This window comes from Thermosulfuriphilus sp. (assembly GCF_054026695.1).
In genome coordinates this window covers 56,910-113,132 of record NZ_JBPMLP010000023.1, presented here as the reverse complement: position 1 = coordinate 113,132, position 56,223 = coordinate 56,910, and the positions used below count along the sequence as shown (strand labels likewise).

Below are 56,223 nucleotides of genomic sequence, written 5' to 3'. Positions count from 1 at the left end.
GACGGATTATTCTCCTAAGAACATAGCCTCGCCCTTCGTTTGAGGGGAGAACCCCATCGGCAATGAGGAAAGCTGCTGCCCGGCTATGATCGGCGATGACCCGCATGGCTACATCGAGCCTTTCCTCTTGGCCATAACGATGGCCGGAGAGGATCTCCAGTTTTTTCAACAGACCGGCGAAGAGGTCACTTTCGTAGTTACTTCTTTTGCCCTGAACAGTGGCGGTGATCCGTTCAAGGCCCATGCCCGTGTCGATGGAAGGCCTGGGGAGAGGTTCGAGTCGGCCTTCATTGGTCCGGTTGTACTGCATAAAGACTAGGTTCCAGATCTCCAGATATCGGTCACAGTCGCAACCCACGGCGCACTCAGGTCGCTGACAACCAACCTCCGGTCCTTGATCAAAGATGATCTCCGAACAGGGGCCACAGGGACCGGTCTCCCCCATGGACCAGAAATTATCCTTTTCTCCCAAGGGGATGATCCTCTCCGGGGGGACTTTGGCGATCTCGGTCCAGAGCTTGGCGGCTTCCTCATCCTCGCGGAAGACAGTCACCCAAAGGCGGTCTTTGGGCAGCTCCAGGATTTCAGTCAGGAAGTCCCAGGCATATTTGATGGCCTCTGCCTTGAAATAATCACCAAAGGAAAAGTTTCCCAGCATCTCAAAGAAGGTGTGATGTCTGGCTGTATAGCCGACGTTTTCAAGATCATTGTGTTTGCCGCCGGCCCGAACACACTTCTGACAGGAGGCCGCCCGGCAATAACTCCGCTTCTCCTGCCCCAGAAAGACCCTCTTAAACTGGACCATGCCGGCATTGGTAAAGAGCAGGGTGGGATCCTCGGCTGGGATAAGGGGAGAGCTAGGGACGATCTCGTGGCCCCGTTCGGCAAAGAACTCCAGGAAAAGACGACGTATATCCGCACCTTTAAGGATTTTCACTACCAACCTCCCTCTTGATTTGACACATCTGTGGAGAGATCAGGTTTAGCCTTGAGCAGTCTCGGCCTCGGTCTTCTTCGGTTTGAGTCCTCCGGAGAGGCGAATCTTTTCTTCGATCTCTGCGGCAAGCTCAGGGTTTTCCTTCAGATGGCGCCGGACAGCTTCTCTTCCCTGGCCAAGACGTTCTCCTTCGTAGGAGTACCAAGATCCAGCCTTGTCGATGATCCCCATAGCCACTCCCAGGTCGAGGATCTCGGCCGTCCGGGAGATGCCCTCTCCGTAATAGATGTCGAATTCGGCCTCCTTAAAGGGAGGAGCCAGCTTGTTCTTGACGATTTTGACCCGAGTGCGGTTTCCGATGGATTCGGTTCCGTCTTTGATGGCTCCGATGCGCCGGATATCAAAACGCATGGTGGCGTAAAATTTAAGGGCATTACCCCCAGTAGTAGTCTCCGGCGTTCCGTAGCCAAAGCCTCCGATCTTCATCCTTATCTGGTTGATAAAAACTACGGCGGTCTTGGAGCGGTTAATGGCCGCAGTTAGTTTGCGCAGGGCCTGGGACATAAGCCGGGCCTGAAGGCCCACTTGCATCTCGCCCATGTCTCCCTCCAGCTCAGCCCGGGGGACCAGGGCGGCTACGGAGTCAATGACGATGATGTCCACTGCTCCGGAGCGGGTCAGAACTTCGGCAATCTCCAGGGCCTGCTCACCGGTGTCCGGCTGGGAGATAAGAAGATCGTTGAGATTGACCCCCAGTCTTTCAGCGTAAGAGACATCAAGGGCGTGTTCGGCGTCAATGAAGGCAGCCGTCCCTCCGGCCTTCTGGGCTTCAGCAATGGCGTGAAGGGCCAGGGTGGTTTTGCCTGAGGACTCAGGGCCGAAGATCTCCGTGATTCGCCCCCGGGGGATACCTCCAATGCCGGTGGCAATATCTAGGCCCAGAGAACCGGTAGAGACTACCGGCACCTCGGCCACCCGCCCCCCTTCCCCCAGGCGCATGATGGCCCCCTTGCCGAATTGCTTTTCTATCTGGGAGATGGCCAGCTCCATGGCCTTCTTTCTGTCCATCGGCGCCATGAAAGACCTCCTTTTGATTAATGGGGAATTTCCATTTTTTTACCACCAACTGGCCCTATTGGCCACAGGCCCTATCGGGCGACTACAAAGGCCCCGGGAAATCCTGTAGCTTCAAGAATGGCCTCGAATCTCTTAGCGGCTTTATAGGTGGTTGCGGCAAAGATCTGAACCCGATAAAAGAGCTCTCCTTTTTCGTTTTGGTATCGGACTATCTCTACCCGGGGATAGAGCCGCTGAAGCTCTCGGCGAAAACGCCGGGCATTTTTAAGAGAACGGAAGGCTCCGACCTGAACGTAGAATCGTCCCCGAGAAAGATCCGGGATCTTGTCGAAGACGATCTTCGGGCCCCGGGCAGTCTTGATCTCATGGCCTTCTCCGAGGGCCACCAACCGAACTCGGGCAAGCCCTTTTCTGTGCATCCCCAGGGCCCTAGCAGCGGCGTAGGAAAGATCAATAATGCGTCCTTTAACAAAAGGGCCGCGATCGTTGATGCGGACCACGGTCTGACGGCCGTTTTCCAGGTTGGTTACCAAGACGTAGGTGTTCATGGGTAGGGTCTTGTGGGCGGCGGTAAACTCGTACATGTTGTAACGTTCGCCGTTGGCCGTGCGCCGTCCATGAAAGCCAGGGCCATACCAACTGGCCAGCCCCACTTCGACGAAGCCCCGGGAGGAGGGAAGAGGGTAGTAGGTTTTGCCGCCTACGGTGTAAGGTCTCTGAGTGGCTGGAGGTTTTGGCCCTGGAGGGGAGGGGATATAAGTAAGCCTAGGGGCACAACCTGCCAGAAGAAAGGCCAGCAAAAGGAGACCCAGAGGCACCTGTCGCACGAAAAAATACTCTAAAGGCCCTAGTCTCTATAGACAAGCCCAAAATGGAGAAATATTTTGGAGCTAACTCGAGCCAGGGGGGTCTTATGGAAATCTACCTTGATTACAATGCTACTTGTCCGGTGGCCGAAGAGGTTCTGGAGGCCATGGAGCCCTATTTTCGTCACCATTTTGGGAATCCCTCTTCAGGACATCGTCTGGGGCAGGCGGCTCGGGAGGCATTGGAAGAGGCCCGGAGACGACTGGCCCGGGTGATTGGGGCCAGCCCGGAGGAGATCATCTTTCTGAGCGGGGGGACCGAGGCTAACAATGCAGCTGTTTTTGGCTCTCTAGCGGCCCAGCCTGACAAGCGGCATCTTATTACTAGCCAGATAGAGCATTCTTCAGTGCTTAACCCCTGCCTCAGGCTCCTTGAACGGGGCTTTGATGTTACCTTTGTCCCTGTGGATTCGACCGGCTTGGTGGATCCCGACGACATCCGGCGGGCCATCCGAAAGGACACCGGGCTTATTAGCATTATGCAGGCCAACAACGAGGTGGGCACCATTGAGCCCGTTGCCGAAATTGGCCGCCTTGCCCGTGAGGCCGATGTGGCCTTCCATGTGGATGCAGCCCAGGCCTTGGGTAAGGTCTCCGTTTGGGTGGAGGAGCTCTTCTGTGACTATCTTACCCTGGCTGGCCATAAATTTTATGCTCCTAAAGGCATTGGAGCTCTTTATATCCGTAAAGGGGCACCCTTTTCGCCTATCCTTTCCGGGGCAGGGCAAGAAGGGGGGCGCCGTCCGGGGACAGAACCAGTAGCCCTGGCCGTAGGGTTGGCCCGGGCAGCCGAACTGGCAACGGAAGATCTTCCCCAGGAGGGCCGTCGGATGGAGACCTTAAGGGATAGACTCTATGAAGGGCTAAAGGCCCTCTGGCCAGGGCTCATCTTAAACGGGCATCCAGAGCAACGTCTGCCCAATACCTTGAATGTTTCCTTCCTCGGCCTTGAGGCTGCCCGTCTTTTGACTAAGACGCCCCAGGTTATGGTCTCAACTGGGGCAGCCTGCCATGATCGATCGGGCTCGGTTAGCCATGTTTTGGCTGCCATGGGCAAGGGGCCGGATGTGGCCCGGGGAACTATCCGCTTCTCTTTGGGGCGTATGACCACTGAGGAGGAAATTAAGGCCACGATTTCTCTTTTTGAAGAGGTCCTTAGGGCAGGTTAAGAACACGGTGTTTCAGAAGGGGTAACCTGAAATGGAATTTATTGATCTTAAAAGACAATATCAGCGGATGAAGGTCGAGATTGACCGGGCGGTTTCTTCCGTCTTAGACAGCGGACGCTTTATCCTGGGGGAGAAGGTCCGGGAGCTTGAGGAGCGTCTGGCGGCCTTTGTTGAGGTTCCTGAGGCCGTTGGGGTCTCCTCGGGGACAGACGGACTTCTTTTGGCCCTTATGGCCTACGATGTCGGCCCTGGAGATGAGGTCATTACCACGCCATTTACCTTTATTGCCACCGCTGAGGTCATAGTTCTCCTTGGGGCCCGGCCGGTCTTCGTAGACATTGACCCCCGGACATACAATCTCGATCCCCAGGCCGTAGCTGCGGCTATTGGCGCCCGAAAAGGGCGCCTTAAGGGGATTATTGCTGTGAGTCTTTTTGGCCAGTGTGCCGACTTTGATGCCCTTGGTCCCTTGGCCGAAGAGGCCGGGATCTTCCTCATAGAGGATGCCTGTCAGTCCTTGGGGGCCACTTATAAGGGGCGGCCTTCAGGGGGCCTAACCGAGCTTTCAGTAACCTCATTCTTTCCGGCCAAACCCTTGGGGGCCTATGGTGATGGGGGGATGATCTTCTGTCGCCGTCAGGATCTGGCCGAACGCCTCCGGGCCCTTAGGGTCCACGGCCAGAGGCGTCGTTATCAACACGCTGAAATAGGCCTTAATGCCCGACTTGACGCCCTCCAGGCGGCAATTCTTTTGGTCAAGCTGGCCTACTTTGAGGAGGAGATTCTCTTGAGACAGAAGTGGGCCCGGGCCTATGAGGAGCGTCTGGCTGATCTGGATCCGATAATCCTGCCCTTTGTGGCTCCAGGAAACAGGAGTGTCTTTGCCCAGTATTCCATAAGGGTTCCGGAAAGAGAGGCCCTGGTTGCCTATCTCCGGAACCGAGGCATCCCTACGGCCATTCACTATCCGGTCCCCCTTCATCTCCAGCCGGCCTTTAGAGACTTGGGCTATCAGAGGGGTGATTTCCCGGTGGCCGAGGCCGTCAGCCGGGAGATCCTTTCTCTGCCCTTTCATCCTTATCTTACTGAGGAGGAGGTGGATCAGGTCGCTCAGGCCATTAGGGACTTTTTTGCCCTTGGCGCCTGATGGTCACTGGGATATAAAGAGGTCTGAAATAGTTTCATCTGGTCCAATCTCGGGAGAAAGAGGGCCAAAATCTTTTACAAGGAGGGAGGAGAGATGGCCAAAAACGTCCTTGTCATTGGGTGCGGATCATACATTGAGACAGGCTATGGTTGCCCCGGGGATTGGAAGTGTTTCCTGGCGGCCGCCAAAAATGAGGGTACCTTTGCCGACTACAACGAGGAGGTCAAGGTAGTAGGTTTCCTGCGTTGTCGTTGTCCGGGGCGGGCCCTAGTGGCCAACGTTGGCTATGTAAAGAAAAACGCTGACTTTGATGCCATCCATCTTTCAACCTGTATGGTTAATGCCAAACCAGAGTGTAAGAACCATAACATGGACGAGCTCTGTAAGATGTTGGAAGAAAAATACGGGGTCCCGGTGATCAAGACAACTCACAACTACGGTTAAGGGTCAGTCCGGAAGGGGCAAGTCTTTGCCCCTTCCGCTTTTTCCTCTTGGTTTAAGCCTCCCCTGTCGATCTTTCTTTTTCTTCCCTTTTAAACAAACGATGGACAGCTCTGCTCCATTCCTCAAAGAGACAGTAGAGGAGAGGCACATAGACTAGGGTGAGGATGGTGGCCACCAGAAGCCCCCCGATAGCTACCACGGCCAGGGGAGAGAGCCGCTCTAGACCCACGGCCCTTTCAGCGGCGATGGGAATCATCCCGGCGATAGTTGAAAGGGCAGTCATCAGGATGGGACGGGTCCGGGCCCGGATGGATTCTTCTACGGCCAGGTAGAGCTCGGCCCCCTTGTTGCGGGCCTTTTGGATAAAGTCGATGAGGAGAATGGAATTGTTGACCACTACCCCTGAGAGGAGAATCATGCCCATGGAGGCTGGCATACAGAAGTGCCTTCCGGCCAGTAGCAGTCCCCAAATGGCCCCGATGAGGGCCAGGGGAATGGCTACCATTATGGTCAGGGGGACTCTGAAAGAGCCAAAGGTGGGCACCAGGGAAAAGTAGAGCAGGATCAGGGAGATGACCAAGGCCTTCTTCAGCCGACCGAAGGCCTCCTTCATGGGGTGAATCTCACCTTCTTGGGAGATCTTGACCCCGGCCGGTAGATCAAGCCCCCGGAGGGCCTCTTCCACCCCGGCCTGGATGTGGCTTATGGCCGCCTGGCGGCGATAGCCGAGGATATCTATGGCCGGTATCAGGTCCTCCCGGATTATTGCCCCTCTGACAAATCTCTCCTCTACCCGGGCGACTTCCCTTAGGGGCAGAGGGCCCTGGGGGGCAGGGATCAGGATGTCCAAGAGGTCCTCAAGGCTGGCTCGATCTTCTCGGGGAAAACGGACTGAGACAGGGCGAGGCCCTTCTTCTGGAAGACGCCAGACAGAAGCCTGCCGGCCGGAAAGACCACTGACGATAAACCGGGCTACCTCTTCGGGGGAGAGTCCGTGTCGGGCTAGCCTTTCCTGGTCGAAGAGGATTTGGTATTCGAGCCGATCAAAATCCCAACTTTGGGAGAGGCTGGCAACCCCCCGGACGCGGTAGAGCCGCTCTTTGATCTCTTGGGCCACTTGATGAATGATCTCTGGATCCCTGCCAGAGACCCTGACATCGACGGGGGCAGCAATAGAGGAAAGGGGAGTGGCTCCGAACTCATAGACGTGAACGCTTTTGAGCCCTGGAATCTTGAGGATGTCCTGGTAGAGGTTGTCCTCAATCTCCCAGATGGATTCCTGACGTTGAAAACGATTCACAAAGTGGGCGGTAATTAGCCCCTGACGAGGGGTGCGATCGGCTCCGAAGCTTATGGCCTCGGGCTCTGTGCCCAGAACAGTAGCCAGACGAAGAAGCCCAGGTTGGGCCTTTATCAGATTTTCCATCTCTTGGATAATCTCTGCGGCCGTTTCAGTCGGGGTGTTGGCAGAGACCTCAAAGGCCACCTTTAGGATCCCGGTGTCCATGGGGGGCATGAGATCCCGGCCGACAAGGGGGGCAATCTTCTGTCCGCTTACCACCAGGAGGATCAGGGCCGGGGCCAGAAAGAGTACCTTGTGGCCAATGCCAAAGCGAAACAGGTTGAGATAGAGGGCCTGAAGGCGATCAAGGAAGGCTTGATTGATCTTTTTAAGGAGCCTTTCAAGGAAGGGTTCTGGGCCCTTTTGGGACAGCAAATAGGGGGCCAGCAAGGGGATAATGGTCACGGAGACTAGATACGAGGCCGACAAGGCCATAGTCAGCACCAGGGCTAGCTCCCGGAGGATCTTCTCCACATAGCCCCCGACAAACATGATGGGGATAAGCACCAAAATAGTGGTGAAGGTGCCGGAGAGGTCGGCGAGCATGATCTCTCGGGTCCCCGATATGGCGGCCTCCTTGGGAGAGAGGCCTTTGTTTCGAATGTGGCGCTCGATGTTCTCGATGACAACAATGGAATCATCCACCAAGAGCCCTACGGCCAAGATGACGGCCGTCATGGTGACGATATTGAGCTCCATATTGAAGATCCCCATGAGGAAGAAGGTCAAAAGGTAAGTTGTCGGGATGGAAATAGCCGCTAGGAGAGAACCCCTTACTTTGGCTAGCAACAGGAAGATTACCGCCACAGTTAGGAAAATAGCCTCCTTCAGGGCCCCGGTGAGGTTGGACAGTGAGGTGCGAATAAGGTCTTCCTGGGTATCAACAATGGAGAAACGAAGTTGAGGCCAGTCTCGGGCTAGCCTTTTCAGGGCATCTTTGGCGGCCTCAATGGTGGCCATGACATTTCCGTCTTCAGGGCGGAGGATGTTAAGGGCTACAGCTGGAATGGCGTTGCCCCGGAAGAGGCTTCGGGGATCGCTGTGATCTAGTCGGACTTCAGCAATATCACCAAGGTTAAGGGGCGACTGGCTCCCGGGGTGGGGAATTACCAGCTCTTTGAAACGTTCTGGTTCCAGACGGTCACCGACGATCTTGATGAAGATCTCCTTCTGATTGGTCCTGATGATCCCCGAAGGAATATTTTGATTCTGGGCCCAGATGGCCGAGGCCACTTGGGCTAGGTTTAATCCATAGCGGGCCAAGGCATCGCGGTCTATTTCGATCAGGATCTCAGATTGGAGGCCGCCAAAGATCTCAACGTCGCCGATTCCCTCAACGTTAAGGAGGTTTGGTCTTAGATATCCTTCTGCCAGACGTCTTATTTCAGCCAAGTCTAGTCCTGAACCCTCTTTAGGGCTTACAGCTACAGTCATCACCGGCACCGTGGCATCACTTACCTTAAAGATACGTGGTGGCCGAAGCCCGGAGGGGAGCTCTGCCAGGATACGGTCAAGGGCGGCGGAGACGTCAACCTGGGCCGAGGAGAGCCTCTTTTCGTATTCGAACTCTACAGAGACCACAGCCACTTCGTCCCGGGAGAAGGAGCGAACCTTGCGTACCAAAGAGAGCCGGGCCAGCTCTCTTTCCACCAGGCTACTGACCTCCTTTTCTACATCCTCGGCTGAGGCCCCGGGCAAGGAAAGAACTACAAGGATTCGAGGATAGTTGGCTTCAGGAAAGAGATTCAGGGGCAACTGCCGAAAGCTCTTTAGCCCCAGGACTAATCCGAGGATCAAGATGGCCAGGATAGGATATGGATGTCGCAGATAGCGTTCCAGAAGACCCATAGTTTTAAAATGGCGGGGCAATGGTGACCAGAATACGCATGTCCGTCTTGGCCCGGACGCCATGGGGCTCACTGATATTGCAGATGAGCATCTGGCCGGCCTTAGCGGGGATGCTTGTTTCCTCGCGACCGAGAAATTCCCCTTCGCCTTCAAGGACCAAAATACTCAGCTGCCCTTCCACGGAGTGGGAGTGGACGGGGAAGGTTTTGCCGGCCTTGATGTTGAAGTTGATGATCCGGAAATACGGAGAATCGTGGATCCAGAACTTTTTAATGTCTCCTTCAAAGACTCGAAATTCATTGAGGTCAAGGACTTTTAAACCTTCTTTGCCGATCATGATCCTACCTCCTTTTGGATTCTTTGTCCCTTGGGAATAGGCCGGACCGTCTGTCCGGAATGAAGCCTTAAGAAAAGACTCGGATCTCCCAAAACAACGGCCTCCCCTGGAGACAGGTCGCCCTGACAGACCAGGAGATCTTCTCTTCGTCCCAGCACCCTTATAGGGACAAAGACCAGCCGATTTTCTCGGACGGCATAGACCCCGAGAGGCTTCCTCCTGGCCAGGGCCTCAAGGGGGAGGATGAGCCCTTCAGGTTTTCTCCAGACCAGGTCAACCCCTATGGAGGCTCCCGATGGAAGCCCAAAAGGCCGCCTTTTCAAGCGGATCTCGACCACGGCCAAGGCCCCGGGCCCTACTGCCGGAAAGATACGGAAGACCTTAGCCTCCTTTAGCCTGGGGCCAAGGCGGAGGTAGGCCCGAGCCTGGGGTTTGAGTCTGGAGGCCTTCTCTTGGGGGATCTCTACCAGGAGGCGATAGCCAGCCTGGGGGGCCTCTATTTTGAGGATAGGTTCTCCAGGGAGGGCTAAATCTCCGGGATCCTTAAGGCGCTGACTCACCAGGCCGGAGAAAGGAGCTCTCAGCCTGGCGTAGGAGAGGTCCTGTTGGAGGCCTTTGAGCTCCTGTCTTAGGGCCTCGACCCGAGCCCGGGCCTGCTCATAGGCGCTTTTAGAAAGATCAAAGGCCTCTTGGGAGAGGGCCTCATGGGTCAGGAGCTTCTGGTTGCGTTTAAAGATGGCCCTTCGGGTAAGGAGCTCTGTCTGGGCGGCTCGGAGTTCGGCCTTGAGGGCTTGGATTCGACTTCGCAGGCCCTGGGCCTCGATCTCCACCAAAAGCTCTCCCTTTTTGACCGAATCACCTTCGTATTTGCTGATCTTGAGAATGAAACCGCTAAGTTTAGTGGCGATCTGGGCCGATATAAGGGGTTCCAGGGTGCCCAGGTAGTGTTCGGTGATTTCCAGACGCCCTTGAGTCACGGAGACGGTTTTTACTGGCAGGGGAGGCGCTGGCGGAGGAGGGATCTCTTTGAGGGCTTCTTTCTTTGTCTTTACCAAGCCGATAGCCCCGATGACGAGAAACAGGACCCCAAGGAAGGCCAGGACTTTGGTCTTTTTCATTTTGGTTCTCCTGTCTGCTGGAGGTAGCCTTGGCCTATCTGGCCGCTGGCAAGTTCCAGGGCTATCCGGGCGCTGAGGAGTTCGTATCGGGCTGAGAGAAGGGCGGTTTTGGCTTCCAACCAACTTCTCTGGGCAAAGAGAAGGTCAATTACTGATCCGGCCCCGGTCTGGTATTTGAGACCCTCGATCCTGAAGGCTTCTTGGGCGTAGGCCGCAGATGCCCGGTACTTTTTAATCTTCAGGAGGGCGTTTTCGATTTCGGTTTGTGCGGCTAGGATCTCCTGCCGGGCCTTAAGGCGTACGGCCCGGAGGCCTTCTTCAGCTGCCTTAAGCTGAGCCAGCTTCTCCCGCACGAGGTTTTTGCGCCCTCCGGAGTCAAATAGATTGAGTTCTAGACGCACTCCCGCTGTCCAGACCTCCTCCTGGTAGTTGAATCCGGCTCCAAAGCGTCGTCCGTAACTGGAAAAAAGGGAGATTTGAGGCAGATAGGCCCGTTTGGCCAGAGATAGGGCAACCTTGGCCTCCTCTATCCGAATTCTGGCCAAGGCGACGTCGGCCCGTCTTTCTAGGGCCTCTTCGACCTCAACAACTAGGGGTTGAAGATTCTCTCCGGACAGGGTTCCGTTGGGAATTAAATCTTGAGAGGGGGCTCCTATGAGGAGGGCCAAGATCATTTGGGCCAGTCGGAGGTTTTTTCCGGTACTCATCAGGGCTGCCTCTTCGGCTCGGACTTCTTGGTTAAGATAGAGGAGGTCAATCTTGGCGATCTTTCCCAGACGGAGCTTGAGACGGGCCTCCTTTTCGATTTCTTTAAGGGCCTTCAGGATCTCTTCTTGGGTAGTATAGAGTTCCTGAAGGAAGACAATCTGGTAGTAAGTTTGTTTTACATTGGCAACAAGATCCTCGGCAGACTGCTTAAGCTGGCTCCAGGCGTCCTTCTGGGCCAGCTCCTTGAGCCGGACCTTCTGGGCCACCCGACCACCTTCATAAAGGGGTAGCCTCACGGTGGCCTCCCAGAGATAGATATCCCGGCTGAATTCTGGAAACTGTCCCAGGCCTTTAATGGGGACTACGGCCACTGGATCACTGTGTCGTTCAGCCTGGGTGACCAGATCGGCCCTGAGCCAGCGTTTGGATCCCTCGGCCTTTCGGGCATAGGTCTGGGCCTGGATAAGCTCCCTCTGGGAGCGAAGCTCCGGGTGATTGGAAAGAGCCATTTGGATGGCTTCCTCAAGGCTTAGGGCCAGGCTTCCGGTCGGAGAGGTGATAATCAGGAACAGGGCCATCAGGAGATAGGCCTTGGGCGGAGCCTTCATGAGAAGCCCTCCAGCCCTTTTGCGGAGAAGCGGGTGATGTGGTCGATGAGGGCCTCTTTAAAGTCCTGATCATAGTTGTGTCCCAAAAGGGCTATAACCTGCTGACGGGCGAAGTGGAAGTGGATGATCTGGGCAAAGATACTCAGGATAGCCAGCCAGAAGCGACTTTCATCGAGCTCTGGCAAATAAGGCCGGAGGGCCTTTTTGATCATCTTGAGCAGAGGTCTTATTCCGCTGTTGAGAATAAGCCCAAAGGCCCTAGTCGGTTCGGTAAGCTCTCGCACCAGGAGCTGGTAGTGAATGATCCGTTCTTCTTCGGTCATCGGGCCCAGGATGATGGCTTCGGAGAAGGCCTTGATTACTCCCTCTTTGGAGTCCGAGGCCTCTTGGAGACGTTTTTTGAGGTCTTGGCGGATGAGTCTGGCCCTGGCCAGAAAACGCTCGCGGAAGACCTCCAGATAGAGTCCCTCCTTGGAGCCGAAGTGATAGTTGACCGCTGAGAGGTGGACCCCGGCCGAGGCGGTAATCTCCCTTACGGTGACTGCCTTGAAGCCCTTGGCAGCAAAGAGCCTTTCGGAGACCTGAAGGAGCCTCTGGCGGGTGCCTTCGGAGAGCCTTTCTGCGGCCAAACCTTCCATGCGAACATTTGTATCGAACATTTGTTCGAACATCAAGCGTTTTTTGTATTTTAGGCTTGCTTTCTAAGTGTCGGGGGCTTTTTGCAGATTGGGGGTAAGTGCTTTAAGCTTTGATCATGGCTCTTGATTTCCAGAAGATAAAAGACGAGGTTCAGATGGCCTTTGAGGGACGGCTCTCGCCCTTGGCCACCCCGCATTCTGCGGCCAAAAGAGAGCGTTATGAGGATCAGCTTGATTCAGATTATCGTCTGCCATTCTCCATTGATGCTGATCGGATACTTCATTCCCTGGCCTATACCAGATACATTGACAAGACTCAGGTCTTTTCTCTTATGGAAAATGTCCACATCACCCGTCGGGTAATCCATGTCCAGTTGGTCTCAAAGATTGCCCGAACTATTGGCCGGTATCTGGGACTCAACGAGGACCTCATCGAGGCCATTGCCCTGGGCCATGATATTGGCCATCCGCCTTTTGGCCACGAGGGCGAACGTTTTCTGGACGCCTTGGCTAAAGAACACGGTCTGAGTTCTTTCCAGCACAATATCCAGGGAGTTCGGGCCCTAAGGCGCCTTGAGCGAAAAGGTTTTGGCTGGAACCTTACTCTTCAAGTCTATGATGGCATCCTCTGCCATGATGGCGAAAGCAACGATTACTGTCTGGCCCCGGATCGGACAAAAAACGACTTTTCCCACCTGGATGAAGAGATCCGGCGCCGGGCCGAAGATCCTTCCTATCCCTTGCGTCCCATGACTATGGAGGGATGTGTGGTCCGGCTGGCCGACACTATAAGCTACATCGGTCGGGACATAGAAGATGCCATCTTGGTGGGCCTTATCCAACGCGAGGATATCCCCAAGGACTGCCAGGAGGTCCTCGGCCGGACCAATGGTCAGATAGTCTTCAGGCTGGTCACCAACCTCATCGCCCAGAGCAGGGGCAAGGAAGAGCTCACCTTTAGCCCAGAGGTGGCCGAGACCTTAAAGAAACTCAAGGCCTTTAATCTGGAGCGCATCTATTTAAATCCGGCCATAAAGCGGGATATGGATAAGATCGGCTGGCTTTTTGAGCACATTTTTAATCGCTGTCTGGAAGATCTTCAGAGGCACCGGAAGAGATCTCCTATCTTTAGAGATTTTCTCAACCAGATGGATGAGCAGTATTTGGAGGAGACTCCAGCCCCCCAGGTGGTTATCGACTTTATTGCAGGGATGACCGACGAGTATTTTGTCTCCTTGAGCCGGGAGTTCTTTTTTCCCGGTCGCCTGAAGGCTCTCCTTTGAGCTAGATCTTTAGCTTTTCTTTGAGCCTCTGGACCAATTCTGCTGGAGGCTTCAGGGTCTCTATCCTGACCAGCCCAGGGAGATGCTCAACCGGGGCAAAGATCTCCTTTTGCCGCAGATAGATCTCCCAACGCCCGTCGGAGACCTCGCCGGCCCTCTGAAGGCGGCTGGCTAGGCGGCGTCTGATCTCCTCTTCTGGGCAACTGCAGAGGACGAAGTTGATCAGAACCCCGGCCTTTTCAGCGGCCTCGATGACGGTCTGACGGAACTCCTCGTCTTTAAAGGTGGCATCAAGGACGACCGTCTCTCCTAAAAGGGCCAGCTCTTGGGCTTCTTGAGAGAGGGCCAGATAGGTCTTTCGGGTCATCTCCGGGGAATAGATCCCTTGACCAAAGGGCTCTAAGTGATGCTCCCGAGGGTCGATCCCCAGAAGTCGCTTCCTGACGATATCGGAATTGAGATAGATGGCTCCCAGATCTTCGGCCAAGGCCCGGGCCAGGGTGGACTTTCCTGTGCCGGAGAGCCCGAAGATGACGATGATCCGACCTTGGGGCCTCTTGCCAGCGTAGCCATGGGCCAAGGCGAAGTAGCGCCTAGCCGAAGAAAGGGCCCGGCGTCGTTCTTCCTGAGGGACTTCGGGGGCCGCCCAGGTAAAACAGCCGATCTTTCCTCGGACATAGGCCCGGTAACATTTGTAGAAATCCAGAAGCTCCCTGAGCCCCTGGTCTTCCGAGGCAGAGACGAAGGAGTCGATAAAATAGTCGGAAAGGTCTCTCAGACCGTGAAAGTCAAGATCCATGGCCAAAAAAGCGAGATCACAGGCCACATCTCCGCAACGAAAACGGTCATTGAATTCGATACAGTCAAAGATATAGACTTCCTGGCGGGCATCATCGAAGCAGATGTTGGCCGAATAAAGATCACCGTGGCCATCGCGGATCCGACCCTGGGCCACCCTTTGTTCAAAGAGTCCGGCTCGGTCTTCCATGAATCCTCGGGCGTAGGCCGTGATTTCCCGGTATCTTCGGACTGAAAGGGCCTCTCCGACAAAGGCCTCCGTCTGGGAAAAATTTTCGTTGACATTGAAGGCCACTGTCTCCAGGCTTCCGTATTCATCAATCCCGGCTCCAGTGGCAGCCTTCTCGTAGAAAGGGACTAGTTTGGCCACAATGCGGTCGATGTGATTAGCTCGGAGAAGCCCCTGGGTAACAAGTCGCCCCATCATGCCCTCTTCGGGCATCCGTCTCATCTTAACGGCGTACTCGATAACTTGGCCATGGCCTTCAAAGAGGATTTCCCCTTTGGGGTTGCGGACAATCTCCACTACTCCCAGATAAAGATCTGGGCAGAGGCGGCGGTTAAGTTCCACCTCTTTCTGGCAGAAGTGGCGCCGTTTATCAAGGGTAGTAAAGTCCAGAAAGCCGAAGTCTACCGGTTTTTTTACCTTATAGACGTAGTTGCCGGCGATAAAGACATAAGAGATATGGGTTTGGATAAGCTGAATGTGTTCTACCGGGAAGGGATAGGCCTGGGGGGCCTTGAGGGCGAGTATAAATTCCGGTAACTGAGCCATGGCTTTCTCCTTGGAATCCAAAGGCTTAGATGTCGCATAGATAACACATGAGGGGTTCTCTCTCTAGCTTGATCTCTGGGATGGGACAAAAGGGCTTTTTCTTGGGGACGGTTCCCATCTGGCCTCCGTTGATCCTTGCCCCGATGGCTAGCTATACCCATGCGGCCTTTCGTTCTCTGGTGGCCAGCTACGGTGGCTGTGGGCTCTTTTATACGGAGATGCTCAATTCTCGCCAGGTAGCTAGCGGCAACCTGGCCCTTGATCCCTACGTAATGCTTGGCTACGGGGATCGTCCTCTGGTAGCCCAGCTGGTAGGCGGGGAGCCGGAGATAGTTGCTCGGGCCTTAAGGCGGCTCAGGTCTCAAGGTGTCTTTGCGGCCTTTGATCTTAACATGTCCTGTGCCCGAGGGGCTATCCAGCGCTTTGGTTGGGGGGTCTCCTTGATGAAGGATCCCGACCGGGCCCGGGAAGTGCTTGCGGCTGCGGTTGAGGCGGCTGAGGGGCTCCCGGTAACGGTTAAGATTCGCTCTGGTTGGCAGCATGATCTTGATCGGCTCCTTTCTTTTGTAGAATGCCTCGAAGGAGCCGGGGCTGCAGGGTTTGTTCTTCACCCCCGCTCGGCCCGGGAGGGCTTTCGACGCCGGGCCCGGTGGGAAGAGATCCGGGCCGTGGTTGAGGCCACCTCTGTGCCGGTGATCGGCTCCGGGGACGTTTTCTCACCAGAGGAAGCCCTGAGAATGTTTGCCGAGACCGGCTGTAGTGGGGTGATGATCGGCCGGGCGGCTCTACTTCGTCCTTGGATCTTCCGGGATACGGCCTGCTTTCTGACCGAAGGAGGCTTTCCCCAGCCTCCTTCGGCCTTTGAGCCTTTGGGGCGTTTGGCCCACCTGATGGAAGAGTTGCTTCCTGAGAGCTTGCGGCTTAAGCGTTTTCGCCTCTATTGCTTCTGGTATCTACAAAACTTTGCCTTCGGGCTCCATTACTTCCGCCTTCTTCAGGAAGAGCCCAGCCTTTCAGCGATGCTTGCCCGTCTGAAGGACCTGCTGGCCAGAGAGAAGTTCTCCGGATATCCGGCCCGTCCGTTTCTTCTACGATAGTCAGAAAAAACTTTTCCCCTTTCGGATTTTAAGGCTATATAATTGGGCCATGATGCAGAGCAAGGTTACAGATCGTGCTCCAGTAATGTTCCTTCTGGCCGGCGGTCGGATCATGGTCGCCCTGGTGGGCTGGAACCGCCAGTTTGAGACCCTTCAGTACGTCCTGGAGAAAAAGGAACACATTCCCGTGGAATGCCCGGTTTTCCTTAAGTTTGCTTCCAGCGAAAGCGGTCAAGCCCTGCTTGACTTTGATCTCTCTCTTCTCCAGTGTCTCAAGCCGCCTGATTTCCATTTTCTTCTCAATCGGAGTCAGGTTATTGGCTTCACCGAGGCCAAATATATCTTTCCCCACGTAATTCAGCAGTATTCTCTGCTGATCAAGCAGATAGGCTTTCTCCCCGAACCTCCCAAGGCCGATCCCCCCCAGAAGCCTACCTTGGTGGAAAAAGATGAAGGCAAGATTGTTCCCTTACGCTTCCGACGCGAAGACGAGGAAAACGAAGGTGATGATGGCTAGCCTTGGGACTCCCTAAGGTACCGACGGAGAAAGCGAGCCGTTGGGGTCTCCTTGTAGATAAGTTCGGAAGGGGGGCCTTGGAAGAGAACCTCTCCCCCCTTCCGGCCTCCGCTTGGGCCAAGATCGACAATCCAGTCAGCCTCCTTGATGACCTCAAGATTGTGTTCAATGATGATTACGGTGTCTCCGCGGTCCACCAGGTGGTGGATCAGGTCCATGAGGGCAGCGATGTCGGCCAGGTGGAGTCCAGTTGTCGGCTCATCAAGGATAATTAGTGTTCCCCCGCTTGAGCGCTTGACAAATTCTTGGGCCAACTTAAGTCGCTGGGCCTCACCCCCAGAGAGGCTTGGGCTTGCCTGTCCAAGGGTAAGGTAACCGAGTCCCAGCTCCTTTAAGACCTTGAGCTTATGGGCCAAGCTGGGAACGGCGGCGAAGAAATCAGCGGCCTCTTCGACGGTCAAAGAGAGGACCTCGGCGATGGTCTTGCCCTTGTAGCGCACAGAGAGGGTCTCTGGGCTGTAGCGGGTTCCATTGCAGGCCTCACAGGGAATGTAGATCTCCGGTAAAAAACGCATCTCCACCCTGATTCTTCCCTGCCCTTGGCAGTGGGGGCAGCGTCCTTCGGCCAGGTTAAAGGAGAAGCGCCTTGGCGAGAATCCTTTGGCCCGGGCCTCTTTGGTTTCAGCAAAAAGACGGCGGATGTCGTCCATCAGCCCCACATAGGTGGCGGGAGTAGAGCGAGGGGTTCGCCCTATAGGGCTGTGGTCCACTTTGAGGACCCGGGAGATGCTCTTGTGGCCGGAGATGTCCTGACAGCCTACCGGCCTTCCTCCTTCAAGGAGTGCCTTTAGGGAGGGATAGATGACCTCAAGGAGAAGGGTGGATTTGCCGGATCCTGAGGGGCCGGTGAGACAGATGAGCCCTTTTAAAGGCAGGCAGACATCGATGTTCTTCAGATTTCGGGCCCAGGCTCCTTTTATCTCCAGGAAGTCTTGACCACGTCGTCCCCGGGAGCTCAGACGATAGCGGCGGACATCGGCCAGAAGGCGTCCGGTCAGGGAACGGGGGGCCTGGAGAATGGTATTGAGATCTCCTTGGGCGACGATCTCCCCCCCTTTATGGCCTCCGCCTGGGCCGAGATCAATAATCCAGTCAGCGGCTCGGATGGTCTCTTCGTCATGCTCTACCACACAGACAGTGTTGCCCCGATTGCGAAGATCCTTAAGGGCCTCGATGAGGAGGGCGTTGTCCTGAGGATGGAGCCCGATAGTAGGTTCATCAAGCACATAACAGACCCCAGTAAGATTTGATCCCAGTTCTGCGGCCAATCTTACCCTCTGGGCCTCGCCGCCGGAGAGGCTATCTCCAGCCCTATCAAGCTCAAGATAGGAGAGACCGACGCGACATAGGAACTCCAACTTACTTCGGATTTCCCGGAGAAGGGGTTCGGCAATCTTGGCCCGACGTCCGGAAAATTTCAGGTCCTTGCTCCAGGCCAGGGCTTCTTCAGCCGGAAGACGACAGACCTCGGCGATATTTATCCCGGCCAGCCTCCAGGCCAGGGCCTCTTCCCGTAGTCGGCTCCCCTTGCATTCTGGGCAGGTCCCTCTTGGCCCTGTTCCCAGGCCCTTGCAGGCCGGACAGGCCCCAGAGACGGTGTTAAAGGAGAAAAGTAGCGGATCTGGCTCACTTAGGGAGAGACGGCAGGAAGGGCAATAAAGGTGGCGGCTCAAGGTGATCTCTCTCTGACCATCGCTGATAAAAACTTCACCAGAGCCTTCTTTGAGAGCCAACTCCAGAGCGGCCCTCAGGGCTCCGGCCGCCGCTTCTTTGGCCGTCATTCGGGCCACCTCCACCTCGATATCATGTTCCCGATAGCGGTTAAGTTCCGGAATCGGGGGAATCTCCAAGATCTGGCCATTGACTCGGATCCGGCGATATCTGTTTTGGATAGCTGATTCAAAGATCGGTTTATGTAATCCCTTGCGTCGTTTGATCTTAGGGGCAAGGATGGATACCTCCCGGTCGGAGAAACCTTTGAGGATCTGGACGAGCATCTCTTCCAGGCTCTGGGCCCTTAGGGAGCGCTGGCACCGAGGGCAGAAGGGATCAGCCACCCGGGCATAAAGGAGCCGCAAATAATGATAGATCTCTGTAAGGGTGCCCACTGTGGAACGAGGGCCGGCCCGACTGGTTCGTTGTTCGATGGCCACCGTAGGGGGAAGGCCCCGGATGAGGTCCACCTCAGGGCGTTCATGAAGGGGGATGAACTGGCGGATATAGGTGGATAGACATTCCAGATAGCGTCGCTGGCCTTCGACGAAAATGGTGTCAAAGGCCAAGGTCGATTTCCCGGAGCCTGAGGGTCCGGTAAAGACGACTAGCTTGCCTCGGGGGACTGTCAGAGAGATGTTTTTAAGGTTATGGTGTCGGGCCCCTTGAATCTCAATACCCGCCGGGGCTGGGGGGAGCGAGGGAGGTTTCGGGGCCTCAAAGAGGAGGCCCTTTTCCAGGTAACCCTTTAAGGACCGGCCGGTGGGACAGTCCGCTTGGATTATTTTCTCTGGAGGACCTTCGGCAACCAAATATCCCCCGGCCTCTCCAGCTCCTGGACCCAACTCGACTATCCAGTCGGCAGCGGCAATAAGATCGAGATGGTGCTCGATCACCCAGACCGTATTTCCGGCTTCTACCAAGCCTTCCAGTGCCCGGATGAGGCGGTCGACATCGCTCAGGTGAAGGCCGACGGTGGGTTCATCCAGGAGGAAAAGGTGGCCGTAGTCAGAGCGCAGGAACAGTTCCCGGGCCAGTTTGAGTCGCTGAGCTTCCCCGCCAGAGAGCGTATTGAGGGGCTGGCCCAGCCGGAGATAACCTAGGCCGATGGAGATCATACCCCTTAAGAGGGGCTCAATTCGGGGATTGCCCGCAAAGAAATTAGCAGCCTCTTTGATGGTCAGGGAGAGGATCTCAGCGATATTTTTGCCCTGATAGTAAACAGTGAGTATCTCCGGTCGGAACCGTTGGCCTTGGCAGGCTGGGCAGGGAAGGAATATGTCAGATAAGAACTGCATCTCCACCCGCTCAAAACCCTGACCCTCGCACACCGGACAACGTCCAAGAGGGGAATTAAAGGAGAAATGGCTGGCAGAAAAACCCCTCACCTTGGCCTCCGGGCTGGTGGCCAAGAGACGTCGAATCTCCCCATATATTTTGAGGTAGGTGGCTGGGTTACCCCTGGGGGTCTTGCCCAAGGGAGCCTGATCAATAAGGATGACCTCATTGATCAAGTCCACCCCCTCGATGGCCTCAAAGGCCCCCGGGGGTTCGGTGGCCTGTCCTTTTAGGCGGCAGAGTCCCCGATAGATGATGAACTCAAGAAGGCTTGATTTCCCGGAACCCGATGGACCGGTAATACAGGCAAAGGCCCCTAAAGGAATGGAGACGTCGATGGCCTTCAAGTTATGGGCCCGGGCTCTTTTTATTTTCAGAAATCCCTTTGGGAGCCGCCGTTGTCTTCGGACTAGAGGAGGGCCCTGGAGACGCCTTCGGAGGGCCTCGGCTGTGGGAGAGGAGGTCTTAAGCAGGCCCTGTCCGGGGCCTTCATAGACGATCTGACCGCCGGCCTCTCCGGCTCCCGGCCCCAGATCAACAATCTTATCTGCCGAGGCAATAATGGCTGGATCGTGTTCTATGACCACGGTGGTGTTGCCACTGGCTGCCAACTTCCGGATCAGGTCTACCACTCGGTGGGTATCCTGAGCATGGAGCCCCCGGCTGGGTTCATCGAGTACATAGAGGGTCTCCACTAGGTCTGAGGCCAGGGCTTGGGTAAGTAGAACTCGGGCAACCTCCCCACCAGAAAGTGTTCGAGATGGCCGGTCAAGGCGAAGATAAGATAGACCGACCTCGTGAAGATACCTCAGGCGGCGTCTTATTTCCTCTGCCAGGGTTCTGGTCGCCGTATCCAGACCCTCATCGTTGAGATCCTCCATAAAATTCAGGGCCTCGGCGATGCTCTGGGCGTAGAACTGGCCGATGGTTTGCCCCCTTAAACGATACCAGAGAGCCTCCCGGCGAAAGCGACTTCCCTTACAGGCTGGGCAGGTAAGATAGGCCCGGTAGCGGGCCAAAAAGATCCTCACATGGGCCTTGTAGCGTTTTTTCTCCAGCCAATCAAAGATTCCCTTAAGGCCATACCAGCTTCCATCGCCGTAGATGATCTTCTTCTGGATCTCCTCCGGCAATTCCTCAAAGGGCCGGTCAAGGGGGATTCCGTTTTCTTGGCACCAATCAAATAATTCCTCTCGGTCCTCCCAGGCCGAGGGGGTCTCTAGCAGGACGATGGCCCCCTCAAGCAGAGACTTGCGGCGGTCAGGAATGACTAGATCCCAGTCTATATCGATTATTCGGCCAAATCCCCGACATTGGGGACAAGCCCCTGCCGGGCTGTTAAAGGAGAAGAGGTTGGGGGATGGGGGCGGGAAGTCCAGGTTACAATACGGACAATGTCTCTTATTGTTGAAGCGGAGTTCTTCATAGGGGAGGTGGATGTTGGCCTGCCCCGACCCCACTCGGTAGGCCTCTTCCAGAGCCTGGACTAGTCGGGAGCGATCCTCTGGTCGAAGGATCAGGCGGTCAATAAGGACTTCGATCTCTTGGGCCTCAGGGATCTCGGAGATCTCCCGGATCTCCCCTCCAGTATAGGCCCGGAAGTAGCCAGCCGAAAGGAGCCCTTTTTTGAGGAGGACAAAGTCCTGGCTGACCGAGACCTTGGTGGTAATGATTGCCTTCTGGCCAGATCGGTGTTTAAGAAGCCAGCGAGCAGCCTCCTCCGGGCTGGTCTTTTCTACCGGACGTCCGCAGGAAGGGCACAGGAGAACAGCCTCTCGAAAGTAAAGGAGCTTGACGAAGTGGTTTATCTCACTGAGAGTCCCCACGGTGGAACGGGAACTTTTGATCGGATTGACTTGTTCTATGGCGATGGCCGGGGGGATCCCCTCAATGGTCTCTACCTGAGGTCGGGGAAGACGTTCCAAAAACTGACGGACATAGGCGGAGAAGGTCTCTACATAGCGCCGTTGTCCTTCAGCATAAAGGGTGTCTAAAGCCAGGGTTGATTTTCCTGACCCCGATGGGCCGGAGATGACGGTTACTTGATACCAAGGGATCTCAAGATTTAGTCCTTTGAGGTTGTGCTGACAGGCGCCAGTGAGCCTGATGGCCTTCATGGGGAAGGAAACATACCCCCTTTTTGGGGCCAAGGGCAATGCTTGGAAGCTTTAGGAGGAGAGAGTCTCCTTTAAGGCCTTGATTCCGGCGAGATCTTCCACCTGGAAGATCTGGTGCTCCTTGCCGGTAAGGATCTTCTTGATGAGATTACTCAGGACCTTCTTGGGGCCCACCTCCACAAAGGTGGTATAGCCGTTTTTATACATGGCCTCAATAAGTTCTACCCAACGGACAGGGGAGGAGATCTGCCGAGCCATAATGGCCTTTATGACCCGGGGATCCCCTTCTGCAGAGGCGGTAACGTTGAAATAGATAGGAATTTTGGGGGGCTGAAAATCAATCCCTTCCAGGAGACTCCGGAAATCTTTCTCTGCTTCGGCCATGAGGGGGCTGTGATAGGCCCCGCTTACCTTGAGGCGGACGACGCGGGCCCTGCGTTTCGAGGCCGCCTGGGCTACGGCTTCTACTGTCGTCTTTTGGCCAGTGATGACGATCTGTTCCGGAGAGTTGATATTGGCTAAGGCCACCACACCTTGGCCCTCGGCCTCTTTGACCAGGGCCTCCAGTTCCTCACGGGGCAAGCCGATGATGGCGTACATCGCTCCAGGGTGCCTTTGGGCCTCCCTTTCCATGACCTCTCCCCGGAATTTGACCAAGGTGAAGACAGCCCTTGTGTCAACCACACCAGCAGCATAAAGGGCCGAGTACTCTCCCAGGCTGTGTCCGGCTACCGCTTGGGGCCTGAGGCCCTCTTGGCTTAGAGCGACAAAGATGGCTAGGTTGGTGGCCGTGATGGCTGGCTGAAGGTTGGCCGTCTTGGTAAGCTCAGAAAGGGGACCTTCCTGGAGGAGCTTTTGAAGGGCTAGCCCTGTTATCTCCTCTGCCTCTTTAATTATCTGGGCGGCCTCTGGATAATACTTAACGATCTCCTGCCCCATGCCGACATACTGTGAACCTTGGCCAGGGAAGACAAAGGCCACTTTGGACATCTACTCCTCCTCTTCGAAGACCTCAAGTCCTTCTTCGTCTTCGTCCTCAGGGATGTCTTGTCCCTCTATAAACTCCTCATATTCATCAGCTCCCATGAGGTCTTCTAACTCTTCAGGATCGGTAAGCTTTATTCGGATGAGCCACCCTTCATCATAGGGGTCTTCGTTGATGGTCTCTGGGGTGTCGATGATGGTCTCGTTGATCTCCAGAACTTCTCCACTGACCGGAGCCATAAGATCCACCACCTTGCGGGTGGACTCGAGACTCCCGAAGGCCTCATCCTTGGCGATCTCCTCTCCCTCCTCTGGAAGTTCAATATCAATGACTTCTCCCAGGACCCGGCGGCCGAAGGCCGTCAGGCCTATCCGGGCCTTGTTACGACCTTCTTTCTTGACCCATAGATGGCCTTCAGAATAAAGCAGGTCTTCGGGTATCTGCATAAAGGCTCCTCCTTGTAAGGGTTTGAGAGTTAATAGCCTTTTCTGGGGCCTTTAGTCAATGAAGAGGTTTTTGGCAAGTCTTAAATGTCTAGCCTCCAATGCTGGTCATTGAGCGGAGGGATTTTTCTCTCCTTGAGGCCGGTTTGATCTCTAAGGCCTTGAGGAAGGCCTTGACAATCTCTGGCTCTCCTCCTCCGCCTCGGACAATGGCGCGCAGGTCTATCTCTCTGTCGGCGAAAAGACAGGGTCGGAGGTGGCCTTCGGGGGTGAGACGCAGACGATTGCATCGATGGCAGAAGGCGTGGGTCTGGGAGCTGATGAAGCCAATGGTCCCCCGGCCTCCTCGAAGGCGAAAGACTTTGGCTGGCCCTGTGCCTCGAACAATCGCTGGCTCCAATGGCCCCAAGCGGGCAACTTTTTGACGAATTTCTTCTTCGGGGACAAAAAGATCCTCAGCCCAGGAACTTTCCTGGCCCACAGGCATAAACTCTATAAACCTTACATGGAGAGGGGCCCCCAGACTTAAGGCTGCCAGCTCTGGAACTTCCTGGTCGTTTACACCTCTCATGACCACCACATTGATCTTGACTGGATCAAGCCCGGCCTCAAGGGCCGCCTCAATGCCTTGGAGGACCTGAAAGAGGCCATCGATCCCGGTTATCTCCCGAAAACGTTGCCGATCAAGGCTGTCCAGACTTATGTTGACCCGCTTGAGACCAGCGGCCTTAAGTTCTTCGGCCATCTCGGCCAGAAAAAAGCCATTGGTTGTCAGGGCCAGGTCCTCAAAGCCCAGGGGGGCTAGATCAGCGATGAGCTTTAGGGCCTCACGTCGAACAAGAGGCTCCCCTCCTGTGATTCGAAGACGAGAGATCCCCAAACATCGGGCTACAGAGACAATAGAGAAAAGCTCTTCATAGGAGAGAATAGCCTCCGGAGGAAGCCAACGGAAATCCTTCTGTGGACGACAGTAACGACAGCGGAAGTTACACCTGTCGGTAAGGGAGACTCGAAGATAATTTATCTGGCGGCCGAGATGATCCTTGAGGACCAAGGTAACCTCCAAAAAATCCTTAAAAATTTAATCCTAAACCAAGCCTCCCGTCACCCCCTTAAAATAAAAAAGGGGGGCAGAGCCCCCCCTTAGCAAGCTTTTTAGCCCCAGACAAGGATTAGCAACCCTCAATGGCTTTGGTCTTTTTGGCCTTAATGGTTACCTTAGTGCCCTCTTTAATCTTGCACTTACCCTTGAGCTGGACGACCATCTCTTCGCCCTCAATCTTGACCACCGTACCCTTACAACGCTTGGCGGCCAAGGCCATACCGCTTGAACCCATCATGAAAGTGGTAGCCAAGACGAAAGCCAGTACTTTCTTCTTCATGACAAACCTCCTTGTAGGATTTTTTGATAATTTACATTGTTACGATAACAGACCGATTGTCTCTTTTTGTTACAATGAGTCGGTCGTTTCCGTCAAGCACAATCGCAAATCCCGCTCTCCTTGAAAGGGTTCTCTCGGTCGTGTTACTCTCTTTTTAAGATGGATTCTAAACTGCCCTCCGCAGACAAGGCACCGGCCAAGATTGTTGCCCTGACCAATGATGTCGATCTGGCCGACACTCTTAAAGGCCTGCCCGAAGATATTCGTATCTTTGAAGATTCCGAAAGGTGCCTCCATGATGGCATTCATATTGACCTTGTCCTCCTGGATCTGGAGACGATTCCCGATGTCTTTTCGGAAATAAGGCGTATGCAATGGCTGTGCCCAGAGGCTCCAATCATTGGCTTTATTTCTCCTCAGTCCCGCTCTTTGGCTGTGCAGGCCCTGGCCGAAGGCCTTTGGGCCTATCTCCTGAAACCCCTCGATCTGCAAGAATTGCAGCCCATGGTGCAACAGGGGTTGCGTTTTCGTGAGCTGGTCCGGTTTAATCGTCAATGTCAGGTAAGTCTTGAGTGGCACCATCTCCGCCTCATCCATCTTCTTCAGCTGACCACTCGTCTGTCTACGGCCTTTCTCCAGGCTGCTGATCGGGATGAACTCCTGGGGGCCATTTTAGTAGGGATTACCGTGGGAGAGGGGCTGGGTTTCAACCGGGCCTTTCTCTGCCTAGTTGATGAGGGACGGCGGCTACTTAAAGGAGAGATGGCCATCGGTCCCTCAAGTCCTGAGGAAGCTCGACAGATCTGGGCAGAGATTGACCGGCGCCGGCCCTCTCTTTTTGAGATCCTAGAGGATTATCAGCGGGTGGCCCGTGATCCGGACCTCAGGGTCAACCAGTTAGTAAAAAGGATTGAGGTTTCCTTGGAAGATCAAGAACATCTCTTGATTCGCTGTCTGCGGGAAAGAAGGCCTTATAGCTTTACCCAGGGGCGTCGTAACGGCCGCGGTTTTGCTGAATTAGTAGATATCTTGGGGGTGGAAGAGTTTGCCTTGGTGCCTTTGGTCTCCCACGAACGTGAATATGGCCTGATCATTACCGACAACTTTGTCACCAGAAGGCCCATTAGTCAACATGATCTTGAGTTTCTCCAGCTTTTTGCCACCCTGGCCACTTTAGGGCTAGAGAAAATCCACACCTGTCAGGTCCTGACGGCCCAGATCAAAAGCCTTGAAGAGCTCAACCGCAAATTGGAAGAGAATAAACACCTTCTAGTGGAGGCCGAGCGTTTTCGGGCCATCGGTCAGACCATTTCCCGGTTTCTTCACGAGATAAGGAATCCCCTTTCCAGTATGGCTGGATTGGCCCGGCGCCTTAAAGAAAAGGAACATCCTCACAATCTGGATCATTATCTGGAGATCATCGTCCGGGAGGCCGAGCGCCTGGAGCTTCTGTTAAAGGATATCAGCCATTTTGTTACTCCAACCAGTTTTAAACCCTGCATGACAGATTTGATCTCTGTAGTCGAGGAGATCCTCTCCCTTTTGGCCCGGGAGATGGCCGAGGCCAAGATTGTCCTCAAAAGAGACTACCAGCTGAAGAGCCTTAAAATCCTTCTTGATCCAGACCGCTTCAAAGAGGCCCTCATCCACCTGGTGATGAATGCCATTGAGGCCATGCCTGAGGGTGGAGAGCTGACGATCCGCATCTGGCGAGATGAACGCTACGCGGTCGTCGAGGTGATTGATACTGGTTGGGGGATCCCCCGGGCCCTGGTAAAGAAGGTCGGAGAGCCTTTCTTCACTACCAAGCCTCACGGGACCGGTCTGGGGCTTTTCATTGCTCGAAGGGCTCTCGAACTTCACGAGGCTCGTTTTTGCGTCTATCCTAATATGCCTGCAGGCACCAGGGTGATGGTTCACCTGCCCCTAAGGGAGGTCGAAGATGGAGGGGCTTGAGATTGGTGTTATCTCAGACACCCATGTCCAGACGGCCACCGAGGACCTCAGAGAACTGGCGGAGACATACTTTTTGGATTGTCCAGTAATCCTTCATGCAGGGGATATGACCGAGCCTGAGGTTCTTTCAGCCTTTGAGGGCAAAAAGATTTATGCCGTCTGCGGTAATATGGATTCTTCTAGGGTGGCAGCCGCCTATCCCCAAAAACAACTCATCGAGATTGAAGGCTACCGTATCGGTTTGGTCCATGGCTGGGGAGGTAAAACAGACCTTGAACAAAGGCTCCTTGCTCTTTTCCCTCGGGTAGATGTCATCGTTTATGGCCACAGCCACGTCCCGGTCTTTTCCCGACGAAAAGGAGTTTGTTTTTTTAATCCGGGAAGTTTTTCTCCTTTTTCTAAGCGTCCAAGCTTTGGTCTCCTGAGGCTAGGCAAAGAGATAAAGGGACGTATAATCTATACCTCATTGAGCCCCTGGAGGTGAGCGATGAAGGTCCTTTGGGCCCCGTGGCGGATGGAGTACGTCCTGGGAGACAAAGAGCCGGGCTGTCCCTTCTGCCCTCAGGATATCCAGCTTCCTGACGAAAGACGTCTTATTCTTTATGCCGACCGGCTGAGCTTGGTGATTATGAACAAATTTCCCTACAATACTGGCCACCTTCTTGTCTGCCCCCGGCGCCACGTCCCCGAACTTGATGATTTGAATGACGAGGAGCTTCTTGCCCTTCACCAGATGGTCCGTGATTGTCTCACCATCCTAAAGAAGGTCATGCGACCTGATGGCTTCAATGTCGGTCTTAATCTGGGCAAAGTAGCTGGTGCCGGGATTCCGGAACACCTCCACTATCAGATTGTTCCCCGATGGCATGGAGACGTTAATTTCATGACCGTCTTTGCCGAGATCCGGGTTGTTCCGGAACATATCTTGGCTACCTATCGGAAGCTTTTCCCTCATTTTGAGCAGCTGGGGTCTCATGTCCCTTGAACTTCCGTCCCCCCATGTCCTCAAGATTAAGGCCTCGGCCGGGGCTGGTAAAACCTACCAGCTTACCAGGCATTACTTGAGACTTCTCAAGGGGCTGGGCCGGCCCAGCCCCGAGGCCTTAAGGAGTCTGGTGGCTATCACCTTCACCAATAAGGCCGCTGCAGAGATGAAAGAACGGATTCTGTTCTGCCTAAAGGAGATAGCCTTTCAGACCGAGGACGGACAGAGGCTTGCCGAGGAGACTGGCCTTGGCCAGCGGGAGGCCGAGTCCTGGCTAAAAATAATTATCGAGTACTATAGTGATTTCCAGATCCGGACGATCGATAGCCTGATATTTGCCATCCTCAGGGCTGTTTCTTTTGAGTTGGGTCTCAGGCCTGATTTAGAGGCCGAATTTGAGGAAAAAGAACTTTTGGGGCGGGCCTTTGACCAGTTGCTACTTGAACTTGGGGCAGGAGATTCGGCCCTGGAGGGGCTTTTCCGGAAGGTTCTCGAGACATTTCTGGAGCTTGAATCCCAGGGAGGATTTAATCCGGAGGGCAAAATCCGCCGCCGGTTACTAGAGTTGTTCCGCCACGATATCCTAAAAAGAGTCAGATCGGGGACTGGGCCCCTGGATCTTGAGGGCCTAAAGAGAGAGCTCATCCTCTCTGGAAGACGGCTGGTAGGGGAGGTCCGAGAGAAGGGGGCCAGCTTTAAGAATCCCCGCTACCGCTGGGAAGACAAGTTTTGTGAGCCCACGGAGGATCCCGGGGCAACCCCTTTCCATAAGGAAGGCCTAGCCCAGGTTATCAAGGCTCCCACTGAGGTGATCTCCGAGCTTGAGCCCCTTTATCAGACCTTTAAGGAGGCCCTGGACCGCTATCTTCTGGCCCGGGCCGTCAACCGAGTGGTTCCCTATGCCCGGCTTTATGATTACCTGCGCCAGAGACTTGAATCCCTTTGCCAGGCCGAAGGTCTTATCTACAGTGGGGGCTGGCTGAGGCTTGTTGGGGGCTTCTTGAGTCAGGATACTGTCCCCCAGATCTACTGCAAGCTCGGCAACCGTCTGCGTTATTTCCTGATAGACGAGTTTCAGGATACTAGCCGGGCTCAATGGCAGGTTCTTGAGCCCATTGTCGTCAATTGCCTTGCCGAGGGTGGGGCCTTGGTCTATGTCGGAGATACCAAACAGGCCATCTACGTCTGGCGAGGAGCAGAGCCCGAGCTCTTCCATGAGGTGCCTCAAAGGCTACCGGCCTCGACCTTTGAGGTCCATCTTCCCTACAATTGGCGCTCCAGCCGGGAGATCATTGACTTTAATAATCGACTCTTTGAGCCCCTGGCCGAAGACGGTTTGGCCGAATGGGTTGCCCACGGCTTTCTTTATGGTCAAAAGGCCAAAAGGGAGTCTGACCCTTTTGTCTGTGAGCTGGCTCAAAAGATTAAGGCCAACTTTAAAGAAGCCCTCCAAGAGCCCTCGCCGAGTGCAACATCAGGGGGCAGGGTCCATGTTTACTGTCTGGAGTCTGAGGATGGGGGGCTTGGTCTCCTCCGGGATCTCTTTCGGGGAAAAATCCCCAGTCGGTTTGAAGAATACGGAGAGGCCGCTGTCCTGGTTCGTTCCAATGATCAGGCCGAATTGGTCTCTGGTTGGCTCTTTGAAATGGGGCTTCCGACTGTTACTGAAAATGCTCTTCGATTGGCCAATTCCCGCCTCGTCCAGACCCTGGCTGCCTTTCTGCGTTTTCTGGACTATCCCCTTGATGATGTTGCCCTGACCGGGGTCCTTTTAAGCGATCTTTTCTCTGAAAAACTATCTGAAGAGGATCTGGAAAGGATCTTCAGCAGGCGAAGACAGGGGTCCCTCTATTCTCGCCTGAGAGAGGTTAAGGAAGATCTTTACCAGGAGTTCTTTCGACCCCTTTTGGAGATGGTAGGCCGACTATCCACCTATGATCTCCTTCGCTCCTTAATCGAGAGGCTTTCGATTCTGGAACGATTCTCCAAAGAAGAAGCCTTTGTCCGTCGTTTTCTTGAACTTGTCCACCGCTATGAGGAGGAAGAGGGTGGGGGGATTTCCGGATTCCTTGATTTTTGGAGCCGTCGGGGGGCAGAGGAGCGCCTAGGGGTCCCGGAGGAAATCTCTGCCGTTAAGGTTCTTACTATTCATGCTGCCAAGGGACTGGAGTTCCCGGTGGTCTTTATCCCCTTTGCCCACTGGGACATAAAGCCGGAGAGGCTTGTTTGCCTGCCAGATGGGCGCTTGGGATACGCTTCAAGTCCCTATCCCCAGGAGATCCGTCAGGCGCTTATGGCTACCCGGATGGCCCAGGCCATCGAGGCCCTAAATCTCCTTTATGTGGCCCTTACCCGGGCTCAGAAGGAGCTCTTTGTCTTTGTAAAAAAGGGCCGCAGTTTCGGTACTGGAGACGTTCTGCTCCGGCTCCTTGAGGTCTCCGGCCACAAGGTGGTCAAGATATGAAGCTCAGGCTTCTACTCCGACAATCTCCCCTGGAGATCCTGAATGAGGACAAATCGAGGATTAGGTGGGGGGAGCTGGCCCATCTGGCCCTCTATTTTCTGGTCCATTTTCGGGGCCATCTTGCCGAGATTCACCAGGCCGTGGCCCGAGCCCTGGCCTACTTTCCTGGGGGCTTGGCCGAGGATAGGGAGCAAGTCGCCAAGGACTTAAAGAAGATCCTCTTGAAGGCCCTTTCTCATTATCAGGTTCGGCGGTTCTTTGATCCTCGTTATCAGGCCTATGTCGAATACGAAATCATGACCTTCAGAGGAAATAGACCGGAAGTTTACCGGCTGGACCGTCTGGTCTTCACTGAAGAAGGGCCGGTGGTTCTAGAGTTCAAGCTCGGAGAAAAAGATGACAGACATCGTCATCAGGTCCGGCACTATCGGGCCCTTGTCTCCAGTCTTTGGGGACCAGCCAAAGCCTATCTTCTTTATCTAGAAGGCCCTGATCTGGAGGAGGTCTGCTGATGTCAAGGATAAAGGTTATCCCCTTTGGGAAGGACCTCCTCAAGAATCTGGCCCGGGAAGTCCTTGCCGATCATCCTCAAGGGGGGCTTTCGGCGGCTACAGTGGTATTTCCTTCAAGGAGAGCCGGGATCTACTTTCGTCGATACCTATGGAAGGAGGTTCGAGGACAAGAAGAAAGGCCCCGTCCTCTTGAGCTCCCTCGTATCTTTGCCATCTCTGACTTGGTGGATGAACTGGCCGTAAGGCTTGATCCCCGTTCCTTGATTACTCCGGTGGATCAGGCCTGGATCCTCTGGGAGATCTGCCACCAGAGGGCCCAAACGGCTTTTTCTCAGGTAGCCGAAAGCTTTGATCGTTTCCTTCCCTGGGGCTTAAGACTAGTCGAGGTCTTTGAAGAGTTAGATCAGGAGATGGTCGAGGCCCAAAATATCTTCTATCCCCCGGAAGGGATCCCGGGTGAGGCTCGAGGGCTTCTTGAACATCTAGGAGAGATTAAAAAGGCCTACGATCAACGTCTAATCGAATTGGGGGTGATTACCAAGGCCGGACGCTTGAGACTCTTGGCCAGAAGAATTGGGGAAATAGCCTTTCCTCAGGGCAGGCTTTATCTGGCAGGCTTTTTTGCCCTTACTCGGGCCGAGGAGATCATTTTTTCCCACTGGCTTAAGAAGGGGGCTAAACTCTACTGGGAGGCCGATCCCCACCATCTTCACCCCATTTTTGAACGTCAGCTTAAGGTTTTTGGGGCCGAGATCGAAGCACCTGAGGCCAACAGCACCTGGCCCGAGAGGATCTCTCTCTATGAGGCTCCGGATCTTCATCACGAGCTGGCGGTCTTAAGGGATCTTGTCCCCGAAGAGTTTCCCTCTCCTCAAGAAATGGTTATTGTTCTGGGAGACCAAGGGGCCCTCCTTCCCCTCCTCCACAGCCTCTCTGATCTGGGAAGCAAGGATACCGATCGGAAGATCCCGGTCAACGTTACCATGGGATATCCTCTCCGCCTGACCCCTCCGGGGGTCTTGTTGGAGATGTTGTTGGAAGTCCAGCGGAGCCGTCAAGGGCAGAGATATTACGTCCCTGCCTATCTCCGTCTGATAAAGCATCCTTACATAAAGGGCCTCAAGACCGAAAAAGGGCCTGCGGGGCGGATAATTATCCATCTACTGGAAGAAAAGCTCCGGATGCGGGGAAGCCCCTATCTGGCCCTTGAGGAAATCGAGGCCCTGGTAGTCCCTGAGGCCCTGGATGAGCGAGACTGGGCATTTTTAGCCGTTGAGGATCTGACTCCCGAGACAGCCTACGACTTTGTTGTTGATCTTCATCAGGGACTCATTCGCCCCTGGGAGAGCCTCAGAGACCCGGTCACTTTGGCCCAAGTGATCAGGAAGACCTTTTCCTTTATTTTTGTTTCTAGACAAGAGGACCAGAGGCCGTCTGCCGGAAATAACAGGCCTCAGGAGGCCCTGGAGAGAGTATTTTTGGCCGGGCTAGAGGATGAACTTTTACCCTCTCTGGAGAAGGCCTTCTTTGCCCGGGAGCCCCTTCAACCAATCACCATCTATCGCCTCTTCCGAGAGATCCTGAATCGTCTGCGAACCCCCTTTGAGGGCCATCCCCTAGAGGGGCTTCAGGTAATGGGGCTTCTTGAAAGTCGGCTTTTGTCTTTTAAGCGGGTAATCATCCTGGATGCCAATGAAGGCCATCTTCCCAGCGTCGAGGAGGTGAATCCCCTTTTGCCTGAAGCAGTAAGACCGGCCTTGGGCCTGCCCCCTCGAGGACGGACCGAGATTATCGAAGGCTATCATTTCTGGCGTCTGGTCCTTTCGGCCAAAGAAGTCCACCTTTTTTACCAAAGTGCCTCTTCAGGGGGGAACCTCCTGGGCAAAAGGATCCGCAGTCGTTTTCTGGAGCAACTCCTCTGGGAGAAGGAAAGGCGTGAGAAAAGGAGACTTCTTTCCGAATGGCTTAAGGTCATTCCCTTGCATCTGGAGCCCTCGGTCCTCAAACGCCCAGAACAGATCGAAAAGAGGCCCTTGCATAGGGATCTCCTCAAGGAGATCCTGGCTCAGGAGGAAATTTCGGCCACCTTTCTCAGTACCTACCTTACTTGTCCGGTAAGATTTTATTTTCGTTACCTTCTGGGACTGACACCCAGTAAGCAGGTGACCAGTTACGATGCTGCAGAGCTAGGGATCATCGTTCACAGATGCCTCGAAGAATACTTTCGTTCCTATGTTGGCCGTATCTATGATCCGGCCAGAGAAAACTCCCCTGAAAGGCTTGAGTCTCTTTTCCGGAAGGAATTTGAGGGTTCAGCCTTAAGAGATCGCCTAGGTCCGGAGAGACGTTTTTTTGTCTTTGAAACCACCCTTTTTCGCCTCAAGCGCTACCTTTCTTATCTTCGCCGAAAGGGGGCTTTTGAGGTCCTAGACGTTGAGGTCAAGGTGACTCGGAAGTGGAATAATTGGCGTTTGGGCGGGCGCCTTGATCGGATAGATCGCCGGGGGGAGACGATAGTTGTCCTGGATTATAAGACTGGAGGGTGGCTTAAGCCGATTAGCTCCCGAGCTCTGGAGGAGCTTCTGGGCCTCTTTGAGGTCTCCCCCCGGGCATCGAGGGGGCTTGATCTGGACATATTCTGGACCCTCAGACGTTACCTTTCGGATATTCAGCTCCCCTTTTATGTCTTCCTGTATGATTACAGCCAGGGCGGATCCTTGATAAATGCAGCTTATATTCATCTGGCCACTGGAAGAGAAGCTCACTTTGAGCGGCCCCTTTTTACGGAGAGACATTTTTCCTTAGGGCTTCCCTGGGCCTTCTTAAAGGAAGTCTTTCCTAAAATTCTAAACTACCTTATTGACCACATCCTTGAAGCCCCAGCCTTTTACACCACCGATGACCCTGAAGACTGCCGTTTTTGCGATTTCCGCCCCTCGTGTGCCTGCCTGAAGATCTGAAAACAATTGCTAGAGCTTGGAGGTCAAAAGAGGTATAAAGTCTGCCACAGATAAAGGTCGCATTGAGGAGGGATCCCATGGAAGATCTCAAAAAGATGTATCGGACCATTGTCGGAGATCACTTTCCGGAGGAGATCAAGATCACCTTCGGGGAAACTACCCTTACCTATCGCAAGAGGACCTGGAAAATCCAGGATGAAAAGACCGGGGAGATTGTCGAGAGAGGTCTCCGTTATGGTGAGAATCCGGATCAAGAGGCCGCCCTTTACGAGCTGGTAGGGGGCAACCTGATCCTTGGGGGCTGCGAGTTCATTGGCCCTGGAGAAGGTCTGGTCTCGGCCATCACCGAAGAGGATATGCTTCAGTTTGGCAAACATCCAGGGAAGATAAATCTCACGGATGTGGATAACTCTCTCAATATCCTGAAATTCTTGGGCAAAAAGCCGGCCTGTGTCATCGTCAAACACAACAATCCCTGCGGGGTAGCCTATGGGGGGAGCATCGAGGAGGCCTTTGTCCGGGCCTTTCGAGCCGACCGAATTGCCGCCTTTGGCGGGGCCATTGCCCTTAACCGTCCAGTGGATAAGGCCTGTGCGGAGGCCATCAGCCAGCAGTACTTTGAGGTTTTGGCAGCCCCGGATTACGAAGAAGGAGTCCTGGATATTCTCAAAAGACGCAAAAACCTGCGGATCATCCGCATCCGCCGAATAGATGAATTGGAAAGATACTGGCAGCGCCGTTTTGTGGATTTCAAGAGTCTTATCGATGGTGGTCTGATCATCCAGCAGTCTCAGGTAAACAGGATTCGTGGCCCAGAGGATCTTAAACCAGCGGTGGCAATCCACGAAGGTCGGGAATATCGTTGCCGTCGGGAGCCTGACGAGCGAGAGCTTGAGGATATGATCTTTGGTTGGGCCGTAGAGATGGGGGTGACTAGCAATTCTGTCCTCTTTGTCAAAGAAGGGGCTACCGTGGCTATCGGTACCGGAGAGCAGGATCGGGTAGGAGTGACCGAGATTGCCATTTTTAAGGCCTACACTAAGTATGCTGATCTCCTATGCTATGATCGTTACGGTATTCCCTATAAACAGTTAGAGCTGGAGATCAAAAGAGGGGATCGTCCGGTTTCTCAGAAGGAAGAAATCGACTCCGAGACCAAAGCCGCCCGGGCCGGGCTTCCCGGGTCAGTGATGGTCTCTGATGCCTTCTTCCCCTTTAGGGATGCGGTCGATGTGGCTATTGCTCAAGGGATTACGGCTATTGTCCAGCCCGGGGGCTCCCTGCGAGACTGGGAGAGCATTGAGGCCTGTAACGAGGCCGATCCTCCGGTGACCATGATGTTTACTGGCCAGCGGGCCTTCAAACACTAAGGAACTTCTGCTGGGCTGGAGCCCTCTGGCCCAGCAACCAAATTAAGGAGCTCTTTATGCCCCAGTGGAAACCACCTACAGAGAGGGAAGAGTCTCCCTGGCCAGGTAAACTGGTGGAGGAAATCCGCCTAGAGAATGGTCTGGTAGTAGAGATCTGGGATTATTCTCGGCGTCAGGCCGGAGACCGATGGCTGGTAGGTATGTTAGCCCAGATAAAGATTCCGGTTACTCGAGAAAACTTTCCGGATGAGGCTACCTATCAGGATTTTCTTGAGAGCCGGGGACCTTGGGCCTTTTTCCGCTACTATAAGGAACGGACCTTTGTCGACGAGAGACTACGGAAAGAGATCTTTTCGGGACTCGTGGAGCGGTTTAAGGGTCACAGCTTAATCTATCTGGCCCATCCAGAGTTTGCGTCCAGGTTTCTGGTTCGGGAGATCGAAGAATTTATTGCCCGGCGTCTTTGGGATCTATCGCGTCCGGAGGAAGAGGAGGACGAAGAGGAGTGGAAAGACCGGCCCATCTGAAAAAGTTGACATTTTTTGATCAATCCGGAATGAGCAGATATATTTTCCACCCCAAAAGGGGCCAAACTCCAGCCCCGCCCGGGGCCAAAGAAGTCCTGATTCCAGGGGCGGCAGGGAAGCTTAAGGCCCATTTCTATCCGGGCTCTCCAGAGATGCCCACTATCTTATGCCTCCATGACGATGGGGAAAACCTGCAAGACTATGCCCTTGTGGGGCAGGCGGCTCAACAGGCTGAGCTTAATTTCTTTGTTTTTGACTTTCGCGGTTATGGAGAAAGCCCAGGAGCCCCCTCTTTTTCTGGCCTCCTGGAAGATGCCCATCGGAGCTTGGCTTTCTGTCGGGATTATCTTCCAGAGGCTGGCCGGCCGAGGCCGATAGTCATCATGGGAAAGGGCCTGGGAACCGTGGCCGCTCTTGAGCTAGGATGCCATTATGGTCAGGAGGTGGCGGCTGTGATCCTGGCCTCGCCCTTTGTCAGTTGTCGAAACTTTCTTGTCTCCCGGGGGATTGAGCCGGTCAGTATGGAACAGCTTCCGGAAGGAATCATCGAAGACTATGTCTCCCGCCTCTTGCGTCCAATTCTGGTTATCCACGCCCAACATGACCGTCGAGTGCCCTTGTCTGAGGTGGAAAAATTCTTAATGTATGCCCAGGTTGGAAACAAAAGGCTGATGATTATTCCTGCCGAGACTGTGGACCTTGCCTTGATGGGGGAGGAGGCCTTTTTCCAGATGATCAGTGATTTCCTCCACTGGTTGCGGCCCAAAAAACGCCGCTCTCGGATCCTGCATTGAAGGAGGTGGTCAGATGGGCGGTCGTAAACAAGGGCGGAAATGGCGGGGAGATATCCCCCATAAGTTTGAGACGGTCGAAGATCCCTATTTGCCCAAAAAGGCACCGGCTGGCGAGGCCCTTTGCCCCCGGTGTCATGCCGTCTTTCGTGATAAACGCTGGTTTTTTGACGAAGATTTTTATAATGAGTTTAAGGAAAGTGATCTGGTCCCCCAAATCCTTTGCCCTGGCTGTCGTAAATCCTTAGATCGATACGCTATGGGCTATGTAACCCTCGCGGGTGGATTCTTTGAAAAACATAAGGAAGAGATCATGAAGGTCATCATGAACGAATACAAAAGGGCCCGAGAGAAAAATCCTCTTATGCAGATCATCAGTGTCACCGAGGAGGATGGCAAAATCATCATTGAGACGACAAGTGAGCGTTTGGCCCAGCGTCTGGGGCGGGCAGTCTATAAAGCCTACAAAGGTGATCTTGAATTTCGCTGGGCCCATCAGGATAAGTTCGTTCGGGTCTACTGGAATCGAGAGGCCTAAGGGGGGACTATGTCAGACAAGAACAAACGGCGACCTCTGACCGCTGAGGAGCTGGAGGATCTTAAGGAAAGGCTACTGGAGCGGAAGAAAGAACTTTGGCGTGAGGTCATAGAGGCTTTAGAAAGGGAAGGCGGAGAGGCCTATCAGGATCTTATCCAGACAGTCAAGGATGAGCAGGATCTGGCCCTGGCCGATATCCAGGAAGAGACCCTTTTGGTCATCCTTGAACCTAAGGTTCGGGAGCTAGAGGAGATTGAGCAGGCCCTTATCCGCATGGAGCGTGGCGAATATGGTCGGTGTATAGACTGCGGTCGCTGGATACGCCCGGCCAGGCTGGAGATCCTTCCCTGGGTTGCCCGCTGTCGTGATTGCAAAGAACGTTGGGAAAAGCTTCAGGAAATCTAATCTTCTTCCCCAAGATGCCTTTGGTCTCCCCCGCCCTGATCCTCATTGCCCGGAGGATTGGGAAGTGGCTTGGCGCTTGGCGGAGTTGATCGTCGAATCCTGCCCTGGGGTAAGGGCTATCTCCCGGGCCCTAAAGGAGATCATCTCCCAGCTTGATCCGGTTATTGAGGGCTATACCCGCCTTGTCTGTCCCCAGTGTGTCGATATTTGTTGTTCCCAAACCAATGCCTTCTATGATTTTGCTGATATGGTCGTCATTCTGGCCGGCGGGGCCAAACTCCCGGTCTACGATCATCGTCGCAGCCTTCTGGCCTCCTGCCAATTTATGGGGCCCTACGGTTGCCATTTGCCCCGCTGGAGGCGTCCTTATCGATGTACCTGGTATTTTTGTGAACCCCTAATCAAAAAGATGGAAAAGCTTCCAGCCAAAGAGTATCGTCGCCTTCTGGGGGATATCTCCCGAATGCAAGCCATAAGGCGAGATCTCCTGGAATCCCTTCGGGCCCACCTCGCTCGTGGCTCCTTTTTTTAGATTAGATACATTTTGGTCTTTAATAGTATTTTCTGTCTATATCTTGGGGGCTTAGAGTCTCTGGCTAACTAGATCTAGTTTTTGGGACTTGACAAAGTCCTTAGCAATTTGTAGAAAACGGCAACTCCTCTCTGGGGGAAGGAGAAATCCCAATGAAAATCATGATTGTCGATGATGATCCGGCCGTAAGGGCCTTATTGGGAGAAATTATTTCTCTTTCCGGCCATGAGGTCATCTTGGCCGTTGATGGTCTGGAGGCCATAGAACTTTATCGCCTTTGTCGACCTGACGTTGTCTTTATGGATCTAGAGATGCCTCGGCTTTCCGGACCTGAGGCCATTCGGGCCATCAAGGTGTTAGATAAGAGGGCCCGGATCTTTATTATTACCGGCAACCGCTATCATCCCTTCCTGGCCCAGGCAGCCAGGGATTCCCTTGTGGCCGGGACTTTGTTCAAACCGTTCTCTATGGGTGATTTGACCTTTTGTCTGGGGGTAGAGGGAGGTCATCCCTCGGAGGAGAAGGAGTTGGGCTTTTGCCTTCCGGCCTGAGAGTCCGTGTGGGCGTGCTCTTCGCAAACAAGGGTCAGTTCACAACAACCTTGGCGTCTAAAATAGGCCTCCTCAGCCGATTTGAGTTCCCGTCCACAGACTGAACAGCGGGGAACAATCCCTCGTTTTTTTTCGTATTCCCAAAGACCGGCCCCGGTGGCCTTTTTGGCCTTTCGGGCCTCATGGGCCCGGGATTTGAAGAAGTTTTCGAAGAAACTTAAGACTTTTTTCATTGCCCTTTAGTTTACCACGGCACTTATGGGTACCAAGCGGATCTTTCCTTTAAGTCGGGGAAGTTCCTTCTTGAGGACCTCTAGGGTTTCTTGATGGGGATGGCCAATCCCTACGGCCTTTCCCTCCTGTCGGGCAAGCTGGATCAATCGTTTTAGTTCCTTTCGAATAGCCTTTGGATTTATGGTATGATCGAGAAAGACCCGTCTTTCTGCAGAAGGGATCTTAAGCTCTCTGGCGACTTCATAGGCTACGGTCTGGGCCGTGGTCCGGCTATCCAGGAAGATAAGCCCCCGGCGTTTTAGCTCCAACAGGAGGAGACGCATGCGCTCTCTATCGGCTGTAAAGCGGGACCCCATGTGATTGTTGACCCCGATTACCCCCGGTACCCTCTGAAGATCCTCGTTGAGAATGCGGATAATCTCGTCGCGGTCCATGTGGACATAAAGGGCTCCTGGTCCGGGAGAAAGCCCGGAGTTTGATTCCATAGGCAGGTGCAGAAGGATTTCTTTACCTCTGCTTCGGGCCAGATGGGCTAGTTGCCGGCTATGAGGCCCATAGGGCAGAAAGGAAAAGGTCAGCGGATAGGGAAGGTCGATAAAAGCTTGGTCGATCCCATTGTTGTAGCCCATGTCGTCGATAACGATACATACCTTGGGAAGTTTGGCCAAAGGGCGGCGAGACTTCATCTTTAGAGGTTTCTCTGGTGGTGGAGGCTCCTCAAAGAGAGGCCTTGCCCGGTAGGTTTTTGGGGAAGGGGCCTCCGGCGGAGGGCTCTTCGGGGACCTTGGTCGGGGAAAGACGGCCAGAAGAGCAAGGATGGTGATTACCAAGAAGAGAAGCCCCCCGGCCCAGGCCACCTCTCTCCAGGGTCCTGACCTAGGCCGGGACCTCCGGCCTGATTTTCTCTTCCGGGCCATGCCTTATTTCTTGGTGGTGAGTCCTTCTATCTTCATCTGGGAGAAGATTTGCCAGCTTTTAAGGATACGTAAGGCCTCTTCCAATTGATTGTCTCGCTTGAGTTCTTTTGATGAGGGAGGAGGAGCTTTTTCTGGTTTGGATGGAAGTTTCTTCTTTTCCGTCTCTGAGGGAATGTGTCTTTCGAGATCCTTTTCGCGAACCAGATGGAACTTCTTCTTTGGGGGCTCACAAACTACCCAGGGCACAGTGATATCTGGGGTGATACCCTTGGCCTGGATAGAGCGGCCGCTAGGAGTATAATAGCGAGCAGTGGTCAGACGGATAGCACTACCATCTTCAAGGGGGATAATGGTCTGAACCGATCCCTTGCCAAAGGTCTGGGTGCCAACAATGATGGCCCGGCGGTGATCTTGAAGGGCCCCGGCGACGATCTCTGAGGCACTGGCACTGCCCTCGTTGACTAGAACCACCAAGGGATAAGGATGTGGGTGCTGGTTGGGGGTGGCCTCAAACTTCATGCTCTGATTTTTTACTCGGCCATTTGTATAGACAATGAGCCCTTTGTCTAGGAACTCGTCGGCCACCTTGACGGCTTGATCGAGGAGACCACCTGGATTGTTCCGCAGGTCAAGGATGAGCCCCTTGAGGGGCTTGTTTTCTTTTTCCAGCTTGTCTAAGGCCTGACGCAATTCCCGGGCCGTCTTCTCCTGGAAGGTGCTTATGCGAATGTATCCATAACCAGGCTCCAAGGTCCGGGAGCGGACACTGATGATGGGGATAACATCTCGGACAATGGTGATGTCTTTGAGCTCACTCCAACCCTCCCGAAGGATGGAGATGGTCACTTTCGTCCCCTTGGGGCCCCGCAGAAGCTTTACAGCCTCAAAAAGGCTCATGTTCTTTGTAGATTTGCCGTTAATTTTGATGATCCGGTCCCCGGCTTTAATCCCAGCCCGATAGGCCGGAGTTCCTTCTATAGGAGAGACAACAGTAAGGATGCCATCTTTAATGGTAATTTCGATGCCGATTCCGGTGAAGCTTCCCTTGGTCTCTATTTGGAGCTCTTTGTAGTCGTCTGGAGTCATGAACGAGGAGTGAGGATCAAGACTTCCAAGCATCCCTCTTATAGCCCCATAGATAAGATCTTTGGGTTTTACCTCTTCGACATAGCTCTGCTGGACAATGTCCAAAACCTCAGAGAAGAGGCGAAGCTTTTCATACATTTCCTCGGTGGAGGCCGAGGCCCTTAAGGAGCGGTTAAATCCTAAGGCCAGAATGAGGATGGTGGCCATACAGGCCAAAACGAATGTCGATCGACCAAGCCTTCTTCCCTTCATCTTCCTCACCTTTCAAATTCTAGAGACTATCTGAAGCGAGTCTTATCTAACCATTCCAGGGGCGAAAGGGGAATATCTCCCAGCCTTAATTCATAGTAAACCCCTTCTTGCCCTAGCCCCCCAGCCCCCACCCTGCCGATAAGTTCTCCTTTTTTTACCAGATCGCCCACCTTTTTGTAATAGGTTCCCCCTCCAGAAATAAGGCTTCTTAGGCCTTTGGAATGTTCGATGATTATTACTTGGCCGATGGCCTTCTTTACCCCTAGATAAATCACTTGGCCACCGGCTGGGGCATAGATAGGATTTCCTATCATGGCCTGAAAGAAGACCCCCGGCCCGCGAGAGCTTTCTCTTTTGGGGACACAATGGCTTACCGGAGGCCAGAGGGGATAGGCCGGGAAATCTTCTTTCCTTATCGGCTTGTTGGGTTGATTTGGTTCAGCTTCCAGCCCCTTTATCTGGGCCATGATTTGGGAAAGATCTTTTTGGGCGGCCTTGATTTCCTGAAGAACCTCCTCGTAGAGTTCCTTTTTCTCCTGGATGGCCTCAAGAAGAGTCATCTTGGCCTCCCTCAACGACTCAAGGTGGGTTAACTCTTGGCTTAGACGTCGGGAGAGCCCTTCGAGTTCTGCTTTTTCCCGCAGTAGTTTGTTTTTGGTTGTCTGGAGAGCCTCGATCTGGTGCCAGTAGCGGTTAGCCAGTCTGCGGTCTGCGGTAAGAATCATCTCAAAAAGACGTTCTCGGGAAAGGAGTAGCCCGACGTCATCGCTACTGAAAAGAAGGTTGAGAAAACCCACCGGCCCCAGACGGTAGAAGGCCTCCAGACGGATTTTGAGTCGCTTCTGAAGGCTTTGGAGTTCTTCTTCTAGGCCCCTGAGGCGGTCTTCAGTTTCATCTATCTTCCGTTCCCGTTCTTTAATCTTCCTTTTTAGGCTTTGGATCTCTGTCCACTTGGTCTCTATGGCCTGAGAGAGACGATAGAGTTCCTTCCGGAGATGGCGTTCTTTTTGAGTAATCTCCTCTAAGGCCTTCTGGCGATTATCGATTTGGACTTGGAGATCAAGGGCTTCTTGAGCCCAGGATGGATTGATCAGGACCAAAAACAGTAAGGATGCCAGACCTAGAACCTTCATTCTTTAAGGAGTCGTCTTAGGGGAATGAAACTGGCCAGGAGACAAACTAGCACCATGCCTCCCATCAGGCTGGCTAACCAGGGCCAAGGTAGATAATGAAGGGTGAAGGGATGTCCAAAAATCGTTGCTGGAAGCTCCTTTTTAAGCCAGATAAAAAGTAAATAAAGGGCAGCTACAGCCAGCCCCGAGGCCAGAACGGCCTGAATGAGGGCCTCTATCAGGAAAGGGCCTTTAAGGATGGTAGGGCTAGCTCCAACCAGACGCAGAATCTCTAATTCTTCTCTTCGAGAATAAACGTTTATCCGGATGATATTGCTCACCACAAAGGCCACCGTAAAGACAAGAACAGCCGCCACCAAGGCCAAAAGCCGGCGCAGGAGCTCGCTGAAGCCCTGAAGTCTGGCCAGCCAATCTCCCGCATACCGGACTTCTTCTACCTGGGGATATCCGGAGAGGGTTCGGGCCAAGGTGGGAAGCTTTTCTTTGAGACCAAAGGGCTGCCAGAAGTAGATCTCCAACGATGGGGGCAAAAAATCCGGAGCCAATCCAGAGAGGATCTCCGAGTTCTGGGAGAAGGCTTCTCTGATCCTCTCTAGGGCCTCTTCCGGGGAGACGTATCTTACTGAGGCAACTTCAGGCCAGGAGAGAATTTCTTCGGCCAGCCTTTGGGCATCTTCCTCCGTGCTCCGATCTTTTAGGAAGACAGTTAATGAGAGCTCCTGGCCCAGGATCTCCGTGGCCTGACGGAGATTGTGATAAAAGAAAAGCCCCATGGCGAAGATACTCAGCTGGAGAAAAATAATCGTTGTGGCCGCCAGGTGGCTCCAGGGACGTCTCTTGAAGGAGAACAAGGCCTTGCCTACTATCAACCTAAGGCCCATCAGTTGATAAGCCTCCCGGAGTCAAGCACCAAGACGCGCCGGTGTCGTTCAATAAAGAGGCTCTGATTGTGGGTGGCTAGGATCACGGTTGTTCCCCGAGAATTTAACTCCTCAAAGAGATCCATTATCTCTTCGGCCAGACGAGGGTCAAGGTTGCCGGTTGGCTCATCGGCTAGCAAAAGAGCAGGTCTGTTGACCACTGCTCTGGCGATTGCTACCCGTTGCCTCTCTCCGCCAGAAAGTTGCAAGGGATACTTGTTCTCCTTGCCCTTAAGACCCACTGCCTCCAGGGTGGCCAATACGCGAGCCCGACCTTGCCGGAGAGAAATCCCTTGGGCCTCCAAGGCCAGAGCGACATTTTCCAGAACGGTTCTATCGGCAAGGAGCTTAAAATCTTGAAATACTACCCCTATTCGTCGCCTCAAACCCGGAAGTTGGCCCCGACGAAGAGAAGATATAGGAATCCCTTCTACATAGATCTCCCCTTCTGTCGGGCATTCTCTCCGGAGAATAAGATTAAGTAGAGTGCTTTTACCAGCACCACTTGGCCCCGTAATAAATAGAAACTCTCCTCTTTCTACCTCAAAAGAGACCTCCCTGAGGGCCATAATATCCGGCGGATAAAACTTGCTTACCCGATCGAGGCGAACAATCGGAGAGTTAAGGGCCATAAGGAAACAAATTATAGCAGATTTTCCTAACAGGCAAAGAATCCTCTGATCCTCTCCTTCCAATGACCCTTTTTGTTTGTGTCCTGACACTTTTTGACAGTGCCCGGTCCCTTTGCCTCCCTAAAGGTGAAAGAAAATCTCCACAAGTAGCCATTGTTGGTATTCTTTAGAAACTTTTTGTTTTGGCATTGGGGTTGCTTTTAGAGGGGAACGAACAAAGACGAAGAGTTTAAGGGGGAGCTACAAAATGACGAGCAAAAGAAGAGAGAAAAACAGATGGGAGGTGAGAGAAGGCTATAGGCAAAAACGTAGTCCGCGATGAATTTTATTAATGATGAAATGATACCTGCCTGGTGAAGGGCAGGGAACAAAGTCAAAGATTTTAAAAATTCCAACAATAAGGAGGTCTTAAGATGAACAGCAAAGGTTTTACACTGATTGAGCTTTTGATCGTTGTGGCTATTATTGGTATTTTGGCTGCGGTGGCCGTGCCTCAGTTCACCAAGTATAAAAAGAATGCTGCTGCCTCTGCAGCGGCCGGGGCCTTGACTACCTGCATGAGTGAGCTGGCTGCGGCCTATGCCGATCAGGGCACCACCAGTTGGACTTGTAACCTTCCTGATAATCAGAGCTGCAGCTTGTCTCTGGATTCAAACACCGGCGATATTTCTACCTCTGGTTGTGCTCCGACCATCAAGGGCATCAGCCTTACCTGCAGCATCTCCAACAACCAAGTTACGTGTACAGCTAGCTAAAAAGCTTTTGAGGGGGGGCCAAGCCCCCCTTATTTTTATTGCCTAAAGGTTAGGAGAGTGGCAATGCCAGGCCCTGGGAAAGAGGATCGACGAGGCTTTACCTTGATCGAACTTTTAATTGTTATTGCTATTGTCGGTATCATTTCTATGGTAGCTGTTCCGCAACTGATGAAATATAAATCAAGGTCGGCTGCAGGGACGGCTACAGCCTCTTTAAGTGCCTGCGTTCGAGAACTACTGGCGGCCTATACTGACTCTGGTCAGAGTAGTCAGACCTGCAGCCTTCCTGATGGGGCCTCCTGTGATCTTGCCATTGATCTTTCCACTCAGACCATCCAGGCCACTACTTGTAATCCAACAATTAGCGGAATTTCTCTCTCTTGCACCATCAATTCTGGGGGCCAGGTAGACTGTCAGCCTAACACCTAAGCGCCTTTCCTTTTAGATCAAAATCCCTTGCCTAAACTCAAAGAAGCCTATAAACAAAAGGCCGTGTCTGAATTGGGGTCTAGTTCTTGGGCTAGGCCATAATATAACTGGGGAGGTTATGATGAAGATCTTTATAGACACGGCAGACATCAATGAAATCCGGGAGATTCGTCGCTTGGGGATCCTTGATGGGGTGACAACTAACCCTACTTTAGTAGCCAAGACGGGCAAGCCCTGGAAGGAGGCCATTGCTGAGATAGTAGCCGAAGTCCCTGCGAAGCCCGTCTCTGTAGAGGTGGTGGCTACGGATACCGAAGAAATGATCAGAGAGGCCAAAGAACTCTCTCGGATCGCCGAAAACGTAGTGGTCAAGATTCCCTGTACTGAGGAGGGGTTAAGGGCGGTGGCCCAGATGAACGATGAAGGGCTTGAGGTGAAGACTAATGTCACCTTGGTCTTTTCACCCCTTCAGGCCCTTCTGGCAGCCAAGGTTGGGGCCACCTATGTCTCTCCTTTTCTGGGACGGATAGATGATATCGCCTATGATGGTTTAATGACCCTTGAGGAGATTATTTCCATCTATGAGGCCTATGACTTTACTACGGAGATCATTGCTGCCAGTATTCGCCACGTGGATCACGTCCGCCGCTGCGCCGAGCTAGGAGTAGATATTGCCACCATTCCCTATAAGGTCATCAAACAGATGTATCGCCATCCCTTAACAGATGCAGGGCTTTCCCGATTTCTTAAAGATGCTGAGGCGGCAGGGATTACCATCTGATGAACGAGAATCTTTTTAGAGCCCTGGATAACCTTAGGGGCCAAGTGGTGGCTGTAATCGGCGACCTGATGGTGGATCGGTTCATCTGGGGAGAAGTCTCCCGTATTTCCCCCGAGGCTCCAGTGCCTGTGGTTGAGGTCCAAAAGGAGAGTCTCCGTCTGGGGGGGGCCGCCAATGTGGCCTTTAATCTCTACCGCTTAGGGCTGAGACCTCTTCTTTGTGGACTTCTCGGCCGGGATGAATCCGGACGGTGGCTAAAAGACCAGTGGCTCTCTCTGGGGCTCTCTGGATCCGGGTTAATTACTGTTGACCGGCCGACCACCCTTAAGACTAGGGTTATTGCCCAAGGGCAACATGTCGTCCGTTTTGACAGGGAGCAAAGGACTCCAGCTCCTTTAACGGCAACTCAGGAGATATTGGAGGCCTTAAACGAGGCTCTTCCGAGCATAAAGGTGGTAATTGTTTCTGATTATGCCAAGGGGGTCATCACCGCCCCTCTTATGGAGGGGCTTAAGAGATTGTGTCGCCAAAGGGATATCCCCCTCATTGTGGACCCCAAGGTGGATAACGCTGATCTCTACCGGGGGGCTTGGCTGATTACCCCCAATCGGGCGGAGGCCGAGGCCTTAGCCGGCCACAAGATAGCCTCTCCAGAAGATATTCATCAGGTAGCCGAGAGGTTAAGCCAAGGACTTAACATCTCTTCGATCCTTATTACCTTGGGCTCGGAAGGTATGGCCTTATTTGAATTCCGGGAAGAGCCTTTTTTCATCCCGGCTGTGGCCAGAGAGGTCTATGATGTTACCGGGGCTGGTGATACCGTAGTTGCTACCCTGGCGGCTGGTCTGGTTGGAGGGCTTTCCTTGAGGGGGGCTGCAGTACTGGCCAACTATGCTGCCGGGGTGGTGGTGGGCAAGGTAGGCACCTCGGCCATCGGCCGAGAAGAACTTCGGGAAGAACTTCAGGGGAGGGACATTTGAGCCATCCTCAATCGCCCTTGCCAGCCAAACCCATTGCCAGTATTTTGGGGCCTTCCCGTGACCTTGTTGAAGAGGCCTTAGAGCAATTGGAGGGTTTTTTAGGGCCGTTGAGCCTGAGGAGCCCTTGGTATCCTTTTAATCTGACAGATTACTACGAGATGGAATTTGGCCCCAAGCTTATAAGGATCTTTGGTGCCTTTGCTGGCTTTCTGGCCCAGGAAGATCTTCCCCTGGTCAAACACCGCTCCTACGAGTTAGAAAAGGCTCTGGCCCTGAAGGGGCGGCGGCGGGTCAATATTGATCCGGGCTATCTTCTGCCAGAAAGACTGGTCTTGGCCACCTTTAAAAACTACTCTCACCGAATTTACCTCGGGCGAGGGGTTTATGCTGATCTGACCCTTATCTACCAAAGGGGATCCTACCGGCCTCTGCCCTGGACCTACCCTGATTATGCCCGAGATGGGGTCCCTTTTTTTAATCAAGTCCGTGGGATCTATTTGGCAGAGCTTAAGAAGGAGAGGTTATGGCCCTTAAAAGTATGACGGGCTTTGCGCGGGCCAGTCGATCCTTTGAGGGGTGGCGGCTAACAGTAGAACTTAAAAGCCTCAATCACCGTTTTCTGGACATTGTTATCCGGTTGCCCAAACGCTACAGTCCCCTTGAGGATCGCCTCCGCCGAGAGCTGGCGGCTCGGGTCAGTCGGGGCCGTCTGGAGCTTTCCATTCAGATAAGCGGTTTGCCTCGGGAGGTCCAGGTCCTTTCTTGCAACTGGGATTTGGCTCGTTCTCTGCTGACCATTCTCAAGACTCTTAAGGCCGAATTGGGGCTTGAGGGAGAGGTTACCTTGGCCCAGGTGGCTTCTTTCCGGGATATAATTGTTCCTACCGAGGAAGAGGCCGATCTAGAGGCCCTCTGGCGGGAGCTCTATCCAGTCTTTGAAGAGGCCCTAGAGGATCTGATATCCATGAGGGTCCGAGAGGGGGAGGCCCTCTACAAGGATCTTAAAGGAAGACTCCAGGAGATAGAAGGCCTACTGGCCCAAATTGGCCACCTTTGGCCCCAGGCCTTTGAGGGGGCCAAAAAGCGGCTCGAGGAACGACTGACCAGGGCCTTGGCTAATATCGAATATGATTCGACCCGCTTGGCTCAAGAAATGGCTATTATGGCCGATAAAATGGACATACATGAAGAAATGGTCCGTTTACATAGCCATATTGGGCAATTTTATCACTATCTTGAAAGTTTAAATCCTGTAGGACGAAGGCTGGATTTTCTTGTTCAGGAGATGTTTCGTGAGGTTAACACCCTCTCTAACAAGGCCCAGGATGCCCAGATAAATCACTTGGCAGTGGAGATAAAGGGAGAGCTTGAACGCCTTCGTGAACAGATCCAAAACGTGGAATAATTAAAAAAAACTTTACGAAGAAAAGAAAACAGATTAAATTGCCTGTTTAAGCACGAAAATAAAAGCTAAGCGGAGGTAAAGGGTCGTGGAGTGTAAATGTCGCCTTTTAAACATCGGTTTTGGCAATTCAGTGGTTGCAGAGAGGATTGTCGCTATAGTGAATCCTTCCTCAGCACCGATGAAGCGTCTTCGGGAGGAGGCCAAGGAGAATAAGCGTTTGATCGATGCCACTCAGGGGCGTCGGACCCGATCTATAATTATCACCGATAGTAATCATGTCATTCTTTCGGCCATTCAGGCAGAGACAATTGCTCAGCGTCTTTCCTCTGACATCTTCAAGATGATGGCCGCTGAGGAGGAAAAAAACAAGTAGATTTCCATGCGTCGCGGCTGTTTGCTGGTGATTTCGGCTCCTTCAGGGGCAGGAAAGACGACCCTTATTCGGCAACTCCTCCGGGCAGAAAGGGATCTGATCTTCTCCGTCTCTCACACTACCCGTCCTCCCCGGCCGGGGGAGGTAGATGGGAAAGATTATTATTTTGTCTCCACACAGGAGTTTGAATCCTTAATTGCTGCCGGGGCTTTTCTTGAATGGGCTGAAGTTCACGGGAACCTCTACGGGACAAGTCTTGATAAAATTAACGAATTTCTTGATTCAGGCCAGGATGTGGTCCTGGATATAGACGTCCAGGGAGCCCGCCAGGTTAGGGAAAAGATGGGCCGAGAGGCGGTCTTGGTCTTTATTCTGCCGCCGTCTTGGCAGGAGCTTGAAAGACGTCTCCGTTCTCGGGGCACCGAGGACGAAGACACTGTCAGAAAGCGCCTCGATGGAGCCCGGGAAGAGCTTCGGTCTGCTGGAGAGTTCGATTATTTAGTAGTCAACGATCGCTTTGATCAGGCCCTTTCTGCCTTAAGGGCCATAGTGTCTGCCGAAAGACTCCGCCCTTTCCGCCTTCCTAAATTGCTTGCCAAGTGGCTGGTCTAAGATGGCCGAGATCATCTGGGGGCATCATCCTGTCCTTGAAGCCCTTTCTGCCCGTCCAGATCAAATCGAACAGATTATCATCTCTCGTAAACATCTCCGTCGCCATCAGCTCATCTTCTTAAGGGCTAAAAAGCTGGGAATCCCGGTGGTCATCAGAGAGGATCTTCCTCGGGTTAAAGATCTAGCCGTTGGCAAGATAGTTCATCAGGGGGTGATGGCCTATGTTGAGGCCTTCCGCTATGCTTGCCTAGAGGAGATTCGTGCCGCTTGGCAGAGGGCCTCGGAGGCTCCTTTTGTCCTCCTCCTTGATCAGATCACTGATCCCCACAATCTAGGGGCCCTTATCCGTTCAGCAGAGGCCGCCGGAGTCCACGGGGTGATCATTCCTAAACACAGAGCGGCTCGGGTTACGGGAACGGTGGAGAAAGCCTCGGCCGGGGCCACAGAACATGTTCTTATCTCCAGGGTGACTAATCTGGTCAGAACCATTAACTGGCTTAAGGAAGAAGGCCTTTGGATCGTTGGAGCCGCTCCTCAGGCTAAACAGCTTTTGTATGAGGTGGATTTCCGGACTCCAGTGGCCATTGTTATCGGTAGTGAGGGGCGAGGGCTTAGGCGGCTGGTGGCCGAATCCTGTGATATTATGGCCAGAATCCCCTTGCGGGGCCGAATTAGTTCCCTAAACGCCTCTGTGGCTGGGGCCCTTTTTCTCTTTGAGGTTGTTCGTCAACGTCTGGATAAGAGGAGCTGATGTTGCTCACCTTTTATCGAACCATAACGAAGATCTTTTATCCTCCGGTGGCACCCCTGATCCCTAAGCGCTTCAAAGACATAAAGGCCCTCCCTCTGGGCCCCTTTGATCTTTGGCTGCAGGCTGTCTCTGTGGGGGAGGTGGCCGTAGCCGAGGCCCTGGTGAGAGCCCTTAAAAAGGCATCACCCTCACTCAGAATTTTGCTAACTAGTACCACTCCTGCTGGTCTTAAGCGGGCCCGGGAGAATCTAGCTGCTGTGGTTAAGGTAGCTCCTTACCCTCTGGATGCCCCCCAGCTGGTAAAGGTAGCCTTAAGACGGGTATCTCCCCGGCTTTTTGTTCCTATAGAGACCGAACTCTGGCCCAATATGATCTTTGAGGCCCGAAGGCATGGTGCCAGAGTCATTCTGGCCAATGCCAGGATCTCGCCTTTTTCTTTTCCTCGCTACCAGAAGGTGCGTTCCCTGATGAAGAGGCTCTTCAAACGTTTTGAGGCCTTCTTGGCCATCTCCGAGGTACATGCTGAACGTCTTAAGGCCCTGGGGGCTCCAGGTGAAAGGATTTTTATCTGTGGTAACGCCAAATATGAGGGGCTTCTTGAGGGTAGGGAGCGATGTCATCTTCAGCACTGGCGAGATCTTCTAAGGGTTGGCCATAGGGAGGCGGTCTTTGTGGTGGGTAGTCTCCGTCGGGGGGAGGAGGAGGCCCTGGCCCAGGTGATCAAAGCCCTTCAGACTAGCCTTCCTGGTCTTTTGACCATAGTGGCCCCCAGACATCTTGATTGGTTGAAGCGTCTCAAACAGGCCTTTGAGGCTTGGGGGCTTTCGGCCCAAAGGCTCTCAAGCCTTTTCTCTGGCCATCCTCGAAAGGCCCCGGTAGTTATCATCGATGAGATTGGTCATCTTTTCTGTCTTTATGGTCTAGCCCAGGTGGCCTTTGTGGGGGGAAGTTTGGTGGCTAAAGGGGGGCAGAATCTCCTTGAGCCTGCGGCTTGGGGGGTGCCAGTCCTTTTTGGCCCTCACACCGAAAACTTCGAGGATGCCCGAGGTCTTTTGGAGGAAAAAGGCGGGGGACGGGCGATCTCCAGCCCTCAGGAACTGGCGCAACTGGTCCGGGAGATTATTACTAATTCTTCCCAGACCCCTTCTGGGAAGGGCGCCCTTGAGGCCGCTAGGGCGGCCAGCGGGGCGGCCTCAAGGCAAGCGGAGTTGATCTTGAAGATCCTTCAGCGGACCTGAGCCTCGAAGCGAAACTCCTTTTTCTCCCCTGGGGCAAGCTCAAGAGGCAAGTGAGCCATGACGGCCAAGGCCTGGATGGTCTTTTCGTAACCTGATTCTGACTGAGATATGGTCTCTACCGGGAAAAACCAGACTGTAGCCCGGGGAAAAGAGAGCCGAAGGCGGCTGGAGACAGCTTGATCCTCGATGAGAAACTCTTTGGCTTCCTGGATTGACCAGGCCTGGCTGAGAGGCCTTTCCTGCCCCTCGAGGTAGATTTTCCCCTTCCCATAGGCAAGGGCCGCCGGGAAAAGGTTAAACTCTACCCCAAAGCGGCAGTTTATTCTTTCAGAAGAAAGATTCTCGAGTAGGTAATGGGCTTCAATCTCCCTGCCTCCCTGGAGAAGGCGAAAATGTTTGGTGAGTCGAAGAGGACGCCGTGGAAGCCCAGGGGGATAGATTCCCCCCTCGCGGGAGAAGATAAGCAGATTTTTTTCCCGCCGGAAGCCAAAAGGCTGATTAGCAAAGTCTCCCCATTCGCCAAAATCACACCTTTTGAAGGCCTCCAGATCCCTGAAAGGATCAAAAAAGTGATCAACGAAGCTATGTCTTCTGTACCAGTCGTAAGCCAGGGCCCCTAAAAGTTCTGGGGCCAGATCTTTGGGAAGATTATGGATGCTAAAGACCCCTTCGCTGACTCCCTGGGTCGAAGCTGAGCTTCTGGAGACTTCCTCACGAAGGCTCTGATGATAGGCCTCTTCCCTTCGGGTAAGGGTGTTGAGATAGTTCGTGGTTGCCGAAAAGATCGTCCATTCACAGAGCTGGCCGCCATAGTGAGGCAGGAAGACCAGAGAGGCCTCTTTAGAATGGATAAATATCTCTGGACGGCCATCGAGGTTGACATCTTCGACTTCTATTTTAAAGGTCCGCTCTTTCCGCCTGACGGCACCTTCGGCCTGGGCCAATGAGGCCCAGACAGCCTGTCTTAAATGTGGCAAGTAGAGCCCGCCAAATATCCCGTGCCAGTAAGCATCGTTACACTGAGCAGCGAGGATGGCGAGCCTAGTGCCTTCTTCCCACTGGCCCGCCTGTCTGGTTAGCCGGCTGACCTGAAGCATTCGTTTGTGGAGATGATTGGCTTCGGGATACTTGACAAAAAAATTCTTCCAATGACCTCCTCTGATCAGACCTTTAAAACGTTCTTTGTCGTCACCGAGGCGCTTTAATAACTCTTCGAGCTCATAGATCCGGGGAGTGGGTAGTGACCATTCCTCCATCTCCATATAAGAGGCGGTTGGAAGATAGCAGAGACCCTGAGGGGGGATCCTCTTGAGGGCCTCTTGATAGGTAAGAAAAGAAATCAGATCCTCTGAAACCCACTTCTCCGTAGCCTTGAGGAAATCCTTAAGCCAGCCTCTGCGATAAACCCATTCGGCTGTTCCGGGCCAGGCACCGAACTTTTCTCCATCATCAAAATAGATAAACATCTGGCCTCCCCGGAAGCGGACATCGTGCAGATAATTCTCCAGATTCTTCACCGGCCAGAAGGGGATAGCGTATCTTAAGGTCTCATCAATGGGGAAAATAGCCAGTTGTTTGCCTTCACTTTCAGTAAGATAGTAACCGTAGAGCTGGCGCTTCTCAAAGCCGGAGACGATGAAATGTCGATCATCGACTACGACATATTCGATACCCAGATCGACAAGGTCTTCTATGATCTGGGATTCCCAGACTCGTTCTGTCAGCCAGAGCCCAGTGGGGAGTTGTCCAAAACGACGGCGGATATAATCCTTGTGGCGAAGGATCTGTTCCTTGCGATCATCGCGGCTAATGGCCGCTAGCACCGGTTCAAAGAAGCCCCCACAGACCAGTTCTACCTGACCTGCTGAGACCAGCTCCCCAAGGGTATCGATCGCTTCTGGGGCCTTCTTTTCCCACCAGGAAAGAAGGATACCGCTTACATGGACGGCCAGACGGAAGTGAGGGGCCTCTTTTACGGTCTTTAAAAACGGAAGGTAGCAGCTTTGGGTCAACCTGGCGATGACGTGGTCAAAGTTGCCTAAGGGCTGGTGATTGTGGATTCCGAAGACAAAGGGCAAGGCCTTCATGGAGATCTCCTTAGCTAAGCTTGAGTCTTTCAGATACCCCGAAGATTTTCATACCAAAGTATAGACAGGGCGGGCAAGGTTTAGAGTTTTATTATTTTGGCTTTAATCCTTTCTAGCTCCTCGCAGAGGATTTTCTGAACTTTTCTGTCCTCAAATCGGAATCCAGAGACCAGTTTGAGGCTTGGCCACGAGAGTCTCTTAAGCCCCCAGAGGCATCGTCTTCTGGTTTCTTCCAAGCTGTTTCGGGTCGCATAAAAGGGTAGGTTGACCTCAAAGAAGGAGAGGCTGTCGGCCTCTTTGAGAAGATTAGACCGGGGATCCCCGCCTTTTTCGTGCCTTTTTACCAGCCGGCAGACCTCCTGGATAAAGGCCTCTTCAGCCCCGCAGGCCTTCATGATCTTTTTTAGTATTTGGGCACTGTTGGCTGCGTGGGCCTCCTTGAAGGCCTCGTAGCTGGGAAAATCCTCTCTTTTTACCTTTTGAGCAGCCATGGCCCTTTCAATGTCATGGCCCAAGGCAGCGATTTTCAAGGCCTCGTCGGCCTTTGGGCAAAGATGAAGAAGCCACTTGAGGGTGTTTTCTGCATGAAGGGGGTCTTCCGGTACCTGTGAGGTAGCCACTGTCTTCCGGATGCGCTCTTGGATACACTCGATGACGCGTTCAGAAATCCTTAACCTTATAGAAAACAAAGATCCTCCTTAAAACCTCACCGTTCATTATCGTGGCCAGGAGGGCCAGAGTGGCCGTTATCTGGCCGAGAAGAGCGCCACAGAAAATCAAAAAAATCCGGATATCCCGGCCAATCCTTAAGATCGAGGGGATCCGGCTTTGTTTTAAGAGTTCATCATAGCCGGGGGCCGTATAGCTGACCATGAAGGAGCCAACAAAGGCCCCAAAGGTAAGACCTAAAAGGAGGTTGTCCGGTCGATGAAGATACTGGCTGAGGCTGAAGCCTAGAATAATCAAGGCGTCGGCATAGCGGTCCAAGACCCTGTCCAGCCAACCTCCAAAAGGACTCTCCAGATACTTGAGCCTGGCAACTTCCCCATCGCAGCCATCGATGATTGAAGCCATCTGGGCTACGATCCCCCCAAGAGCCAGGCTGGCCTTGAAGGGAAGGCAAAAGATTCCAGCTGCCAGCAAGGAGAGAAAGAAACAAAAAAGACTGATCTGATTAGGAGAGATATTTCTATTGAGGAGAAACCTTTCGGTGATCAGAAGAGAAATGGGGCGATTGAGATATCGGGCCACAGGACCATCAGTTGGCTTCTGGCGGACGCTATCCAGGAGGGCTTCTTTGGCCCGTCGCCAGGCAGTAATGTCGTCTACATCTATCCAGAAACGATCACCAATGTCCTTTGCTAGAAGTCTTCCCCTTTGGGCCAGAAGCCTCATGGCCGAGGCCAAACGTCCGTCTTGATTGCGGGCGAGGCTCTCTTCAATGGCCTCAAAAAGGGCCGCTGAGCAGTAAAAAAGACCGGTATCAAAACCGTTGTAAGGGCTTATGTCCTTGCCGATGTCAAGGATTATGCCTTCTGTGGAGATTAAGACTTTGGTGGCCTCTTCGGGATCAATCTGCGGGTTGTCAAGGCGACGATCAACAGCCAGAATAACCTGTCCTCCTCGGGGCGGGGTCTTTAAAAGATCCCTGATGATGGCCTCATCAAAGAGGTGATCGGCCATTAGGAGGAGGAAGTTTTCCCCACCGACAAAGGATGCCCCCTTGAGGGCGGAGAGAGCATTTTCTTCCTTCCAATGATCGTTGTAGATAGCGGTTATCTTGAGACGCCGGCGGCGGGAAAGATCCCTCAAAAAGGTCTCTATCTCTTGGGCCCGAAAACCGGTCACCACACAGAATTCATCAACTCCGGCCCGGGCGGCGGCCATGATGACCCTTTCAAGCAGTGGTAATCCCAGAAGGGGGACCAGAGGCTTTGGCTCTTTAAGGCTGGCCAACCTGATCCCCCTTCCAGCAGCCAGAATAATGGCCTTCATCTTTTTTCCCTCCGGATAAGGGATAAGGGAAATATCTTTTTCGTCAAGAAAATAGGCCCCTTTTTTCTAAAAGGGCTTCGGCTATGAGAAGGTCTTCGGTAGTAGTGACCTTGAGGTTGGATAAAGAGGAGCAGACTATAGCCACCGGGATCCCCAGAGCCTCCAGGAGCCCGGCCTCATCTGTGGCCACCAGTCCCCGGGTCTGGGCCCAGGAAAAGGCTTCTTTAAGAAGGTCAATCCTGGCTGCCTGTGGGGTCTGGGCCAGGAAAAGGCGCTCGCGATCCAAAGTTCTCTTTATCAGCTGGTCTTCGACTTCTTTTACTGTATCCCGGACCGGGCAGGCAGCGATAGCTGCCCCTGTTTCTCGGGCCTTCTTTAAAACCCTGATGATGAGATCTACCGTGACCAGAGGACGGGCGGCGTCATGGACAAGGACTATCTCGGTGCCTTCGGGAAGGGTCTTAAGCCCTGAGAGAACCGACTCCTGCCGGCTGGCCCCTCCGGGGACCACCGCAAAGATCTTCTTCAAGCCCGCCTGTTGGATCAAAGCCTCGGTCTTGTCAAGGTACTCCTTGACGACGGCAATGATCACAGTGTCTACCATCGGGCAGGCCTCAAAGACTTCCAGACAGTAGAGAATGAGGGGCTTGCCTGCAACCTCTAAGAACTGTTTCGGGATCGGGGCCCCGAGGCGGCTCCCAATGCCTCCTGCCGGGATTATGGCGGCAATCATTAATCCTTCTTTTTGCCATTTTGCCGCCTGGGGGTCAAATGGCCCTCGTTGAGGGCTATGGTCAGGGCCAGGCTAAAGGGAAGGCGAAGGTTGTCATCCCCAGGGCCAAGCCTTTCGGCCAGGGTGGCTACGGCGGCTACCCTGGCTGGTCTGGAAACCTTAAGGGCCTTAGCCGTCAACCAGGAGGCTCCAAAGGCTGCCAAGGAGCCGATGAGTGATTTGCCCTGGGCTCCCTTAAGTCGGCCAGCCATCCCAGCCACCGGGTCGGCCACAGCAGAGATAATTATGGCTGGTTTGGCACTAGTGCCAAAAAGCCTTCGGGCTAAGCTGGCCGAAAGCAGAAAGAAACTAGCCCCAGAGGGCCGATCCCTTTCTTTAGGACGTATTACTGGCCGAAAGAGACCAAGAACGATCCGATTGAGGTGGGAGAACCTTAAGCGCAGAAGGTCTAAAGAGACAAATACAGTGCCTAGGAGATATAGATCTTTAGGCTTCAAAAAAGCTAGAGTCCCAGCGGCGATTAGATGAAACAGGCGTCTTGGAGCCTCGATAGACCTTAATGATAAAAAAAG

The 56,223-nt window shown here is 53.6% G+C and carries 54 protein-coding genes (1 of these 54 cut by a window edge); 29 read left to right on the top strand and 25 right to left on the bottom strand.

What is annotated here, in order from left to right; all coding sequences use genetic code 11:
* The 3 genes from alaS to ACXJJX_RS03970 form a co-directional block, all read right to left on the bottom strand.
* Positions 1 to 937, bottom strand: partial view of an alanine--tRNA ligase gene (gene alaS, locus ACXJJX_RS03980; protein ID WP_456432338.1) — the 5' end (the start) only. It extends 1,709 nt beyond the left edge of the window; the window shows 937 of its 2,646 coding nt (coding positions 1-937); its start codon is at positions 935 to 937; its stop codon lies off the left edge, out of view.
* A 45-nt stretch (positions 938 to 982) separates the two neighbouring features.
* Complete coding sequence (gene recA, locus ACXJJX_RS03975) at positions 983 to 2,005, bottom strand: recombinase RecA (protein ID WP_456432398.1); 1,023 nt, start codon at positions 2,003 to 2,005, stop codon at positions 983 to 985.
* Between the two features lie 80 nt (positions 2,006 to 2,085).
* The gene (locus tag ACXJJX_RS03970) at positions 2,086 to 2,841 is read right to left on the bottom strand and encodes a septal ring lytic transglycosylase RlpA family protein (RefSeq protein ID WP_456432336.1); all 756 of its coding nucleotides are present in this window, start codon (positions 2,839 to 2,841) and stop codon (positions 2,086 to 2,088) included.
* A gap of 86 nt (positions 2,842 to 2,927) precedes the next feature.
* On the opposite strand from ACXJJX_RS03970, the gene ACXJJX_RS03965 reads away from it, so the two are divergent.
* The 3 genes from ACXJJX_RS03965 (at position 2,928) to ACXJJX_RS03955 (ending at position 5,640) form a co-directional block, all read left to right on the top strand.
* A complete protein-coding gene (locus tag ACXJJX_RS03965; RefSeq protein WP_456432334.1) occupies positions 2,928 to 4,049 on the top strand; it encodes a cysteine desulfurase family protein in 1,122 nt (373 codons plus the stop codon).
* A 31-nt stretch (positions 4,050 to 4,080) separates the two neighbouring features.
* Positions 4,081 to 5,196, top strand: a complete 1,116-nt coding sequence (locus ACXJJX_RS03960) for a DegT/DnrJ/EryC1/StrS family aminotransferase (protein WP_456432332.1) — start codon at positions 4,081 to 4,083, stop codon at positions 5,194 to 5,196.
* A 93-nt stretch (positions 5,197 to 5,289) separates the two neighbouring features.
* A complete protein-coding gene (locus tag ACXJJX_RS03955; RefSeq protein WP_456432330.1) occupies positions 5,290 to 5,640 on the top strand; it encodes a CGGC domain-containing protein in 351 nt (116 codons plus the stop codon).
* Between the two features lie 52 nt (positions 5,641 to 5,692).
* Here ACXJJX_RS03955 and ACXJJX_RS03950 read toward each other — a convergent pair whose 3' ends face one another.
* From ACXJJX_RS03950 to ACXJJX_RS03930, 5 genes are read right to left on the bottom strand one after another with little or no spacing between them, the layout of a single operon-like run.
* Positions 5,693 to 8,830 (bottom strand): efflux RND transporter permease subunit, encoded by a 3,138-nt coding sequence (locus ACXJJX_RS03950; protein WP_456432328.1) that lies wholly within the window; start codon positions 8,828 to 8,830, stop codon positions 5,693 to 5,695.
* A 4-nt stretch (positions 8,831 to 8,834) separates the two neighbouring features.
* Entirely contained in the window at positions 8,835 to 9,167 is a 333-nt protein-coding gene (locus ACXJJX_RS03945) for a cupin domain-containing protein (protein ID WP_456432326.1), read from the bottom strand.
* Entirely contained in the window at positions 9,164 to 10,285 is a 1,122-nt protein-coding gene (locus ACXJJX_RS03940) for an efflux RND transporter periplasmic adaptor subunit (protein WP_456432324.1), read from the bottom strand. Before ACXJJX_RS03940 ends, ACXJJX_RS03945 begins: the two co-directional genes overlap by 4 nt.
* A complete protein-coding gene (locus ACXJJX_RS03935; RefSeq protein WP_456432322.1) occupies positions 10,282 to 11,601 on the bottom strand; it encodes a TolC family protein in 1,320 nt (439 codons plus the stop codon). Before ACXJJX_RS03935 ends, ACXJJX_RS03940 begins: the two co-directional genes overlap by 4 nt.
* Positions 11,598 to 12,260 (bottom strand): TetR/AcrR family transcriptional regulator, encoded by a 663-nt coding sequence (locus ACXJJX_RS03930; RefSeq protein WP_456432320.1) that lies wholly within the window; start codon positions 12,258 to 12,260, stop codon positions 11,598 to 11,600. The genes ACXJJX_RS03935 and ACXJJX_RS03930 overlap by 4 nt, the downstream gene beginning before the upstream one ends.
* Positions 12,261 to 12,355: 95 nt before the next feature.
* On the opposite strand from ACXJJX_RS03930, the gene ACXJJX_RS03925 reads away from it, so the two are divergent.
* Positions 12,356 to 13,522: a deoxyguanosinetriphosphate triphosphohydrolase family protein gene (locus ACXJJX_RS03925; protein WP_456432318.1), complete on the top strand. Its 1,167-nt coding sequence runs from the start codon at positions 12,356 to 12,358 to the stop codon at positions 13,520 to 13,522.
* Position 13,523: 1 nt separating this feature from the next.
* Here ACXJJX_RS03925 and ACXJJX_RS03920 read toward each other — a convergent pair whose 3' ends face one another.
* A complete protein-coding gene (locus ACXJJX_RS03920) occupies positions 13,524 to 15,095 on the bottom strand; it encodes a bifunctional aminoglycoside phosphotransferase/ATP-binding protein (RefSeq protein ID WP_456432316.1) in 1,572 nt (523 codons plus the stop codon).
* A gap of 101 nt (positions 15,096 to 15,196) precedes the next feature.
* On the opposite strand from ACXJJX_RS03920, the gene ACXJJX_RS03915 reads away from it, so the two are divergent.
* Both ACXJJX_RS03915 and ACXJJX_RS03910 read left to right on the top strand, forming a co-directional pair.
* The gene (locus ACXJJX_RS03915) at positions 15,197 to 16,192 is read left to right on the top strand and encodes a tRNA dihydrouridine synthase (RefSeq protein WP_456432314.1); all 996 of its coding nucleotides are present in this window, start codon (positions 15,197 to 15,199) and stop codon (positions 16,190 to 16,192) included.
* 49 nt (positions 16,193 to 16,241) lie between these two features.
* A complete protein-coding gene (locus ACXJJX_RS03910) occupies positions 16,242 to 16,709 on the top strand; it encodes a hypothetical protein (protein WP_456432312.1) in 468 nt (155 codons plus the stop codon).
* Here ACXJJX_RS03910 and uvrA read toward each other — a convergent pair.
* The 5 genes from uvrA to extJ all read right to left on the bottom strand — a co-directional run bounded on the left by uvrA (position 16,706) and on the right by extJ (position 24,747).
* Entirely contained in the window at positions 16,706 to 21,937 is a 5,232-nt protein-coding gene (gene uvrA / locus ACXJJX_RS03905) for an excinuclease ABC subunit UvrA (RefSeq protein ID WP_456432310.1), read from the bottom strand. The two genes, ACXJJX_RS03910 and uvrA, sit on opposite strands and share 4 nt — an antisense overlap.
* 51 nt (positions 21,938 to 21,988) lie before the next feature.
* Entirely contained in the window at positions 21,989 to 22,927 is a 939-nt protein-coding gene (gene fabD, locus ACXJJX_RS03900) for an ACP S-malonyltransferase (RefSeq protein WP_456432308.1), read from the bottom strand.
* Positions 22,928 to 23,368 (bottom strand): glycine cleavage system protein GcvH, encoded by a 441-nt coding sequence (gcvH, locus tag ACXJJX_RS03895; protein WP_456432306.1) that lies wholly within the window; start codon positions 23,366 to 23,368, stop codon positions 22,928 to 22,930.
* An 88-nt stretch (positions 23,369 to 23,456) separates the two neighbouring features.
* Entirely contained in the window at positions 23,457 to 24,419 is a 963-nt protein-coding gene (gene moaA, locus ACXJJX_RS03890) for a GTP 3',8-cyclase MoaA (RefSeq protein ID WP_456432304.1), read from the bottom strand.
* Positions 24,420 to 24,537: 118 nt separating this feature from the next.
* On the bottom strand, positions 24,538 to 24,747 hold the full coding sequence (gene extJ, locus ACXJJX_RS03885) for a selenite/tellurite reduction operon protein ExtJ (RefSeq protein WP_456432302.1): 210 nt from the start codon (positions 24,745 to 24,747) through the stop codon (positions 24,538 to 24,540).
* Positions 24,748 to 24,906: 159 nt separating this feature from the next.
* Between extJ and ACXJJX_RS03880 the strand changes: the two genes are divergently transcribed.
* The 13 genes from ACXJJX_RS03880 to ACXJJX_RS03820 all read left to right on the top strand — a co-directional run bounded on the left by ACXJJX_RS03880 (position 24,907) and on the right by ACXJJX_RS03820 (position 38,338).
* Positions 24,907 to 26,703: an ATP-binding protein gene (locus tag ACXJJX_RS03880; RefSeq protein ID WP_456432300.1), complete on the top strand. Its 1,797-nt coding sequence runs from the start codon at positions 24,907 to 24,909 to the stop codon at positions 26,701 to 26,703.
* The gene (locus tag ACXJJX_RS03875) at positions 26,690 to 27,187 is read left to right on the top strand and encodes a metallophosphoesterase family protein (RefSeq protein ID WP_456432298.1); all 498 of its coding nucleotides are present in this window, start codon (positions 26,690 to 26,692) and stop codon (positions 27,185 to 27,187) included. Before ACXJJX_RS03880 ends, ACXJJX_RS03875 begins: the two co-directional genes overlap by 14 nt.
* Before the next feature lie 3 nt (positions 27,188 to 27,190).
* Positions 27,191 to 27,688, top strand: a complete 498-nt coding sequence (locus tag ACXJJX_RS03870) for an HIT family protein (protein ID WP_456432296.1) — start codon at positions 27,191 to 27,193, stop codon at positions 27,686 to 27,688.
* The gene (locus ACXJJX_RS03865) at positions 27,678 to 30,152 is read left to right on the top strand and encodes a UvrD-helicase domain-containing protein (RefSeq protein WP_456432294.1); all 2,475 of its coding nucleotides are present in this window, start codon (positions 27,678 to 27,680) and stop codon (positions 30,150 to 30,152) included. The genes ACXJJX_RS03870 and ACXJJX_RS03865 overlap by 11 nt, the downstream gene beginning before the upstream one ends.
* Entirely contained in the window at positions 30,149 to 30,664 is a 516-nt protein-coding gene (locus ACXJJX_RS03860; protein ID WP_456432292.1) for a PD-(D/E)XK nuclease family protein, read from the top strand. Before ACXJJX_RS03865 ends, ACXJJX_RS03860 begins: the two co-directional genes overlap by 4 nt.
* Positions 30,664 to 33,624, top strand: coding sequence for a PD-(D/E)XK nuclease family protein (locus tag ACXJJX_RS03855; RefSeq protein WP_456432290.1), 2,961 nt, complete (start codon positions 30,664 to 30,666; stop codon positions 33,622 to 33,624). Before ACXJJX_RS03860 ends, ACXJJX_RS03855 begins: the two co-directional genes overlap by 1 nt.
* 77 nt (positions 33,625 to 33,701) lie before the next feature.
* Positions 33,702 to 34,994 carry an IMP cyclohydrolase gene (locus ACXJJX_RS03850; protein WP_456432288.1) on the top strand — a complete coding sequence of 431 codons (1,293 nt, stop codon included), beginning with the start codon at positions 33,702 to 33,704 and terminating at the stop codon, positions 34,992 to 34,994.
* A gap of 56 nt (positions 34,995 to 35,050) precedes the next feature.
* Positions 35,051 to 35,521 (top strand): hypothetical protein, encoded by a 471-nt coding sequence (locus ACXJJX_RS03845; RefSeq protein WP_456432286.1) that lies wholly within the window; start codon positions 35,051 to 35,053, stop codon positions 35,519 to 35,521.
* Positions 35,500 to 36,315, top strand: coding sequence for an alpha/beta hydrolase (locus tag ACXJJX_RS03840; protein WP_456432284.1), 816 nt, complete (start codon positions 35,500 to 35,502; stop codon positions 36,313 to 36,315). Before ACXJJX_RS03845 ends, ACXJJX_RS03840 begins: the two co-directional genes overlap by 22 nt.
* 13 nt (positions 36,316 to 36,328) lie before the next feature.
* A complete protein-coding gene (locus tag ACXJJX_RS03835; RefSeq protein WP_456432282.1) occupies positions 36,329 to 36,850 on the top strand; it encodes a BCAM0308 family protein in 522 nt (173 codons plus the stop codon).
* 9 nt (positions 36,851 to 36,859) lie between these two features.
* Positions 36,860 to 37,255 carry a TraR/DksA family transcriptional regulator gene (locus ACXJJX_RS03830; RefSeq protein ID WP_456432280.1) on the top strand — a complete coding sequence of 132 codons (396 nt, stop codon included), beginning with the start codon at positions 36,860 to 36,862 and terminating at the stop codon, positions 37,253 to 37,255.
* 64 nt (positions 37,256 to 37,319) lie between these two features.
* Positions 37,320 to 37,787: a hypothetical protein gene (locus ACXJJX_RS03825; RefSeq protein WP_456432278.1), complete on the top strand. Its 468-nt coding sequence runs from the start codon at positions 37,320 to 37,322 to the stop codon at positions 37,785 to 37,787.
* Positions 37,788 to 37,939: 152 nt separating this feature from the next.
* Complete coding sequence (locus ACXJJX_RS03820) at positions 37,940 to 38,338, top strand: response regulator (protein ID WP_456432276.1); 399 nt, start codon at positions 37,940 to 37,942, stop codon at positions 38,336 to 38,338.
* Here the strand turns inward: ACXJJX_RS03820 and ACXJJX_RS03815 are convergent.
* The 6 genes from ACXJJX_RS03815 to ftsE all read right to left on the bottom strand — a co-directional run bounded on the left by ACXJJX_RS03815 (position 38,293) and on the right by ftsE (position 43,494).
* On the bottom strand, positions 38,293 to 38,571 hold the full coding sequence (locus ACXJJX_RS03815) for a hypothetical protein (RefSeq protein ID WP_456432274.1): 279 nt from the start codon (positions 38,569 to 38,571) through the stop codon (positions 38,293 to 38,295). The two genes, ACXJJX_RS03820 and ACXJJX_RS03815, sit on opposite strands and share 46 nt — an antisense overlap.
* 6 nt (positions 38,572 to 38,577) lie before the next feature.
* Entirely contained in the window at positions 38,578 to 39,429 is an 852-nt protein-coding gene (locus ACXJJX_RS03810; protein WP_456432272.1) for a divergent polysaccharide deacetylase family protein, read from the bottom strand.
* 63 nt (positions 39,430 to 39,492) lie between these two features.
* Complete coding sequence (locus ACXJJX_RS03805; RefSeq protein ID WP_456432270.1) at positions 39,493 to 40,827, bottom strand: S41 family peptidase; 1,335 nt, start codon at positions 40,825 to 40,827, stop codon at positions 39,493 to 39,495.
* A 26-nt stretch (positions 40,828 to 40,853) separates the two neighbouring features.
* The gene (locus ACXJJX_RS03800; protein ID WP_456432268.1) at positions 40,854 to 41,960 is read right to left on the bottom strand and encodes a murein hydrolase activator EnvC family protein; all 1,107 of its coding nucleotides are present in this window, start codon (positions 41,958 to 41,960) and stop codon (positions 40,854 to 40,856) included.
* Complete coding sequence (locus ACXJJX_RS03795; RefSeq protein WP_456432266.1) at positions 41,957 to 42,841, bottom strand: cell division protein FtsX; 885 nt, start codon at positions 42,839 to 42,841, stop codon at positions 41,957 to 41,959. Before ACXJJX_RS03795 ends, ACXJJX_RS03800 begins: the two co-directional genes overlap by 4 nt.
* Positions 42,841 to 43,494, bottom strand: a complete 654-nt coding sequence (ftsE, locus tag ACXJJX_RS03790; RefSeq protein ID WP_456432397.1) for a cell division ATP-binding protein FtsE — start codon at positions 43,492 to 43,494, stop codon at positions 42,841 to 42,843. The genes ACXJJX_RS03795 and ftsE overlap by 1 nt, the downstream gene beginning before the upstream one ends.
* Positions 43,495 to 43,925: 431 nt before the next feature.
* Here ftsE and ACXJJX_RS03785 point away from each other — a divergent pair, with 431 nt between their 5' ends.
* The 10 genes from ACXJJX_RS03785 to ACXJJX_RS03740 all read left to right on the top strand — a co-directional run bounded on the left by ACXJJX_RS03785 (position 43,926) and on the right by ACXJJX_RS03740 (position 50,836).
* Positions 43,926 to 44,267: a type IV pilin protein gene (locus ACXJJX_RS03785; protein ID WP_456432264.1), complete on the top strand. Its 342-nt coding sequence runs from the start codon at positions 43,926 to 43,928 to the stop codon at positions 44,265 to 44,267.
* Positions 44,268 to 44,330: 63 nt separating this feature from the next.
* Positions 44,331 to 44,696, top strand: a complete 366-nt coding sequence (locus ACXJJX_RS03780) for a type IV pilin protein (protein ID WP_456432262.1) — start codon at positions 44,331 to 44,333, stop codon at positions 44,694 to 44,696.
* Positions 44,697 to 44,817: 121 nt separating this feature from the next.
* Positions 44,818 to 45,477 (top strand): fructose-6-phosphate aldolase, encoded by a 660-nt coding sequence (fsa, locus tag ACXJJX_RS03775; protein ID WP_456432395.1) that lies wholly within the window; start codon positions 44,818 to 44,820, stop codon positions 45,475 to 45,477.
* On the top strand, positions 45,477 to 46,457 hold the full coding sequence (gene rfaE1 / locus ACXJJX_RS03770; RefSeq protein ID WP_456432260.1) for a D-glycero-beta-D-manno-heptose-7-phosphate kinase: 981 nt from the start codon (positions 45,477 to 45,479) through the stop codon (positions 46,455 to 46,457). The genes fsa and rfaE1 overlap by 1 nt, the downstream gene beginning before the upstream one ends.
* On the top strand, positions 46,454 to 46,999 hold the full coding sequence (locus ACXJJX_RS03765) for a DUF4416 family protein (protein ID WP_456432258.1): 546 nt from the start codon (positions 46,454 to 46,456) through the stop codon (positions 46,997 to 46,999). The genes rfaE1 and ACXJJX_RS03765 overlap by 4 nt, the downstream gene beginning before the upstream one ends.
* Entirely contained in the window at positions 46,981 to 47,862 is an 882-nt protein-coding gene (locus tag ACXJJX_RS03760; protein ID WP_456432256.1) for a YicC/YloC family endoribonuclease, read from the top strand. The genes ACXJJX_RS03765 and ACXJJX_RS03760 overlap by 19 nt, the downstream gene beginning before the upstream one ends.
* An 85-nt stretch (positions 47,863 to 47,947) precedes the next feature.
* Entirely contained in the window at positions 47,948 to 48,235 is a 288-nt protein-coding gene (locus ACXJJX_RS03755; RefSeq protein WP_456432254.1) for a DUF370 domain-containing protein, read from the top strand.
* A gap of 6 nt (positions 48,236 to 48,241) precedes the next feature.
* On the top strand, positions 48,242 to 48,847 hold the full coding sequence (gene gmk / locus ACXJJX_RS03750; RefSeq protein WP_456432252.1) for a guanylate kinase: 606 nt from the start codon (positions 48,242 to 48,244) through the stop codon (positions 48,845 to 48,847).
* Between the two features lies 1 nt (position 48,848).
* On the top strand, positions 48,849 to 49,598 hold the full coding sequence (rlmB, locus tag ACXJJX_RS03745; RefSeq protein ID WP_456432250.1) for a 23S rRNA (guanosine(2251)-2'-O)-methyltransferase RlmB: 750 nt from the start codon (positions 48,849 to 48,851) through the stop codon (positions 49,596 to 49,598).
* Positions 49,598 to 50,836, top strand: a complete 1,239-nt coding sequence (locus ACXJJX_RS03740) for a 3-deoxy-D-manno-octulosonic acid transferase (RefSeq protein WP_456432248.1) — start codon at positions 49,598 to 49,600, stop codon at positions 50,834 to 50,836. Before rlmB ends, ACXJJX_RS03740 begins: the two co-directional genes overlap by 1 nt.
* Here ACXJJX_RS03740 and ACXJJX_RS03735 read toward each other — a convergent pair.
* The 5 genes from ACXJJX_RS03735 to ACXJJX_RS03715 form a co-directional block, all read right to left on the bottom strand.
* Entirely contained in the window at positions 50,824 to 52,923 is a 2,100-nt protein-coding gene (locus ACXJJX_RS03735; RefSeq protein WP_456432246.1) for an alpha-amylase/4-alpha-glucanotransferase domain-containing protein, read from the bottom strand. The genes ACXJJX_RS03740 and ACXJJX_RS03735 overlap by 13 nt on opposite strands.
* 80 nt (positions 52,924 to 53,003) lie before the next feature.
* Positions 53,004 to 53,612 carry a DUF4202 family protein gene (locus tag ACXJJX_RS03730; RefSeq protein ID WP_456432244.1) on the bottom strand — a complete coding sequence of 203 codons (609 nt, stop codon included), beginning with the start codon at positions 53,610 to 53,612 and terminating at the stop codon, positions 53,004 to 53,006.
* Complete coding sequence (locus tag ACXJJX_RS03725) at positions 53,584 to 54,918, bottom strand: NTP transferase domain-containing protein (protein WP_456432242.1); 1,335 nt, start codon at positions 54,916 to 54,918, stop codon at positions 53,584 to 53,586. The genes ACXJJX_RS03730 and ACXJJX_RS03725 overlap by 29 nt, the downstream gene beginning before the upstream one ends.
* Positions 54,919 to 54,961: 43 nt before the next feature.
* Positions 54,962 to 55,651, bottom strand: a complete 690-nt coding sequence (gene ispD / locus ACXJJX_RS03720) for a 2-C-methyl-D-erythritol 4-phosphate cytidylyltransferase (RefSeq protein ID WP_456432240.1) — start codon at positions 55,649 to 55,651, stop codon at positions 54,962 to 54,964.
* Positions 55,651 to 56,148: a hypothetical protein gene (locus ACXJJX_RS03715; RefSeq protein WP_456432238.1), complete on the bottom strand. Its 498-nt coding sequence runs from the start codon at positions 56,146 to 56,148 to the stop codon at positions 55,651 to 55,653. The genes ispD and ACXJJX_RS03715 overlap by 1 nt, the downstream gene beginning before the upstream one ends.
* Positions 56,149 to 56,223: the final 75 nt, after the last annotated feature.

Excerpts from the sequence above, each read along its gene's own strand:
- recA (WP_456432398.1), bottom strand. The coding sequence starts at position 2,005 with ATGGACAGAAAGAAGGCCATGGAGCTGGCCATCTCCCAGATAGAAAAG.
- ACXJJX_RS03965 (WP_456432334.1), top strand. The coding sequence starts at position 2,928 with ATGGAAATCTACCTTGATTACAATGCTACTTGTCCGGTGGCCGAAGAG.
- ACXJJX_RS03960 (WP_456432332.1), top strand. The coding sequence starts at position 4,081 with ATGGAATTTATTGATCTTAAAAGACAATATCAGCGGATGAAGGTCGAG.
- ACXJJX_RS03955 (WP_456432330.1), top strand. The coding sequence starts at position 5,290 with ATGGCCAAAAACGTCCTTGTCATTGGGTGCGGATCATACATTGAGACA.
- ACXJJX_RS03950 (WP_456432328.1), bottom strand. The coding sequence starts at position 8,830 with ATGGGTCTTCTGGAACGCTATCTGCGACATCCATATCCTATCCTGGCC.
- ACXJJX_RS03945 (WP_456432326.1), bottom strand. The coding sequence starts at position 9,167 with ATGATCGGCAAAGAAGGTTTAAAAGTCCTTGACCTCAATGAATTTCGA.
- ACXJJX_RS03940 (WP_456432324.1), bottom strand. The coding sequence starts at position 10,285 with ATGAAAAAGACCAAAGTCCTGGCCTTCCTTGGGGTCCTGTTTCTCGTC.
- ACXJJX_RS03935 (WP_456432322.1), bottom strand. The coding sequence starts at position 11,601 with ATGAAGGCTCCGCCCAAGGCCTATCTCCTGATGGCCCTGTTCCTGATT.
- ACXJJX_RS03930 (WP_456432320.1), bottom strand. The coding sequence starts at position 12,260 with ATGTTCGATACAAATGTTCGCATGGAAGGTTTGGCCGCAGAAAGGCTC.
- ACXJJX_RS03925 (WP_456432318.1), top strand. The coding sequence starts at position 12,356 with ATGGCTCTTGATTTCCAGAAGATAAAAGACGAGGTTCAGATGGCCTTT.
- ACXJJX_RS03920 (WP_456432316.1), bottom strand. The coding sequence starts at position 15,095 with ATGGCTCAGTTACCGGAATTTATACTCGCCCTCAAGGCCCCCCAGGCC.
- ACXJJX_RS03910 (WP_456432312.1), top strand. The coding sequence starts at position 16,242 with ATGATGCAGAGCAAGGTTACAGATCGTGCTCCAGTAATGTTCCTTCTG.
- uvrA (WP_456432310.1), bottom strand. The coding sequence starts at position 21,937 with ATGAAGGCCATCAGGCTCACTGGCGCCTGTCAGCACAACCTCAAAGGA.
- fabD (WP_456432308.1), bottom strand. The coding sequence starts at position 22,927 with ATGTCCAAAGTGGCCTTTGTCTTCCCTGGCCAAGGTTCACAGTATGTC.
- gcvH (WP_456432306.1), bottom strand. The coding sequence starts at position 23,368 with ATGCAGATACCCGAAGACCTGCTTTATTCTGAAGGCCATCTATGGGTC.
- extJ (WP_456432302.1), bottom strand. The coding sequence starts at position 24,747 with ATGAAGAAGAAAGTACTGGCTTTCGTCTTGGCTACCACTTTCATGATG.
- ACXJJX_RS03880 (WP_456432300.1), top strand. The coding sequence starts at position 24,907 with ATGGATTCTAAACTGCCCTCCGCAGACAAGGCACCGGCCAAGATTGTT.
- ACXJJX_RS03875 (WP_456432298.1), top strand. The coding sequence starts at position 26,690 with ATGGAGGGGCTTGAGATTGGTGTTATCTCAGACACCCATGTCCAGACG.
- ACXJJX_RS03870 (WP_456432296.1), top strand. The coding sequence starts at position 27,191 with ATGAAGGTCCTTTGGGCCCCGTGGCGGATGGAGTACGTCCTGGGAGAC.
- ACXJJX_RS03865 (WP_456432294.1), top strand. The coding sequence starts at position 27,678 with ATGTCCCTTGAACTTCCGTCCCCCCATGTCCTCAAGATTAAGGCCTCG.
- ACXJJX_RS03860 (WP_456432292.1), top strand. The coding sequence starts at position 30,149 with ATGAAGCTCAGGCTTCTACTCCGACAATCTCCCCTGGAGATCCTGAAT.
- ACXJJX_RS03855 (WP_456432290.1), top strand. The coding sequence starts at position 30,664 with ATGTCAAGGATAAAGGTTATCCCCTTTGGGAAGGACCTCCTCAAGAAT.
- ACXJJX_RS03850 (WP_456432288.1), top strand. The coding sequence starts at position 33,702 with ATGGAAGATCTCAAAAAGATGTATCGGACCATTGTCGGAGATCACTTT.
- ACXJJX_RS03845 (WP_456432286.1), top strand. The coding sequence starts at position 35,051 with ATGCCCCAGTGGAAACCACCTACAGAGAGGGAAGAGTCTCCCTGGCCA.
- ACXJJX_RS03835 (WP_456432282.1), top strand. The coding sequence starts at position 36,329 with ATGGGCGGTCGTAAACAAGGGCGGAAATGGCGGGGAGATATCCCCCAT.
- ACXJJX_RS03830 (WP_456432280.1), top strand. The coding sequence starts at position 36,860 with ATGTCAGACAAGAACAAACGGCGACCTCTGACCGCTGAGGAGCTGGAG.
- ACXJJX_RS03820 (WP_456432276.1), top strand. The coding sequence starts at position 37,940 with ATGAAAATCATGATTGTCGATGATGATCCGGCCGTAAGGGCCTTATTG.
- ACXJJX_RS03815 (WP_456432274.1), bottom strand. The coding sequence starts at position 38,571 with ATGAAAAAAGTCTTAAGTTTCTTCGAAAACTTCTTCAAATCCCGGGCC.
- ACXJJX_RS03805 (WP_456432270.1), bottom strand. The coding sequence starts at position 40,827 with ATGAAGGGAAGAAGGCTTGGTCGATCGACATTCGTTTTGGCCTGTATG.
- ACXJJX_RS03800 (WP_456432268.1), bottom strand. The coding sequence starts at position 41,960 with ATGAAGGTTCTAGGTCTGGCATCCTTACTGTTTTTGGTCCTGATCAAT.
- ACXJJX_RS03795 (WP_456432266.1), bottom strand. The coding sequence starts at position 42,841 with ATGGGCCTTAGGTTGATAGTAGGCAAGGCCTTGTTCTCCTTCAAGAGA.
- ACXJJX_RS03785 (WP_456432264.1), top strand. The coding sequence starts at position 43,926 with ATGAACAGCAAAGGTTTTACACTGATTGAGCTTTTGATCGTTGTGGCT.
- ACXJJX_RS03780 (WP_456432262.1), top strand. The coding sequence starts at position 44,331 with ATGCCAGGCCCTGGGAAAGAGGATCGACGAGGCTTTACCTTGATCGAA.
- fsa (WP_456432395.1), top strand. The coding sequence starts at position 44,818 with ATGAAGATCTTTATAGACACGGCAGACATCAATGAAATCCGGGAGATT.
- rfaE1 (WP_456432260.1), top strand. The coding sequence starts at position 45,477 with ATGAACGAGAATCTTTTTAGAGCCCTGGATAACCTTAGGGGCCAAGTG.
- ACXJJX_RS03760 (WP_456432256.1), top strand. The coding sequence starts at position 46,981 with ATGGCCCTTAAAAGTATGACGGGCTTTGCGCGGGCCAGTCGATCCTTT.
- gmk (WP_456432252.1), top strand. The coding sequence starts at position 48,242 with ATGCGTCGCGGCTGTTTGCTGGTGATTTCGGCTCCTTCAGGGGCAGGA.
- rlmB (WP_456432250.1), top strand. The coding sequence starts at position 48,849 with ATGGCCGAGATCATCTGGGGGCATCATCCTGTCCTTGAAGCCCTTTCT.
- ACXJJX_RS03740 (WP_456432248.1), top strand. The coding sequence starts at position 49,598 with ATGTTGCTCACCTTTTATCGAACCATAACGAAGATCTTTTATCCTCCG.
- ACXJJX_RS03735 (WP_456432246.1), bottom strand. The coding sequence starts at position 52,923 with ATGAAGGCCTTGCCCTTTGTCTTCGGAATCCACAATCACCAGCCCTTA.
- ACXJJX_RS03725 (WP_456432242.1), bottom strand. The coding sequence starts at position 54,918 with ATGAAGGCCATTATTCTGGCTGCTGGAAGGGGGATCAGGTTGGCCAGC.
- ispD (WP_456432240.1), bottom strand. The coding sequence starts at position 55,651 with ATGATTGCCGCCATAATCCCGGCAGGAGGCATTGGGAGCCGCCTCGGG.